54 protein-coding genes, 3 tRNA genes and 1 pseudogene (2 of these 58 running past the window's edge) are annotated in these 57,671 nt (G+C 31.7%); 33 read left to right on the top strand and 25 right to left on the bottom strand.

Features of this window, described 5'->3' with window-relative positions; translation table 11 throughout:
• The 6 genes from ACFQ0S_RS04595 to groL form a co-directional block, all read left to right on the top strand.
• Positions 1-837, top strand: the 3' portion of a protein-coding gene (locus ACFQ0S_RS04595) for a sigma 54-interacting transcriptional regulator (RefSeq protein ID WP_379754515.1). Its footprint begins 420 nt before the window's first position; the window shows 837 of its 1,257 coding nt (coding positions 421-1,257); its start codon lies off the left edge, out of view; the stop codon is at positions 835-837.
• A gap of 69 nt (positions 838-906) precedes the next feature.
• Positions 907-1,410, top strand: a complete 504-nt coding sequence (gene lptE / locus ACFQ0S_RS04600) for an LPS assembly lipoprotein LptE (RefSeq protein WP_379754518.1) — start codon at positions 907-909, stop codon at positions 1,408-1,410.
• A gap of 43 nt (positions 1,411-1,453) precedes the next feature.
• Positions 1,454-2,410: a tetratricopeptide repeat protein gene (locus ACFQ0S_RS04605; protein ID WP_379754521.1), complete on the top strand. Its 957-nt coding sequence runs from the start codon at positions 1,454-1,456 to the stop codon at positions 2,408-2,410.
• Between the two features lie 2 nt (positions 2,411-2,412).
• Entirely contained in the window at positions 2,413-2,766 is a 354-nt protein-coding gene (gene secG / locus ACFQ0S_RS04610) for a preprotein translocase subunit SecG (protein ID WP_379754524.1), read from the top strand.
• A 140-nt stretch (positions 2,767-2,906) separates the two neighbouring features.
• Complete coding sequence (locus tag ACFQ0S_RS04615) at positions 2,907-3,182, top strand: co-chaperone GroES (RefSeq protein WP_035670228.1); 276 nt, start codon at positions 2,907-2,909, stop codon at positions 3,180-3,182.
• A gap of 77 nt (positions 3,183-3,259) precedes the next feature.
• Entirely contained in the window at positions 3,260-4,888 is a 1,629-nt protein-coding gene (gene groL / locus ACFQ0S_RS04620) for a chaperonin GroEL (RefSeq protein WP_379754528.1), read from the top strand.
• 75 nt (positions 4,889-4,963) lie between these two features.
• On the opposite strand, the gene ACFQ0S_RS04625 is transcribed toward groL, so the two are convergent.
• From ACFQ0S_RS04625 to xrtF, 6 genes are all read right to left on the bottom strand, one after another.
• Positions 4,964-5,644: a DedA family protein gene (locus tag ACFQ0S_RS04625; RefSeq protein ID WP_379754530.1), complete on the bottom strand. Its 681-nt coding sequence runs from the start codon at positions 5,642-5,644 to the stop codon at positions 4,964-4,966.
• Between the two features lie 107 nt (positions 5,645-5,751).
• Positions 5,752-6,123: a heavy-metal-associated domain-containing protein gene (locus tag ACFQ0S_RS04630; protein WP_379754533.1), complete on the bottom strand. Its 372-nt coding sequence runs from the start codon at positions 6,121-6,123 to the stop codon at positions 5,752-5,754.
• Positions 6,124-6,176: 53 nt separating this feature from the next.
• Positions 6,177-8,195, bottom strand: a complete 2,019-nt coding sequence (locus ACFQ0S_RS04635) for a TonB-dependent receptor plug domain-containing protein (RefSeq protein WP_379754536.1) — start codon at positions 8,193-8,195, stop codon at positions 6,177-6,179.
• Positions 8,196-8,272: 77 nt separating this feature from the next.
• A complete protein-coding gene (locus tag ACFQ0S_RS04640; RefSeq protein ID WP_379754539.1) occupies positions 8,273-8,677 on the bottom strand; it encodes an HYC_CC_PP family protein in 405 nt (134 codons plus the stop codon).
• An 84-nt stretch (positions 8,678-8,761) separates the two neighbouring features.
• A complete protein-coding gene (locus ACFQ0S_RS04645; RefSeq protein WP_379754542.1) occupies positions 8,762-9,205 on the bottom strand; it encodes an exosortase F system-associated membrane protein in 444 nt (147 codons plus the stop codon).
• Entirely contained in the window at positions 9,180-9,740 is a 561-nt protein-coding gene (gene xrtF / locus ACFQ0S_RS04650) for an exosortase family protein XrtF (protein WP_379754545.1), read from the bottom strand. Before xrtF ends, ACFQ0S_RS04645 begins: the two co-directional genes overlap by 26 nt.
• Positions 9,741-9,807: 67 nt before the next feature.
• On the opposite strand from xrtF, the gene ACFQ0S_RS04655 reads away from it, so the two are divergent.
• The 9 genes from ACFQ0S_RS04655 (at position 9,808) to rpe (ending at position 18,548) form a co-directional block, all read left to right on the top strand.
• Positions 9,808-10,263 (top strand): GAF domain-containing protein, encoded by a 456-nt coding sequence (locus tag ACFQ0S_RS04655; RefSeq protein ID WP_379754789.1) that lies wholly within the window; start codon positions 9,808-9,810, stop codon positions 10,261-10,263.
• A gap of 144 nt (positions 10,264-10,407) precedes the next feature.
• A complete protein-coding gene (gene rpsO / locus ACFQ0S_RS04660; RefSeq protein WP_379754548.1) occupies positions 10,408-10,677 on the top strand; it encodes a 30S ribosomal protein S15 in 270 nt (89 codons plus the stop codon).
• Positions 10,678-10,841: 164 nt separating this feature from the next.
• Positions 10,842-12,992, top strand: coding sequence for a polyribonucleotide nucleotidyltransferase (locus ACFQ0S_RS04665; RefSeq protein WP_379754551.1), 2,151 nt, complete (start codon positions 10,842-10,844; stop codon positions 12,990-12,992).
• A 185-nt stretch (positions 12,993-13,177) separates the two neighbouring features.
• Positions 13,178-14,650, top strand: coding sequence for a 1-hydroxycarotenoid 3,4-desaturase CrtD (crtD, locus tag ACFQ0S_RS04670; protein WP_379754554.1), 1,473 nt, complete (start codon positions 13,178-13,180; stop codon positions 14,648-14,650).
• Complete coding sequence (locus ACFQ0S_RS04675) at positions 14,647-15,273, top strand: carotenoid biosynthesis protein (protein WP_379754557.1); 627 nt, start codon at positions 14,647-14,649, stop codon at positions 15,271-15,273. The genes crtD and ACFQ0S_RS04675 overlap by 4 nt, the downstream gene beginning before the upstream one ends.
• Before the next feature lies 1 nt (position 15,274).
• The gene (locus tag ACFQ0S_RS04680; RefSeq protein ID WP_379754560.1) at positions 15,275-15,754 is read left to right on the top strand and encodes a sterol desaturase family protein; all 480 of its coding nucleotides are present in this window, start codon (positions 15,275-15,277) and stop codon (positions 15,752-15,754) included.
• A gap of 121 nt (positions 15,755-15,875) precedes the next feature.
• Positions 15,876-16,583, top strand: coding sequence for a DUF3291 domain-containing protein (locus tag ACFQ0S_RS04685; protein ID WP_379754563.1), 708 nt, complete (start codon positions 15,876-15,878; stop codon positions 16,581-16,583).
• Between the two features lie 186 nt (positions 16,584-16,769).
• On the top strand, positions 16,770-17,633 hold the full coding sequence (locus ACFQ0S_RS04690) for a sigma-70 family RNA polymerase sigma factor (RefSeq protein WP_026707723.1): 864 nt from the start codon (positions 16,770-16,772) through the stop codon (positions 17,631-17,633).
• Positions 17,634-17,885: 252 nt separating this feature from the next.
• The gene (gene rpe, locus ACFQ0S_RS04695; RefSeq protein ID WP_379754566.1) at positions 17,886-18,548 is read left to right on the top strand and encodes a ribulose-phosphate 3-epimerase; all 663 of its coding nucleotides are present in this window, start codon (positions 17,886-17,888) and stop codon (positions 18,546-18,548) included.
• Between the two features lie 212 nt (positions 18,549-18,760).
• Here the strand turns inward: rpe and ACFQ0S_RS04700 are convergent.
• From ACFQ0S_RS04700 to ACFQ0S_RS04720, 5 genes and pseudogenes are all read right to left on the bottom strand, one after another.
• Positions 18,761-19,585, bottom strand: a pseudogene (locus ACFQ0S_RS04700) (zinc-dependent peptidase).
• A gap of 111 nt (positions 19,586-19,696) precedes the next feature.
• Positions 19,697-19,770: transfer RNA gene (locus tag ACFQ0S_RS04705), tRNA-Arg, on the bottom strand.
• Between the two features lie 82 nt (positions 19,771-19,852).
• Positions 19,853-20,302: a GatB/YqeY domain-containing protein gene (locus ACFQ0S_RS04710; protein ID WP_379754569.1), complete on the bottom strand. Its 450-nt coding sequence runs from the start codon at positions 20,300-20,302 to the stop codon at positions 19,853-19,855.
• A 248-nt stretch (positions 20,303-20,550) separates the two neighbouring features.
• On the bottom strand, positions 20,551-21,564 hold the full coding sequence (gene galE / locus ACFQ0S_RS04715; protein WP_379754572.1) for a UDP-glucose 4-epimerase GalE: 1,014 nt from the start codon (positions 21,562-21,564) through the stop codon (positions 20,551-20,553).
• A 26-nt stretch (positions 21,565-21,590) separates the two neighbouring features.
• Positions 21,591-22,721 carry a DegT/DnrJ/EryC1/StrS family aminotransferase gene (locus tag ACFQ0S_RS04720; RefSeq protein WP_379754575.1) on the bottom strand — a complete coding sequence of 377 codons (1,131 nt, stop codon included), beginning with the start codon at positions 22,719-22,721 and terminating at the stop codon, positions 21,591-21,593.
• Between the two features lie 99 nt (positions 22,722-22,820).
• On the opposite strand from ACFQ0S_RS04720, the gene ACFQ0S_RS04725 reads away from it, so the two are divergent.
• From ACFQ0S_RS04725 to ACFQ0S_RS04735, 3 genes are all read left to right on the top strand, one after another.
• On the top strand, positions 22,821-24,074 hold the full coding sequence (locus ACFQ0S_RS04725; RefSeq protein ID WP_379754577.1) for a 3-deoxy-D-manno-octulosonic acid transferase: 1,254 nt from the start codon (positions 22,821-22,823) through the stop codon (positions 24,072-24,074).
• Positions 24,075-24,116: 42 nt separating this feature from the next.
• Positions 24,117-26,258: a S46 family peptidase gene (locus tag ACFQ0S_RS04730; protein WP_379754580.1), complete on the top strand. Its 2,142-nt coding sequence runs from the start codon at positions 24,117-24,119 to the stop codon at positions 26,256-26,258.
• Positions 26,259-26,484: 226 nt separating this feature from the next.
• Positions 26,485-26,688 carry a PG1828 family lipoprotein gene (locus ACFQ0S_RS04735; RefSeq protein ID WP_379754583.1) on the top strand — a complete coding sequence of 68 codons (204 nt, stop codon included), beginning with the start codon at positions 26,485-26,487 and terminating at the stop codon, positions 26,686-26,688.
• 49 nt (positions 26,689-26,737) lie between these two features.
• Here ACFQ0S_RS04735 and ACFQ0S_RS04740 read toward each other — a convergent pair whose 3' ends face one another.
• The 5 genes from ACFQ0S_RS04740 to mutS form a co-directional block, all read right to left on the bottom strand.
• Positions 26,738-27,109, bottom strand: coding sequence for a DUF1508 domain-containing protein (locus ACFQ0S_RS04740; RefSeq protein ID WP_379754586.1), 372 nt, complete (start codon positions 27,107-27,109; stop codon positions 26,738-26,740).
• Between the two features lie 103 nt (positions 27,110-27,212).
• Positions 27,213-27,494: a GIY-YIG nuclease family protein gene (locus ACFQ0S_RS04745; RefSeq protein ID WP_379754589.1), complete on the bottom strand. Its 282-nt coding sequence runs from the start codon at positions 27,492-27,494 to the stop codon at positions 27,213-27,215.
• A gap of 52 nt (positions 27,495-27,546) precedes the next feature.
• Positions 27,547-27,632 (bottom strand) — tRNA-Leu (locus ACFQ0S_RS04750).
• Positions 27,633-27,702: 70 nt separating this feature from the next.
• Positions 27,703-27,775, bottom strand: a tRNA-Gly gene (locus ACFQ0S_RS04755).
• A gap of 144 nt (positions 27,776-27,919) precedes the next feature.
• A complete protein-coding gene (gene mutS / locus ACFQ0S_RS04760) occupies positions 27,920-30,556 on the bottom strand; it encodes a DNA mismatch repair protein MutS (RefSeq protein WP_379754592.1) in 2,637 nt (878 codons plus the stop codon).
• Between the two features lie 159 nt (positions 30,557-30,715).
• Between mutS and ACFQ0S_RS04765 the strand changes: the two genes are divergently transcribed.
• The 3 genes from ACFQ0S_RS04765 to ACFQ0S_RS04775 all read left to right on the top strand — a co-directional run bounded on the left by ACFQ0S_RS04765 (position 30,716) and on the right by ACFQ0S_RS04775 (position 33,929).
• Positions 30,716-31,237 carry a DUF1573 domain-containing protein gene (locus ACFQ0S_RS04765; protein WP_379754595.1) on the top strand — a complete coding sequence of 174 codons (522 nt, stop codon included), beginning with the start codon at positions 30,716-30,718 and terminating at the stop codon, positions 31,235-31,237.
• Between the two features lie 71 nt (positions 31,238-31,308).
• Positions 31,309-31,860 (top strand): RNA methyltransferase, encoded by a 552-nt coding sequence (locus tag ACFQ0S_RS04770; protein WP_379754598.1) that lies wholly within the window; start codon positions 31,309-31,311, stop codon positions 31,858-31,860.
• Positions 31,857-33,929: a T9SS type B sorting domain-containing protein gene (locus tag ACFQ0S_RS04775; RefSeq protein WP_379754601.1), complete on the top strand. Its 2,073-nt coding sequence runs from the start codon at positions 31,857-31,859 to the stop codon at positions 33,927-33,929. Before ACFQ0S_RS04770 ends, ACFQ0S_RS04775 begins: the two co-directional genes overlap by 4 nt.
• Positions 33,930-33,933: 4 nt before the next feature.
• Here the strand turns inward: ACFQ0S_RS04775 and folK are convergent, their stop codons facing one another.
• Positions 33,934-35,067: a 2-amino-4-hydroxy-6-hydroxymethyldihydropteridine diphosphokinase gene (gene folK / locus ACFQ0S_RS04780; protein ID WP_379754604.1), complete on the bottom strand. Its 1,134-nt coding sequence runs from the start codon at positions 35,065-35,067 to the stop codon at positions 33,934-33,936.
• 130 nt (positions 35,068-35,197) lie between these two features.
• Here folK and sppA point away from each other — a divergent pair, with 130 nt between their 5' ends.
• Positions 35,198-36,961, top strand: coding sequence for a signal peptide peptidase SppA (gene sppA / locus ACFQ0S_RS04785; RefSeq protein ID WP_379754607.1), 1,764 nt, complete (start codon positions 35,198-35,200; stop codon positions 36,959-36,961).
• Positions 36,962-37,102: 141 nt separating this feature from the next.
• On the top strand, positions 37,103-39,676 hold the full coding sequence (locus tag ACFQ0S_RS04790; RefSeq protein ID WP_379754611.1) for an AsmA-like C-terminal region-containing protein: 2,574 nt from the start codon (positions 37,103-37,105) through the stop codon (positions 39,674-39,676).
• 59 nt (positions 39,677-39,735) lie between these two features.
• Here ACFQ0S_RS04790 and ACFQ0S_RS04795 read toward each other — a convergent pair whose 3' ends face one another.
• Complete coding sequence (locus tag ACFQ0S_RS04795; protein ID WP_379754614.1) at positions 39,736-40,530, bottom strand: DUF2797 domain-containing protein; 795 nt, start codon at positions 40,528-40,530, stop codon at positions 39,736-39,738.
• A 148-nt stretch (positions 40,531-40,678) separates the two neighbouring features.
• Here ACFQ0S_RS04795 and ACFQ0S_RS04800 point away from each other — a divergent pair, with 148 nt between their 5' ends.
• From ACFQ0S_RS04800 to ACFQ0S_RS04815, 4 genes are all read left to right on the top strand, one after another.
• A complete protein-coding gene (locus tag ACFQ0S_RS04800) occupies positions 40,679-42,187 on the top strand; it encodes a GH3 auxin-responsive promoter family protein (protein WP_379754616.1) in 1,509 nt (502 codons plus the stop codon).
• Between the two features lie 20 nt (positions 42,188-42,207).
• Positions 42,208-42,339: a hypothetical protein gene (locus ACFQ0S_RS04805; RefSeq protein ID WP_379754619.1), complete on the top strand. Its 132-nt coding sequence runs from the start codon at positions 42,208-42,210 to the stop codon at positions 42,337-42,339.
• A gap of 76 nt (positions 42,340-42,415) precedes the next feature.
• The gene (locus ACFQ0S_RS04810; protein ID WP_379754622.1) at positions 42,416-42,898 is read left to right on the top strand and encodes a hypothetical protein; all 483 of its coding nucleotides are present in this window, start codon (positions 42,416-42,418) and stop codon (positions 42,896-42,898) included.
• 87 nt (positions 42,899-42,985) lie between these two features.
• Positions 42,986-44,623: an outer membrane beta-barrel family protein gene (locus tag ACFQ0S_RS04815; RefSeq protein WP_379754625.1), complete on the top strand. Its 1,638-nt coding sequence runs from the start codon at positions 42,986-42,988 to the stop codon at positions 44,621-44,623.
• A 75-nt stretch (positions 44,624-44,698) separates the two neighbouring features.
• Here the strand turns inward: ACFQ0S_RS04815 and serB are convergent, their stop codons facing one another.
• From serB to ACFQ0S_RS04850, 7 genes are all read right to left on the bottom strand, one after another.
• Positions 44,699-45,937, bottom strand: coding sequence for a phosphoserine phosphatase SerB (gene serB / locus ACFQ0S_RS04820; RefSeq protein WP_379754628.1), 1,239 nt, complete (start codon positions 45,935-45,937; stop codon positions 44,699-44,701).
• A gap of 194 nt (positions 45,938-46,131) precedes the next feature.
• On the bottom strand, positions 46,132-47,364 hold the full coding sequence (gene clpX / locus ACFQ0S_RS04825; protein WP_379754631.1) for an ATP-dependent Clp protease ATP-binding subunit ClpX: 1,233 nt from the start codon (positions 47,362-47,364) through the stop codon (positions 46,132-46,134).
• An 80-nt stretch (positions 47,365-47,444) separates the two neighbouring features.
• Positions 47,445-48,116, bottom strand: coding sequence for an ATP-dependent Clp endopeptidase proteolytic subunit ClpP (clpP, locus tag ACFQ0S_RS04830; protein ID WP_379754634.1), 672 nt, complete (start codon positions 48,114-48,116; stop codon positions 47,445-47,447).
• Positions 48,117-48,204: 88 nt separating this feature from the next.
• The gene (locus ACFQ0S_RS04835; RefSeq protein WP_379754637.1) at positions 48,205-49,530 is read right to left on the bottom strand and encodes a trigger factor; all 1,326 of its coding nucleotides are present in this window, start codon (positions 49,528-49,530) and stop codon (positions 48,205-48,207) included.
• 89 nt (positions 49,531-49,619) lie between these two features.
• Positions 49,620-49,964, bottom strand: coding sequence for a phage holin family protein (locus tag ACFQ0S_RS04840; protein WP_379754640.1), 345 nt, complete (start codon positions 49,962-49,964; stop codon positions 49,620-49,622).
• Positions 49,965-50,017: 53 nt separating this feature from the next.
• A complete protein-coding gene (locus tag ACFQ0S_RS04845) occupies positions 50,018-50,815 on the bottom strand; it encodes an alpha/beta fold hydrolase (RefSeq protein ID WP_379754643.1) in 798 nt (265 codons plus the stop codon).
• A gap of 4 nt (positions 50,816-50,819) precedes the next feature.
• Complete coding sequence (locus ACFQ0S_RS04850) at positions 50,820-51,533, bottom strand: pyridoxine 5'-phosphate synthase (RefSeq protein ID WP_379754646.1); 714 nt, start codon at positions 51,531-51,533, stop codon at positions 50,820-50,822.
• A gap of 113 nt (positions 51,534-51,646) precedes the next feature.
• Between ACFQ0S_RS04850 and ACFQ0S_RS04855 the strand changes: the two genes are divergently transcribed.
• The 6 genes from ACFQ0S_RS04855 to ACFQ0S_RS04880 all read left to right on the top strand — a co-directional run.
• A complete protein-coding gene (locus tag ACFQ0S_RS04855; protein WP_379754649.1) occupies positions 51,647-52,306 on the top strand; it encodes a CBS domain-containing protein in 660 nt (219 codons plus the stop codon).
• Positions 52,307-52,375: 69 nt separating this feature from the next.
• Entirely contained in the window at positions 52,376-53,260 is an 885-nt protein-coding gene (locus tag ACFQ0S_RS04860) for an NAD kinase (protein ID WP_379754653.1), read from the top strand.
• A gap of 171 nt (positions 53,261-53,431) precedes the next feature.
• Positions 53,432-54,112 (top strand): type IX secretion system protein PorG, encoded by a 681-nt coding sequence (porG, locus tag ACFQ0S_RS04865; RefSeq protein ID WP_379754656.1) that lies wholly within the window; start codon positions 53,432-53,434, stop codon positions 54,110-54,112.
• Positions 54,113-54,114: 2 nt separating this feature from the next.
• A complete protein-coding gene (locus ACFQ0S_RS04870; protein ID WP_379754659.1) occupies positions 54,115-54,855 on the top strand; it encodes an isoprenyl transferase in 741 nt (246 codons plus the stop codon).
• A complete protein-coding gene (locus ACFQ0S_RS04875; protein ID WP_379754662.1) occupies positions 54,788-57,514 on the top strand; it encodes a BamA/OMP85 family outer membrane protein in 2,727 nt (908 codons plus the stop codon). Before ACFQ0S_RS04870 ends, ACFQ0S_RS04875 begins: the two co-directional genes overlap by 68 nt.
• A 44-nt stretch (positions 57,515-57,558) precedes the next feature.
• Positions 57,559-57,671, top strand: partial view of an OmpH family outer membrane protein gene (locus ACFQ0S_RS04880; protein WP_379754665.1) — the 5' end (the start) only. The gene runs 907 nt beyond the window's last position; only the first 113 of its 1,020 coding nucleotides appear in the window; it begins with the start codon at positions 57,559-57,561; its stop codon lies off the right edge, out of view.

Here is a 57,671-nt window from a genome sequence, read left to right on the forward strand (position 1 = left end):
CAAGTACAAAAAACCAATGTACGCATCGTGGCAGCGACTAATGTAAATTTGTTTACTGCAATAGAAAAAGGGAAATTTAGAGAAGATTTGTATTATCGATTGAGCACCGTTGATATTACTTTACCGCCCTTGCGGGAGCGAAAAGAAGATATTCATTTGCTTTTTAGAAAATTTGCTGCCGATTTTGCCCATAAATACAAGATGCCACCATTAAAATTAGATGATAACGCTATTCAAGTCTTGCAAAAATTTCGTTGGAGTGGAAACATTCGTCAATTACGAAACGTGGCCGAGCAAATTTCGGTTTTAGAAACCAATAGAGACATTTCTGGTGCAACCTTACAATCCTATTTACCCACCGAAGTAAGTAATTTGCCTTCTGTAATTAAAGATAAAAAAGCCGAAAGTGATTTTAGTACTGAAAGAGATATTTTGTATAAAGTGCTTTTTGATATGAAAAGTGATTTAAACGATTTGAAAAAACTTACTTTAGAGTTAATGAAAAATGGCGTGGCAAAAGCTCAGGAGATTAATCCAAATTTAATTCAAAAAATTTATGGTTCTAAAGAAAATGAAAGTGAAATTTCATTCGAAGAAGAGCCAAGAACTCCAGTTTTCACAAATCAAAACTCAGATGATGACTTTGAAGAAAACGATGACAATTATTTGTTTGCCGAAACGATAGAAGAGGAAGAAGTCTTGCGCTTAGAACAAAAAGAAATTGAAATGATTAAAAAATCATTAGAAAAAAATAAAGGAAAACGGAAAGCCGCAGCCGATGAACTAGGCATTTCTGAAAGAACATTGTATCGAAAAATTAAACAGTTTGATTTGTAAGCAAATTGATAATTAAAAAATTGATAATTAACCATTGTAATGAATATCTTTGCTCTATTATTTTAGAAAATGAATTACATTAAATCTATACTCTTTGTACTTACCGCCTTTAGTATCAACAGTTGCTCAGTTTATAACTTTACAGGAACTGGGAAAATTGACGCTAAAACTTTTCAAGTGAATTATTTTCGTAATAATGCGCCATTGATAGAACCTGGAATAGAACGAACATTTACTTTAGAATTACAGGATTTAATTCAAAACCAAACCAATTTAAATTTAGTGAATTCTGGAGGTGATTTAGTATATGAAGGCGAAATTATTAATTATCGAGTTAGCCCAACAACTGCAACTGCTGATCAAAGAGCCGCTCAAAGCACTTTAACCATTACAATAAAAGTTCAATTTACAAATAAAAATAAAGAAGCTGATAATTTTGAGAAAACATTTTCTTTTTTCCACAATTATTCAGGAACTGAACAACTAGTAGGTGCAAAGCTCGCAACAGCTTTGGATGAAATTTTTGAAAGAATAACTCAAGATATTTTTAATGAATCGCTTGCAAAATGGTAAATTTTAGAGTTAATTTGTTCGTCTTTAAAAACAAAAATCTGTTTTGAACGTAGTTGAATATACTTCCTTAATAAATAATCCGAATGCTATAAATGACATTCAGAGTATTACTTTGGAAAAAATTGCGCAAGAGTTTCCTTATTTTCAGAGTGCACGAGCCTTATATCTAAAAGGATTGTACAATCAAAATAGTTTTAAATACAATTATGCTTTAAAAATAACAGCTGCGCATACTACAGATAGAACCGTTTTATTTGATTTTATTACTTCCGATTCATTTGTAACCATACACAAAGGATTATACGATAAAAAGGTAGCAAAATTACTTGACATTCCTGTAAATGAAATTGAAATTATCAATGATGATTCACCTAAATTAGAACAAAGAACAAATACTGTCGAAGAGTCTATACTTATTTCTATTAAGAACGCAGCTCCATTTATTGAACAAGAAACTGTTGTTGTAGAGAACAAAACAGTTGAAAAACATGAATTTAGAATTCCTTCTGAAAAAGATTATGTTGCAATTGAAACCATTGTTGCAGAAAAAACTGAAGAACGTATTACTGAAAATCTAGAAATTGGAAAACCGTTAGTTTTTTCAAAAAACGAGAAACATTCTTTTCAAGAATGGTTGCAACTTTCAAAGTTAAAGCCTATAATTCGTGATGAAGAAATTGAAATTGATTATGAAAATACTTCTGAATTAAATTTCGAGAAGCAAAAAAAAAACGAATTAATTGACAAGTTTATAGAAACCAACCCTAAAATTCCAGCTATAAAGCATGACTCTCAGGTAAATACTATTGTTTTTGAGCCTAGTATTTCAAATAATTCGTACTTGATGACCGAAACTCTAGCTAGAGTTTACTTAGAACAAAAGAAATATCAAAAAGCAATTCAAGCTTATCAAATATTAATTTTGAAATATCCAGAAAAAAGTAGTTTCTTTGCAGACCGAATTTTAGATATTAAAAATTTACAACAAAATAATAAGTAATAATGAGCACATTTTCAATTTTTTTAGCTTTAATAACAATAGTTTGTTTTTTATTAATCATAGTAATTATGGTTCAAAACCCTAAAGGTGGAGGATTATCTTCTTCATTAGGAGGATCTCAAATGATGGGTGGTGTTCAAAAAACGACAGACTTTTTAGACAAAAGCACTTGGTACTTAGGAACAGCGTTAATTGTATTAATTTTATTATCTAGTTTAAGCTTTACAGGTAGCTTAAGTGATAACGACTCTAAAATCATTGACCAAACAGAAGCATCAGCTCCAAAACAAGAAACTCCTGCTTCTAAAAATGAAAAAACTAAGACTGACGCACCTGCAGTACCAGTAAAAAAATAGTTTCAAAATAAAATAAAGATGATGCCAGCCTGACAATGCTGGCATTTTTTTTAAGCAAAATTGTCAGTTTTAAAGAGCTGGCACAATTTCTGAAATAAGGTAAATACAAATTTTAATTTAACAAAAAACATATAATTATTATGGCTTTAAACATTAAACCACTATCAGACCGCGTTCTAATAGAACCCGTAGCAGCTGAAACTAAAACCGCTTCAGGCATTTTTATTCCTGACACAGCAAAAGAAAAACCTCAAAAAGGAACTGTTGTTGCAGTAGGAAATGGAACAAAAGACCATACCATGACTGTAAAAATTGGTGATTCTGTTCTTTACGGAAAATATGCTGGAACTGAATTAAAACTAGAAGGAAAAGATTATTTGATTATGCGTGAAGACGATATTTTAGCAATAATATAATCGAATTAAACAATTAAGCTAATTAACAATAACTTAAAAAAGAGGATGAAATTACTTCATACCTCGCAATTAAAAAAATGGCAAAAGATATAAAATTTGATATTGAAGCACGTGACGGATTAAAACGTGGAGTTGATGCATTGGCAAATGCAGTTAAAGTAACTTTAGGACCAAAGGGTCGTAATGTAATTATTGGAAAATCTTTTGGCGGACCAAATGTTACTAAAGATGGGGTTACTGTTGCAAAAGAAATAGAATTGAAAGACCCATTAGAAAATATGGGAGCTCAAATGGTAAAAGAAGTAGCTTCAAAAACCAATGATTTGGCTGGAGATGGAACTACAACGGCTACAGTTTTAGCTCAAGCAATTGTAAAAGAAGGTTTAAAAAACGTTGCAGCAGGAGCAAATCCTATGGACTTGAAAAGAGGAATTGACAAAGCTGTTGAAGCTATTGTTGCAGACCTAGCAAAACAAGCAAAAGTAGTAGGAAGTGACTCAGATAAAATAAAACAAATTGCTTCTATTTCTGCCAATAACGATGATGTCATTGGTGAATTAATTGCTAATGCTTTCGCAAAAGTTGGCAAGGAAGGTGTAATTACTGTAGAAGAAGCCAAAGGAACTGATACTTATGTAGATGTTGTAGAAGGAATGCAGTTTGACAGAGGATATCTTTCGCCATATTTTGTAACCAATCCTGAAAAGATGGAAGCAGAATTAGAAAATCCATATATTCTTTTATACGACAAAAAAGTATCTTCTTTAAAAGAATTATTACCTGTTTTAGAGCCAGTGGCTCAATCAGGAAAACCATTATTGATTATTGCTGAAGATGTAGATGGCGAAGCATTATCAACACTAGTTGTAAACAAATTACGTGGAGCATTAAAAATTGCTGCAGTAAAAGCGCCTGGTTTTGGTGATAGAAGAAAAGCAATGTTGGAAGATATTGCTATTTTAACTGGAGGAACTGTAATTTCTGAGGAAAGAGGATATACTTTAGAAAATACAACCATCGAAATGTTGGGAACTGCTAAAAGAGTAACTATCGATAAAGATAATACAACGCTCGTAAGTGGTGCTGGTGAAGCTGATATGATTAAAAATCGTGTCAACCAAATTAAAGGTCAGATGGAAGCAACAACTTCTGATTATGACAGAGAAAAACTACAAGAACGATTGGCTAAATTAGCTGGTGGTGTTGCAGTTCTTTATGTTGGAGCTGCTTCTGAAGTTGAAATGAAAGAGAAAAAAGACAGAGTTGATGACGCCTTACACGCTACTCGAGCTGCAGTTGAAGAAGGAATTGTTGCAGGTGGTGGAGTGGCTTTATTAAGAGCAAAATCAGCCCTAGCAACAATAAAAGCGGATAACGCTGATGAAGCTACAGGAATTCAAATTGTATCACGTGCTATTGAATCGCCATTAAGAACTATCGTTGAAAATGCTGGTTTAGAAGGCTCAGTAGTTGTTGCAAAAGTTGCTGAAGGAAAAGGTGACTTTGGTTATAATGCAAAAACTGATGAATATGTAGATATGTTAAAAGCAGGTATCATTGACCCTAAAAAAGTAACGCGTGTCGCTTTAGAGAACGCTGCTTCAGTCGCTGGAATGATTTTAACAACTGAATGCGCTTTAGTTGATATAAAAGAGGAAAGTGCTGGCGGCAACCCTATGGGTGGAGGTATGCCGGGGATGATGTAATAAAAATTAGTAAATTCTAATTGCAAATAAAAATCCGTCTTGAAAAACTTTTCTTGACGGATTTTTTAATTTAAATTAATCTTGAGGACTTTTCTTAAAAAGTTTCAAAACTACTGGAAAGGTAGAAATTAAAATAATTAATATTATGATTTTTTCGATGTGATGTTTTAAATCAATATCAAATTTATCTAAAAACAATCCATATAAATAGTGTCCTGCGAAAATTAAAATAAAAGACCACAAAAAAGAGCTCAACACATTATAAAACATAAACTTCTTTTTGTCCATGGTAACAATTCCTGCTACAATGGGAGCAAAAGTTCTGAAGATAGGCAGGAAACGAGCAAAAATAATTGCCTTACCTCCATATTTTTCGAAGAAATCTTTAGATTGTAAAAGATACTTTTTCTTAAACCAAAAACTATCTTCTTTTTTAAATAAATAGTAACCGCTTTGTGCACCAAACCAATACCCAACCATATTTCCTAGTATTCCAGCAATAGCAACCAAAAGAGACAATATGGTAACAATTATAAAATCACTTTCAATAGCTGTTGTTACATTTTCAATCAAATCACGGCTATAAATACCCGCTAAAAAAAGCAAACTATCTCCCGGTAGAAAAAAACCGGCAAAAAGTCCTGTCTCAGCAAAAATTATAAACAAAACAATATATAAACCTACTTGAATACCGCCAATGGTAAACGTAATATAAAATTCAGGATTTAATAATTGTGTCCAATCAAAATTACTCATAAATAGGTGTTTGTTTGCTTTTCAGTGCGCGAAAGTATGAATAATTTGGCTTAACAACAATTTATTACTTTACTTTAAAGTTTTATTAACGGTTTAGGAATTTACAATTATAGCCTATCATATTTACAACACGAATGAAGGTTGTCATAATCCTCATTTGTAGCTTTCACATCCTTAGTATCATGGCCTACTTTTGCAATCGCTTTTTTCACATCCATTACTGTACTTTTTTCCTCATTTAGTATTAAACTAAACTCATGAGTTTCTATATTCCATAAAGCCGATTTGACACCTGGAACAGAAAAAGCGGCTTTTTGAATTCGCTTTTGGCACTGTTCACAATTTCCGTTTACTTCAAAAGTATGTTTGGCATTTTTATTCTTTTTAGCTACGCTCAATTCGGCTCCGCCTCTGGTTTCTTGCGCTTGAACTGAAAACCCAATAAAAGTTACTAGCAGTATTAAAATTACATTTTTCATTTTTCTATTATTTTAAATATTAATTAATTTTTGATGTTGATTTTGAATTCACTTCATTTTATTTTAAACCTTAAACCTGCATAATACATTTGTACGAAAATTGGTGCATATACAATTGATGCATCAAAATTTGGTCCAAAAGGGTTATCACTGCCAAGAATCGCTTTTTCTTGTGTATAATTTCCTATATTTTCTCCACCAATATATATTTCGAAAGTTGAAGAAAAAGTTCTAGTAATTTGTGCATTCATTAACGAATAGGAAGAAGAAAATTCCGGCAATCTATCAGCACCAGAATTTGAGGCGGTATTGGGCAATTGTTGTTTACCAATCCAATTAAAAGTATAATCAAATTTCCATTGTTTACCTTTATCAGTAATAGGAGTTTCAAACTCTAAATTAGCAAAAAAACGGTTTCGAGCCAGAAGTGGTTTCTGGAAATTTCCTGAAATAAAATCTGTTTTTACATCATAAAACTTATAAGCTGAACGCCAATTTAAATTCTTGATTATTTCATAGTTGAATTCAATTTGCAAACTGTTAGCAAATGATTTTCCGTTCAAATTATAAAACAAAACTTGTTGTGGCGAATTCATAACATCTACAACGGCTTGATTTTGAAAATCGGTTCTGTACAAATCAAATCCAATATCGGCCTTTTTGCCAAAAAACAAAAAGTTTTGAGAGAAACTTAGTCCGTAATTCCAAGCTATTTCAGGATTTAATCCGTAAATCTTTCCGTTAGAATCTAAAACATCAAATGATCTAGAACTAGCAAAAAGCTGTTGGTTTTCGGCAAAAATATTAGCTAATCTTTTTCCTCTTCCCGCAGAAAATCGCAAAACTCCCTTTTCCCATGGATTATATCTTAAATGTAATCTAGGAGTAAGAAATGTTCCTAAACGATTGTGATTATCTACACGCCCACCAAGAATAACGCTAAAATTGTCGGTATTATCATAGGTATATTCAAAAAAAGCACCAATTGCGTTATCAATTCTGCTGTAATCTTTGACATTTACAAACTCTTGGTATTTATCGTATGTAAAATTTAAACCCGTTGCAAATTTATGCATGGTATTACTAATAATTGAGTTGAAAATTAAATTTGAATAATAACTACTTTGCTTAATATTGTATTGATTTAAACCAAAATACGATTGCTGATTGTGATTGTTAAACGCATTCTGAAAACCAATACTTTGATATGGCATATCTTTAAATACGTATCCTATTTTAGTAGAGACATCTAACCGTTCAGTATTAATTTCAGAACCCCAAAAATTAGTAGTTCCTTGATCTCTACTAGGTTCAAATTGCAATTTTCCTGTTTGTTTTTGGTCGTTCATATAACGAAAATTAACAAAACTCACCAAACCCTTATCGGCATTATAGTACTGATAACGGTTCATAATATTGACTTGTTTGGCTAAAGGATTGTCTAAAAAACCATCTTCGTTTCTATCCATTTTAGAAACTCTTGTATTTCCATGCAGAAACAAACTACTACTCCATTTATCGGAAATTTTAGTATTGAAATGGGTATTCAATTCAAAACGAGAATCTGTAGAGCCATAAGCATTTAAGAAAAAAGGGATGTCATTTATTGGTTTGATGAGTTCTGCATTTATTTGACCAGAAATACTTTCGTAGCCATTTACTACACTGCCCGCTCCTTTTGTAATTTGAATGCTTTCTACCCAAGTTCCGGGAGTAAACGATAATCCGTAGGCTTGAGAAGCTCCTCGAACGGACGGAATATTCTCCTCCGTAATCATTAGGTAAGGACTTGTTAATCCGAGCATTTTTATTTGTTTTGTTCCTGTTAAAGCATCCGAAAAATTAACATCAATAGACGGATTTGTTTCGAAACTTTCGGCTAGATTACAACAAGCCGCTTTTAGTAATTCTTTGCTAGTAACAACTGTTGTGTTACTTGTTATTGTTTGCGATTTTTGAATTCCTTTACGCTTAGTTACCACTTTGACTTCCTCTAATTTTTCTTGATTTTCTTGAGAAAATGCATTAATCGAGAATAAAGTCAGCATAAAAAGCATTGCTGATTTTTTCATAAGAAATAGATTTTAATGATTATAAAAAATAACACCAAACCATAAATAAAAGGTTTGACTTTAAATAAACATTAAAATCAGGCGTAAAAAATATATTGGTGATACAACTTAAAAAGTGGCGGCGCATTAGCATCGCAATAATAAGATGTAATTTGAGAATTTTTGAAATTAGAAAAAGAAGAAAAAACAATCGGATTCCATTCTTCAACAATAAAAAAATAATCCGCTTGAAAAGAAAATGCTTTTACAATTAAATTATCTGATTTTTGTTGAAAACTAAAAACTTTATCTGAACAACAACTATGCTTTTTTGGAGTGATTTTTTCGCAACATCCTTTTTCAAAATTTTGATCAGAAATTGGTGTTTTTAAAGAAATTGAAGCAATATTTTTTCCGCAATAATGTACATTAAAAGCCAATCCTACATTAGAAACTAATAGGAAGAAGGCAAGAAAAATACTTATATTTTTTTTATACTTCATAAAACAAAGGTACGGAAAAGAAAAAAGGGTTGTATTAAATTGGTGTTATAATTTGAAGTGTATACTGTTTTAAAGAAAATTAAATTATTTATTTTGTTTTTGATAAAAAAATGCAGGAATAAATAGCAATAAAAATAAAGGCTGTATCAGAAATCTTCTGATGTAAAATAAAACAAAATTATTTTCACTGGTAGAGAAATTCAAAACCAAAAAGAAGACAAGTATTAATAGGATATAAAATATAAAGTACAGTAGAGTAGTAAATTTTATAAACTTTAAATCCGAAAAAAGAACATACATAATACCTAATGAAAGAATCGTATTTAAGAAATACCTAAAACTAATTCCTAAAAACAATTTAAATCCATTGTATTCAGGCACTGTAACTCTTAAATAATCTGTTTTAAAATAATCTAAAAAAGGATCATAAAAAAACTTGTCTTCGTATAACCTAATGAGCACTAAAAAGAAAATGAAAAGAATTAAAAAACCAATTTTAATTTTATTTTTCAGCATTTTTTCTAACATGTAATGAAAATTTATTAACCCAAAAAACCCACAAACCTAAAACAACACCATAAATAAACAAAGGAAAAACTACTCCATGTAAAAGATGCTCTTGCTCTGGATATTTTAACAAAGCAATACTCAACATTACAATTCTGAAAACATTTAAAATATGAATTAGCAAACATCCTGCAATAATAAACAATATTGTGTGCAACCATTTCCCTGTAAATGCCACGACAAAAGCTACAAAAAGAATCATTACACTTAAAGCGTTACATCCTTCAACCACGCGGGCTACAAAAATTTGGTTTAGTATTAATTTTATAGAAGCTTCATTTGTATGAGGCACAATAATAGAATCATAACCCAAAAACATCAAAACATAATTAACTTGATTTGCAACAAGTTGCGTAAATCCGTCTACCTGAAAAAGAAGTACACTATCGAAATGATTCAAATAGTACTTATACGAAAAAGTCAATACAAAATATACCAAAAAAAACTTAATAAGAAAAAGTAAAAAAGGGCGATATTGAATAAAATAGGTTTTCAAGGAATTTTTTTAACAAATTTAATTAAATATAAGTAGGATGCAAATACTACTTTTACATAAAAAAACGATGTTACTTGAAACCTTAAAACCAAAAGTTAAAACCATTTTAAATCAGAACCATATTTCTAGAAATGAAAAATTATTTGAAATATGTGCCTTACTAAAAAACAATATTGAGTATTACAATTGGGTTGGTTTTTATTTTAGAAATGGAGAAAAAGAAGAATTACTTCTTGGGCCTTACGTTGGAGAACCTACAGACCATACCGTAATCCCTTTCGGGAAAGGAATTTGTGGACAAGTTGCGGTTTCGAATCAGAATTTTGTTGTTCCTGATGTGGCAGCTCAAGACAATTATATCGCCTGCAGTTTTACCGTAAAGTCTGAAATTGTTGTTCCACTATTTGTTAATGGAGCTAATATCGGACAAATTGATATTGATAGTCATGTTTTGAATCCTTTTTCAGAGAAGGACGAACTTTTTTTAGAGTTTGTGAATCAAGAGATTGCAAAGTTATTTTAGAAAAAAGCCAACTAAAATTTCATATTTTAATTATTAATCGTTTAAATGATTTTTTCGCTTGTAATTCTAAAAATAAAGATTACTTTTGCACCGTCTTACAATAAATACAAGACATACATAAAAATCATTTAAAATAATATTGGCATGTACTTAACAAAAGAAGTAAAATCAGAAATCTTCGCTAAACACGGAGGAAAAGCAGAAAACACAGGATCTGCAGAAGGGCAAATAGCTTTATTTACTCACAGAATCACACATTTAACTGAGCACTTAAAGAAAAATCGTCATGATTACAACACGGAGCGTTCATTAGTTTTACTAGTAGGTAAAAGAAGAGCTTTACTTGATTACTTGAAGAAAAAAGAAATCAACAGATACCGTGAAATTATCAAAGAATTGAATATCAGAAAATAATCAATTAAAAAGAGGTGCCCACGCGCCTCTTTTTGTTTTTATACATATTGCAGAAAAAGTTTAGTTTTTCATTGGGTTTATACAACAACTACTACAAACAACAACACAACTTGCCTGCCGACAGGCAGGCTAGAACCCATGTTTAACTGAAAAGGAAAAAATTTATGATTCCACAATTATTTGTAGAAAAAATCGATTTAGGTGATGGAAGAAGCATCACAATCGAGACAGGTCGTTTAGCCAAACAAGCAGACGGCTCTGTAGTAGTAAGAATTGGAAAAACTGTTATTTTAGGAACAGTAGTATCCGCAAGAAAAGCAAGTCCAGGTATCGATTTCTTACCTTTAACGGTAGATTATCGTGAAAAATTTGCAGCAGCAGGTCGTTTTCCTGGAGGTTTCTTTAAAAGAGAAGCGCGTCCAAGTGATAGCGAAGTACTAACTATGAGATTAGTAGACCGTGTATTGCGTCCGCTTTTCCCAAGTGACTATCATGCAGAAGTGCAAGTGATGATTCAATTAATGTCGCATGATGACGATGTTATGCCAGATGCTTTAGCAGGATTAGCCGCTTCAGCAGCGCTTGCATTGTCTGACATCCCATTTGAAACATTGATATCTGAAGCCAGAGTTGGAAGAATTGATGGTAAATTCATTATCAACCCAAGTCGTGCACAATTAGAATTGTCTGATATTGATATGATGATTGGAGCTTCAAGAGATTCTATCGCCATGGTAGAAGGTGAAATGAAAGAAATTTCAGAAAAAGAAATGGTTGAGGCTATTAAATTTGCTCACGAACATATTAAAGTTCAAATTGATGCCCAAGAAAGATTGGCGTCAGCCTTTGGCAAAAAAGAAGTTCGTACTTACGAAACTGAAAAATCTGACGAGGCTATTTATGCTAAAGTAAAAGCAGCGGCTTACGATAAAATTTACGCTATCGCTAGTAAAGGTTCGGCTAAACACGAACGTTCTGCTGCATTTGAAGCTGTAAAAGAAGAAGTTAAAGCTTTGTTTACTGCTGAAGAATTAGCAGAAAATGGTGATTTAGTTGGAAAGTATTTCTACAAAACCAATAAAGAAGCGGTTCGTAACGTAACTTTAGATTTAGGCACACGTCTTGACGGTAGAAAAACTACTGAAATCAGACCTATTTGGTGTGAAGTAGATTATTTACCATCGGTTCACGGTTCTGCATTGTTTACTCGTGGAGAAACTCAAGCATTGGCAACAGCCACTTTAGGAACATCTAGAGAAGCTAACCAAATAGATTCACCATCAGAACAAGGAGAAGAAAAATTCTATTTACATTATAATTTTCCGCCATTTTCAACCGGTGAAGCTCGTCCGTTAAGAGGAACTTCAAGAAGAGAAGTGGGGCACGGAAATTTGGCACAAAGAGCCTTGAAAAATATGATTCCTGCAGATTGTCCTTATACAATTCGTGTAGTTTCTGAAGTATTAGAATCTAACGGTTCGTCTTCGATGGCAACAGTTTGCGCTGGAACATTATCATTAATGGATGCTGGTATTCAAATGATTCGTCCAGTTTCTGGAATTGCAATGGGATTGATTACTGACGGTGATCGTTTTGCAGTTTTATCTGATATTCTTGGTGATGAAGATCATTTAGGAGATATGGATTTCAAGGTAACTGGAACTTCTGAAGGAATTACAGCTTGCCAAATGGACATCAAAATTGATGGATTGAAATATGAAATCATGGAGCAAGCGTTGGCTCAAGCTCGTGACGGACGTTTACACATCTTAGGAAAACTATTAGAAACGTTGTCTCAACCAAATGGTGATGTTAAAGTTCACGCTCCAAAAATTATTATGAGAACCATTCCTGGTGCCTATATTGGTGCCTTGATTGGACCTGGAGGAAAAGTAATTCAAGAATTACAAAAAGCTACAGGCACTACTATCGTTATTAATGAAGTAGATGAGCAAGGAGTTGTAGAAATTCTTGGAACAGATCCTGATGGAATTGCTAAAGTATTAGCAAAAATTGATTCAATTATTTTCAAACCGCAAATGGGTGAAGCTTACGAAGTAAAAGTAATTAAAATGTTAGATTTTGGTGCTGTAGTAGAATATACTGATGCGCCAGGAAACGAAGTTTTATTACACGTATCTGAATTGGCTTGGGAAAGAACAGAAAACGTTTCAGACGTTGTTAAAATGGGAGATGTGTTTCAAGTAAAATACTTGGGTGTAGATCCAAAAACTAGAAAAGAAAAAGTTTCTAGAAAAGCACTTTTACCAAGACCTCCAAGAGAAGAAAATAAAATTGTTCCTAAAGGAGAGTAAAAATAATATTTATTTACATGAAACCCCAACTTGAGGAATTAAGTTGGGTTTTTAATTTTTTGCTAAATCTTAAATTGGAAAATTCTTAATTACATCCTGCTTGTTGATAGGAATTATTTAACTATTGTTATAGATATGCCATCTTGAAAAAAAATTATTTTAGCAGTTGAATTTTAGAAATAATAATGACAAAATCTGTTGGTATAATTGGTGCAGGAATTGCTGGGCTTGCGTTAGCAATTCGATTGGCTAACCAAGGTTTTAAAGTGACCGTTTTCGAAAAAAACAGTTACCCTGGCGGTAAATTGAGTGAACTTAATCTAAATGGTTTTAGGTTCGACAAAGGTCCTTCCTTATTTACTATGCCCGGATTAATAGATGAATTAACTAGTTTACAAGGAAGTTCACTTCAATTTAAATATCAGAAATTACAAGTCATTACCAATTATTTTTATTCAGATGGAACTCAACTAAAAGCATCTGCCAATATAGAAGAGTTTGCAGAAGAAGTTCATTTGAAATTAAATGAAAAAAAAGAAACTATTTTAAAATACATGAAGCGCAACGCTTTTTATTTTAAAACTACCGAAGATCTGTTTTTAAAACAATCGTTACATCAGTTAAAAAATTTCATCAATCTTAAGACTTTTAAAGGAATCTTATTTTCGCCTTTTTTAGGACTGTTTAGCTCGATGAATAAAAAAAATATTAATATCTTTTCAAATCCAAAAACAGCGCAGCTTTTTAATCGATATGCCACTTATAATGGTTCTAATCCATACAAAGCTCCGGCGTTAATGAATATGATTTCGCATTTAGAGTTTAATCTTGGTGCCTATTTACCTAATGAAGGCATGCATCAAATTACGACACATTTGGTCAAACTAACAGAAGAAGCTAATGTAATCATTAAATACAATTCAAAGGTTGACACCATTGAAGTTGGATCTAATAGCCGAATTGCCTTCATAAAATGCAACGATGTTAATTATGCTTTTGATATTGTAGCAAGCGATGTAGATATTCATGTACTTTACAAATACCTATTACCAAAATCTTTTACACCAAAAAAGCTAATCCAGCAAGAAAAATCAAGTAGTGCTTATGTTTTTTATTGGGGAATAAACAAAGAATTTTCAGAATTGGGACTCCATAATATTCTTTTTAGCGATGATTACAAAAAGGAATTTGATTATTTGTTTTCAAAACAATTCCCAATTGACGACCCCACTATTTACATCAATATAACATCAAAATATTGTAAAGCTGATGCCCCAGAAGGTTGCGAGAATTGGTTTGTTATGGTAAATGTGCCACATAATAAGAACAGAAGTATTACTTATGAGACGGATCTTAGAAAAAATGTTATCAACAAAATTAATACAATATTAAAAACGACTATTGAAAAACATATCATTACAGAAAGCACATTAAGTCCTGTTGACATTGAAAACCAAACCTCTTCGTTTGGAGGATCACTTTATGGCAACTCTAGTAACAATAAATTTGCAGCTTTTTTAAGACATTCCAATTTTTCTTCAACTATTAAAAATTTATATCTTGTAGGAGGAAGTGTTCATCCTGGCGGTGGTATCCCGTTATGTCTTTTTAGTGCGAAAATAGCTAGTCAACTAATTGCAGAACGAGAAAAGAAATGAAAAAAATATACAAATCCTATATATTGTATTTCTTGATACTAGTTTATGTGTCAGGTTCTATTGGGTTTGTTATTAACCCTTCATTTTTTAGCCCTTTTACTCCTTATACATTATTGTTAACGTGTTTGGTTTTTTTAATTCATAGCCCTTTGCCTAACAAAAAATTTATAGCCGCATTTTTTGCAATTGCTTTTTTTGGTTTTATGATTGAAGTAATTGGCGTAAAAACTGGATTGATTTTCGGAAACTATTCTTACGGAAATGGATTAGGTTATAAACTATTTGATGTCCCTCTAGTTATATCTATCAATTGGGCAATGTTAATTTGTGCTGGAATTATAACTGTAAGTAGTGTCTTTGCAAATAAAATAACTGTTTTGGTTTGTACTGCTCTATTAGTAACGGGTATTGATTTACTTATTGAACAAGTAGCGCCAAAACTTGATTATTGGCAATTTGAAGGCGGTTTGCCAAGTTTGCATAATTATTTGGGATGGATTGGAGTTGCTTTTTTTACATCCTATTTTTTTTACCCTACAATAATAAAAGGTAATCGTAATGTGTCATTAATTATATTGAGTTTACAAATTATATTCTTCACCTCATTATTTATATTTATTTAACATGGAAATAATAATTAATTGTAGCATAGTTTTAGTCACTTTTATTCTAACAGAATTTTCTGCTTGGGCAAATCACAAATACATCATGCATGGTTTTATGTGGTATTTTCATGCTGATCATCATAAAAAAGACCACAAAAATTGGTTTGAACGAAATGACTTGTTTTTTATCATTTATGCAGTACCAAGTTGGTTGCTCATTATGTTTGGTATGATGAATCAACTTGCTTGGTATACTTGGGTTGGTTTTGGAATTTTACTTTATGGTTTGGCATATTTTTTAGTGCATGACTTAATAATTCACCAACGTTTTAAAGTATTTACTAAAACAAAAAACGTGTATATTTTAGCATTACGTCGTGCACACAAAATGCATCACAAAAATACCGGAAAGGAAGGTGGTGAAAGTTTTGGAATGTTAATTATTAAAAGGAAATACATTCAAGCTACATTAAATCAATCTAAATCTCACTCTTTATAATTAAATAAGTGTTTACATTTTGCTCTGATCCTTTATTTTTATTAGTACTGTGCGAACAAATTAAGGCCAAACATAAATGTAGATTAGATTTGATTATTATTATTAAAAAATTATAATTCTAATGAGCCAAATAACTACTTGTACTTTTTTTAAACTCGAAGGCTTTAATAATAAATTTTGGGCACTTTCGCAGATGCAATTAGGACACGCTCATTTCAAAAACATTGAAGGATTAGTGTTCTACAAATTATTAGGTTCAGGTGCTGAAAATGGTTTTAGTTCAAAACCAAACTTTGGTGCTTATGCCTTATTATGCGTTTGGGAATCAGAACTACATGCTACTGATTTTTTTGAAAAAAATTCGTTTTTTAGCAACTACAAATCTAGAAGCGCTGAATCATTTACTGTTTTTGCACACCCATCAGAAGCACACGGAAAATGGGATGGAAAACAACCTTTTATTGCTCATGCCACTTTGGCTTTAGATAAGCCCGTTATGGTTTTAACACGAGCCAGTATTCGGATGTCAAAATTGATTTCTTTTTGGAGAAAAGTAGGTCAAGTGAGTAAAAGTTTAGAAGACTACAATGGATTAGCGCTGTCAATTGGTGTTGGCGAATGGCCTTTAATCCAACAAGCTACCTTAAGCATTTGGAAAACACAAGCCGAAATGATCGATTATGCGTATAAAAATGAAAAACATAAAGAGGTTGTTCGTCTTACCAGAAAACTTAATTGGTATAAAGAAGAACTTTTTGCACGATTTATGCCTTATAAATTTATAGGACAGTGGAATGGCAAAAATGTTGAGAATTTCTTGGAGGTCTAATCCTAGTTTTTTTCAATCTTATGATTGATATAATTTATAGTTTTTAAAAATCGCTGTTTTCGTCATCCCTACTTGTTATCTAAATATCTTTTCTGGAGTTAAAGTATTATTTTTTTAATTTTTGTAACTTTTTCTCAACCCTTTACGTATAATAACTTGTACACTTAAAAATAAGGAGACAAAACTATGAGACAACTTAAAATCACCAAGCAGGTAACGAATCGTGAAACTGCATCATTAGACAAATATTTACAAGAAATTGGAAAAGTTGATTTGATTACCGCTGACGAAGAAGTAGAATTAGCTCAGAAGATTAAAGCTGGAGATCAACGTGCTCTAGAAAAATTAACAAAAGCCAATTTACGTTTCGTTGTTTCTGTTGCTAAACAATATCAAAATCAAGGACTAACACTTCCCGATTTAATTAACGAAGGAAATTTAGGATTGATTAAAGCAGCCCAACGTTTTGATGAAACTCGTGGATTCAAATTTATATCTTATGCCGTTTGGTGGATTCGTCAATCGATTCTTCAGGCACTTGCCGAACAATCTCGTATTGTTCGTTTGCCATTGAACAAAATTGGTTCTATCAACAAAATCAACAAAATGTATGCTTTGTTAGAACAATCTAACGAAAGACCACCATCTGCTGAAGAAATTGCAAAAGAGCTTGACATGACTGTAAATGACGTAAAAGAGTCTATGAAAAACTCTGGTCGTCACTTATCTATGGATGCTCCTCTTGTAGAAGGAGAAGATTCTAACCTTTATGACGTTTTACGTTCAGGTGAATCTCCAAATCCAGATAGAGAATTAATACACGAATCATTGCGTACGGAAATTGAGCGTTCATTAGAAACTCTTACACCAAGAGAAGCAGACGTTGTTCGTTTGTATTTTGGTTTAGGCGACCAACATCCAATGACATTAGAAGAAATTGGAGAAACTTTCGATTTAACGCGTGAACGTGTCCGCCAAATTAAAGAAAAAGCGATTCGCAGATTAAAACATACTTCTAGAAGTAAAATTTTAAAAACGTATCTTGGATAATAATTTCCAAAATTGAAATATTTAAATCTTTAAATTTTTCAATTTATAGTAAACAACAGTCTGATTAACTGTTCGTTTTTTGATTGATGATTGAAACTCCGGCTGATTACCGGAGTTTTTTATTTTTGACGCAGGCCTAAAAGAGCGTTTCTTAACTTTGTGAACTTTGCGAAAAACCTTGCGAACTTTGCGGTTAAAATTTTACCTTTGTATCTTAATGAGATTGCCTCGTGCCTCGCAATGACAAACAAAATGAAGAATACTATTATTGCTCCATCAGTTCTAGCTGCTGATTTTGCTAATTTACAACGTGATATCGAAATGATTAACACTAGTGAAGCCGATTGGTTTCATATTGATATTATGGATGGCGTTTTTGTTCCCAATATTTCATTTGGAATGCCAGTTTTAGAAGCAATTACAAAACATGCAAAAAAAACGATAGATGTGCATTTAATGATAATGGATCCTGATCGTTATATTAAAACTTTTGCAGATTTAGGAGCTAACATTTTGTCAGTGCACTATGAAGCCTGCACGCATCTTCACAGAACCCTTCAGGCAATAAAATCTGAAGGCATGAAAGCAGGAGTCGCCTTAAACCCTCATACAAGTGTTGATGTATTAGAAGACATTATCAATGATATTGATTTGGTTTGTATCATGAGCGTAAATCCTGGTTTTGGCGGACAATCATTTATTGAAAACACGTATTCAAAAGTTGAAAAACTGAAAGCCATAATTATAAGAAAAAATGCTTCAACTGTAATTGAAATTGATGGCGGCGTAACCAATAAAAACGCTAAACAATTAGTAAGTGCTGGCGCTGATGTTCTAGTAGCGGGAAGCTTTGTTTTTAAAGCTGAAAACCCAACGCAAACTATTGCGGACTTAAAAGCACTGACAACTATTTAATAATTGATAATTTCTTTTAAAATATAACCAACTACATAAATAACCAAAAGGAAACAAAAGAAGAGAAAAACAAACTCCATGGTTTTTGATTTGTTAGGTTAATTTTAAAAGCTCAAATCAAATTTAGGTATAAATATTTAAGCGTATGTTAAGTTATCAATAATTTTTTATGTAATTTACTTGTTATCAGTGCTTGAAATGGGTTGATAACATTAAAATCTAACATTTAACATCTTTGAAACATTTATATACAATTCAGGAAATTCAATTTTAAATTGATCTGGAGTTTCAAAAAAATGCTCGATGATTACGGAGATAAATTCAAACTAATTGGTGTAGGCGTAAATTCTAAAATAATTAGAGTCAATTAATCTTTGCTTATTTGTAGTATGCGTTACTTCGTTCATAATCGCTTTATAATGTTTTTTGAAAGCTAAAGCACTACCATCGTTATTACGAATACTGTGATGATGAATAACATGGCTGAATTCATGAATACCGAGATTCAAATTATCGTTATCTATTTCAAAACTTTCTTCAAAATGTTTCCAAGAAAAAGCAACGACTTTCATCCTAGGATTGAATTCCCCTTTATAATATTGTTCACTGTGTGTTGAGAAATATTCGTCAGGATAGACAATAATTTTATCAAAAACGTCAACAATAAATTTTCGCATCCCAAAAGTTAGCATTATATAAGTTGCACTAATCAAAATTTGCACTTCTTTAGTCATTTGGAAATCACCCCTTGGAATAAATTGATACGTTTTATTAAAAACGGCTAATCTATGATGAAAATATTTTTTTTGTTTATGATTTAGTTTTTTATAAGATGCAAACTTTTGACGAAGTATAAATTGTTCTTCTTCAGAAATTTCTTTAGGAAATAGGCACAAATGAACAAATATAGGACGATTAAAAATAGCAATTGAAATATCATCTAATAAGCTTATAATAAACATTATTAAGTAAATAAGAAATGCAGCTATCACAAATAAAAGCATCAAAACAAAAAATAAAAGTTCAATATCTTCCATAAGTGAATTAATTTATTTTTAATGAATTGTTTTTACTCGTGTTTATCACAAAACTCCGTTTTGACTATAAAAAAACAGCATGAAAAATAATACTTCCATGCTGTTTTCTTGTGACCTCGGAGGGGTTCGAACCCCCAACCATCAGAGCCGAAATCTGATATTCTATCCAGTTGAACTACGAGGCCGTTTTTTTTAGATAGTTAGACTTCTTAGATTTTTAGATTCTAAGAAGTCTAACTATCTAAAATGTCGAATTATCCTATTTCTCTATACCAACAATTTCTTAACGATGGATGAAATGGTTTTTCCTTCGGCGGTTCCTCCTAATTGTGCTGAAGCTATTCCCATTACTTTTCCCATAGCAGCAATTCCTGACGCACCTGTTTCTGCAATAATTTTTGCAATTACAGATTCAACTTCGGCTTCGCTTAGTTGTGCTGGTAAGAATTTTTCGATTATTGCAATTTGTGCTAATTCAGGTTCTGCCAAATCTAAACGGTTTTGCTCTGTAAAGATTTTAGCACTGTCTTTTCTAGTTTTTACCAATTTTTGAAGTAACTTGATTTCGTCGGCTTCAGAAATTTCTTCTTTTGATCCTGATGATGTTTGGGCTAATAATAATTCTGATTTTATTGCTCTTAAAGCTTCAAGGGCAACAGTATCTTTAGCTCTCATGGAGGTTTTAATTTCCTCCATGATTTGTGATGATAAACTCATATTGTTTGTTGATTTAATATCGATTATTTATTCGATTAAAGTTATGTAAATTTATTAAAATTATTGATATTCGCAACAGAATAGGAAGCTTTACAAGCTCATTTCAATTTATTCTTGAAATAAATATTAGATAAAATTTACATGAATCTATAAGATTAAATAATAATTGTAAGTAAATACCTTTAAATAATCTAAATATATGGCAAACCTCTGTTGATTAGTTAATAATTAGAATTAATAAAACCAATCTAACTTCTAATTTTCTGTTCCCATTTCCAAGCGCTTGCCAAAGCCTCTTCAAGAGTAGATTGTGCTTTCCAACCTAAAACTGTATTAGCTTTATCTGTATTGGCATAAGCCGAAATAATATCACCCTCTCTTCTACCAACAATTTTATAGGGTAATTTTTGCCCACTAACTTTTTCAAAAGTAGTAATTACTTCTAAAACCGAGCTTCCTGTTCCTGTTCCTAAGTTAAAAGTTTCTACTTTTGCTGCATTCTTTTTGCTTAATAATCTTTGTAAGGCTACTACATGAGCTTTTGCTAAATCAACAACATGAATATAATCACGAATACAAGTCCCATCAGGAGTTGGATAATCATCACCGTAAACTGACAATTCTTTTCGCAAACCGATTCCCGTTTGGGTAATAAAAGGAACTAAATTTTGAGGAACTCCTATTGGCAATTCACCAATTTCAGCAGTTGGATGGGCTCCCATCGGATTAAAATAACGCAATAAAATAGCATTTACATTTGTTACTTTAGCAACATCAGTGATAATTTCTTCTCCGATTTGCTTTGTATTGCCATAAGGAGACATGGCTGCCTGAACTGAAGCATCCTCAGTAATTGGCATTTTTTCAGCTTCGCCATAAACGGTGCAGGAAGAGCTAAAAATAAAATGAGCTTCAGGTTTTTGCTGTAACTCCTGTAAAATATAAACTAACGTGTTAATATTATTTTCATAATATAACAACGGATTTTCAACACTCTCTCCTACCGCTTTAGAAGCTGCAAAATGTATTACTCCAGCAACATCGTTGTGTTTTTTAAAAAATGCTTCAACTTCATTTTTAATCCTTAAATCCATTTTTTCGAAAATAGGTGTCTTTCCAGAAATAGCGACAATCCCTTTTAAAACATCTTCAGATGAATTAGAAAGATTATCAATTATTACTACTTCAAAGCCCTCGTTTTGAAGTTCGACTACAGTATGCGAACCAATAAATCCTAGACCTCCTGTTACTAAAATCTTCATTTTTTTTCGTTTTTGATTTTTCTAATTTAATTTAAATATTCTAAAATGCTGTTTGTAATAAATTGAATTTGTTTGTCATCAAGCTCTGTATGCATAGGTAAAGAAATTACTTCTTTTACCAACTGATTGGTTATAAGGAAATCTTCTTCTTTATAACGAATATCCAAATAGGCTTTTTGAGCATGCAAAGGAATTGGGTAATATATGGCACAGGGTATTCCTTTATCTAATAAATGTTGCATTAATCCGTCTCGATTGGCATCTATTATTCTAAGTGTATATTGATGAAAAACATGGCAATCACAAATATCACATATACTTGGTGCAATTATATTTTTATGTCCATCTAGTGCTGCAGTATATTTTCTTGCTGCATTTTGTCGTGCTAGATTGTATTGATCTAATAGGGGTAATTTTGCATTTAATACCGCAGCCTGAATACTATCTAAACGTGAATTCACTCCAACAACATCATGATGGTAACGAACATACATACCGTGATTTACAATCCCTCTCAATTTATGAGCTAAATTATCATCATTGGTGAAAATGGCTCCACCGTCTCCATAAGCTCCTAAATTTTTAGAAGGGAAAAAAGAAGTTGCTCCAACATGACCTATGGTTCCAGCTTTCTTTTTTGTGCCATCAGAAAATTTGCAATTGGCTCCAATTGCTTGTGCATTATCTTCAATAACATATAAATTGTGCTCTTTGGCAATTCTCATTATTGCTTCCATATTAGCAGCTCTCCCAAATAAATGCACTGGCACAATGGCTTTAGTTTTTGGAGTAATCGCTTTTTTTAAAGCGTCTATAGAAATATTCATGTTTACAATATCTACATCAACTAAAACGGGTGTCAATTGAAGTAGCGCAATAACTTCTACTGTTGCAGCAAAAGTAAAATCGGCAGTAATGACTTCGTCGCCTGGTTTTAAATCTAATCCCATCATAGCAATTTGCAAAGCATCAGTACCATTTGCACATGGAATTACGTGTTTTACACCAAGGTAATCTTCTAAATTCTTTTGAAAGAGATGAACTTGAGGACCATTAATATAGGTATTGGTTTCTAAAACCTCCTGAATTGAGCTATTAACGGCTTCTTTTATAGAATCATATTGACTTTTAAGGTCAACCATTTGGATTTTCTTCATCTGCTTATAAATTAAAAACAAGCAAAATTACTAATTTTATGACTGTCAACAATAGAAATTCTATAAAGAGATGTATTTTAGCGAAACAATTCACGAACTATGCTTTTTCTATACAATTTATTGATGATTTTTGCTGGATTTTTCATAAAAATCATCGCCTTATTTAACCCAAAAATAAAACAGTTCGTTACTGGACGAAAAACCGTTTTTGAAACTTTAGCATCAAAAATAGGTCCTTCTGACCGAACAATTTGGTTTCATGCTGCTTCATTGGGTGAATACGAACAAGGATTACCTGTAATGGAAAAATTAAAATTAGAATTTCCGAATTATAAATTAGTATTGACTTTTTTCTCTCCATCTGGTTTTGAAGTGCGTAAAAACAATACCGTTGCCGATGTTACCGTTTATTTACCATTAGACACCAAAGAAAATGCAAAAAAATTTATACAATTAGTGCATCCTGACTATGTGTTTTTCATAAAGTATGAATATTGGCCCAATTACTTAAATGAATTAAAAAAACTTCAAATATCTACTTATTTAATTTCTGGAATTTTTAGAGAAAACCAATTATTTTTTAAATGGTATGGTGGATTTTACAGAAAAACATTAGATGCATTTAATCATTTTTTTGTGCAAAACTCCGGTTCAAAAGAATTGTTAGCGCGATTAGGAAAAACAAATGTTACTGTTTCTGGAGATACTCGATTTGACCGAGTAGTTTCAATTTTAGAAAAAAATAATAGTTTGGATTTTATTTCAGAATTTAAAAATAGTACATTGACAATTGTAATAGGGAGTTCTTGGCCTAAAGACGAAAGTTTATTAATAAATTTCATCAACTCTTCTAAGGATAATTTAAAATTTATTATTGCTCCACACAACATTAAATCCGAACAAATACAAGATTTAAAAAATGCAATTAGCAGAAAAACAGTTTTGTTTTCTGAAAAAGAGAATCAAAACCTTTCCGATTATACTGTTTTTATTATTGATACGATTGGAATATTAACCAAAATTTATAGCGAAGCCGATATTGCTTATGTTGGTGGCGGTTTCGGAAATCCCGGTGTTCATAATATTTTAGAGCCTGCAACTTTTGGTGTTCCTATTATAATTGGGCCAAACTATTCGCACTTTGCAGAAGCTACTGCATTAGTGCATCAAGAGGGTTGCATTTCTATTTCAAATCAAAATGAGCTTGAAGATGCATTTAATTTACTAATTAACAACGAAGATGAACGACTTGAAAAAGGTAATATTTGTTCGACTTTTGTGCAAATGAATAAAGGTGCTACAGGAAAAATTGTTAAATTCATTTTTAATGAAAACACAAAGAACTTGCAGTAAAAAAAATTAAACCCAATTTTTACATTTTATATAATATTAATTATGAGAATCATAAAACTACTTCTTATATTATTTGTTTTTCAAGTCCAAGCCCAACAAGGCGGCATGTGGATACCATCTTTATTACAAGGAATGAACGAAAAAGAAATGAAAAAATTAGGCATGAAAATATCTGCCGAAGATATCTATTCTGTAAACAACTCTAGTTTAAAAGATGCCGTTCCTCAATTTGACGGTGGCTGTACTGCTGAAATGATATCCGATAAAGGATTGCTATTAACCAATCATCATTGCGGATTTGATGCCATTCAAACGCATTCTTCTATAGAACACGATTATTTACAAGATGGTTTTTGGGCTTATAAAATGGAAGACGAATTACCAAATAAAGACATGGAAGTAATGTTTGTAGTTCGAATTGAAGACGTAACAACTAAAGTTTTAGAAGGAGTTTTAAACCTTACTGCCGAAACCGAAAAACAAAAAAAAATTCAAGAAAACATCTCTGCACTAAACAACTCATCACCAAAAGAACTCTGGCAGGAAAATAAAATAAGAACTTTTTTTGACGGAAATCAATACCTTTTATTCGTTACCGAAACCTATAAAGACATTCGACTTGTAGGAGCGCCACCAAGTGCGATTGGAAAATTCGGAAATGACACTGACAATTGGGTTTGGCCGCGACACACTGGAGATTTTTCGTTGTTTCGAATTTATGCCGATAAAGATAACAAACCAGCAACCTATTCAATAACTAATGTTCCATATAAACCAAAACATTTCTTCCCAATATCTATTTCAGGATTAAAAGAAAATGATTTTACTATGGTTTTAGGGTATCCCGGACGAACACAAGAATATTTACCTGCAGTAGCTGTAAATCAAATAATTGAAACATTAAACCCTGCCAAAATTGAAATTCGTGATGCCGCTTTAAAAGTACAAGATCGTTTTATGAGAAAAGATCAAGCCATCAAAATTCAGTATGCATCAAAATATGCTAGCGTTGCCAATTATTGGAAAAAATGGATGGGAGAAAGTAAAGGCTTAAAAAAAGCTAACGCAGTAGCTGCCAAACAAAAATTTGAAAAAGAATTTCAAGAAAAAGTTATAAAAGCTGGAAAGCAAGTAGAATACGGTAATTTACTCGCTGATTTCGAAAAAAATTATACCGCAATAAAAGATTATGCGCTGGCAAGAGATTATTTTATTGAAGTTATACTAAGAAATAACGAAACACTACTTGTTGGCTATAAATTGTATCAATTAGAGCAAATTCTAAAAAACAAAGGCGAACAAGCTTTTACAGATAGAAAAAAGAATTTAATTGATGGAATTGGCGATTTTTATAAAGATTATAATGCTGAAGTTGACAAAAATGTTTTTGAACAATTGATAGATTTATATGCCAAAAAATCTCCAAAACAATTTTTACCAATATCACTAAATAATATAGATGCTACAAAACTAACGAACGATATTTTTACAAAGTCTAAATTAACTTCTTTGTCTGGTTATAGAGAATTATTAGACGGCGATTCTCAAACTGTGATTACTAAAATAAATAATGATATAGGATACCAATTAATAAAATCATTATCAGATATATACAACACCGAAATAGCTCCAAAATATGATGAACTAAATTTGAAAAATATCACTTTACAAAGAACCTATATGAAAGCTATTTTAGAGTTAAGTTCAAAGTCAGATAGGATTTTTCCAGATGCCAATAGCACTTTTCGAGTAACTTATGGAAAAATAAAAGGATACAAACCCAACGATGCTGTATATTATGAACCCTTTACTACGCTTGATGGTGTAATGGAGAAATACATTCCTAGTGATTATGAATTTGATGTTCCTAAAAAATTAATCGATTTATATAATGCAAAAGACTATGGCGTCTATGGAGAAAAAGGCAAAATGCCTGTATGTTTTATAGCAACAAATCATACTACAGGAGGAAACTCAGGAAGCCCAGCCATAGATGCAAAAGGCAATCTTATAGGTTTAAATTTTGATAGAGTTTGGGAAGGAACCATGAGCGACATATATTACGACCCTAAAATTTGTAGGAATATTATGGTAGACATTCGTTATGTATTGTTTATAATTGATAAGTATGCTAATGCAAAAAACTTATTAAATGAACTAAAAATAGTAGGACAAAAAAAATAATTTACACATAAACACTTATCAATCAAACACATTAAGTATTTTAAATGTTAAAATAAATAAATAAATAAATTTATTTTAACCTTTTGTTAACTATGGCATAGTAATTGTGAAGAAAATGACAGTTGCAATTGATAAAATTGAAAAAAAAATTGAAAAATATTTTTACCTATTAAAAAATTTATATCTTTGCATCGAATTAATAATTAACCTTTTATAATTAAGTAAGATGAAAAAAGTATTTTTAAGTTTAGCCGTTATTGCTGCATTAACTGTAGTATCTTGTAAACAAGCTGAAGCTCCAGCTGAAGCTTCTGCTGAAGTAGTTGATTCTGCTGCTGTTGTAGTTGATTCTGCTGCTGCTGTTGTTGACTCTGCTGCTGCTGTAGTTGATTCTGCTGCTGCTCCTGCTGCTGAAGAAGTAAAAAAATAATTAGAAATTTTTCTAAAAATTTTAAAACCCCGCAATGCGGGGTTTTTTTTTATAATTTACTTTCCAAGAAATCTAGTTGAGGAAAAATCAAATCGTTTGAGGAGAAATCTAAAACTTCTGAATTTTTAGCATACTTCTGTATTTCTGAAATTCCTTTTTGAAGCAACAACTCAGTAGTATACTTTCTACTAGTGGCAAAATGAACTTCTTCTAACATTATTTTGAAATAAAATTTTCCTCCAGCAGTTTTTACTTTTACAAATGTTACCGTTTCAATTTCGTTTTTAAAATATTCTATTCCTTCTTCACATTCAAACTTTAATTCATATCGAAAACTTGTAAAAATTGCTTTTCCTTTTCTAGAAGTAAAAACAAACTTATAATAATCGTCAAATCGTTTACTTATTACAAAAGCTCCCATAAATTGTATTGTGTTTAAAATAAAAAAGCCTCAAACACATTTTGAAGCTTTTTTTGTACTCAAGGCGGCTCCGAAGCTTCGGAGTTGAACCCCAATTAGAATCTTAAAATTTATTCTGTATTTCTAGTAAGATATTTGGATTAACTATCACTTTATCCAAAAAAATTCTAGACTTCATTCTCTTCAAAAACTTTTCTATTCCGTAAGCCTTTTCACTCGATTCACACTCAAAACTCAAACTCAACACCCAAGGCACTCCTTTTACAGTATATGCTTCACTATAAAAACCTGAATTATGTTCTCCCATTCTTTTTAGAACATCATCAGTAGTTCCGACATAATATCTGTCTAATTTTTTAGAATAAATGATATAAATAAAATACATTAAAAAAACTGTTTAAATAAAAAAGCCTCAAACAGAGTTTGAAGCTTTCTAGTACTCAGAGCGGGACTTGAACCCGCACGAACATTGCTGTTCACTGGATTTTAAGTCCAGCGTGTCTACCAATTTCACCATCCGAGCATTCTACTTTTAAGTATTTTAAGCTAATTTAAAAAATTAACTAAAAATACTATTTGATCAATATGGTTTGAGCGAAAAACGGGGCTCGAACCCGCGACCTCGACCTTGGCAAGGTCGCGCTCTACCAACTGAGCTATTTTCGCATTTCAATTTTTATAAAGAACTGCTATACTTGTTTCGTATCGCGAGGGCAAATTTAATACTTTAATTCAATTCTACAAGTGTTTTTACATAAAAAAAATAGCCGTTTACTAACGTTTTGATTTACTTTTGTTTACATAAAAAATTTACTTTTTTTGAAGCATTCTTTTTATTTCATTCAACTTCATCATCGCCTCAATTGGAGTTAATGTATTGATATCTAAACTTAAAATCTCTTCTTTAATTTCTTCTAATAAAGGGTCGTCTAAATTAAAAAAACTCATTTGCATGTGCTGTGCTTGTTCGTCTTTATTCCTCGAGCCCTCTTTTGATGGTTTCAAACCGTTTAATGCTTCGCTAGAATGATCTTTTTCTAGTTTTTTTAATAATTTTTGCGCTTTCAAAATAACCGTTTGCGGCATTCCAGCCATTTTTGCAACATGAATTCCAAAACTATGTGCACTTCCTCCTTTTACTAATTTTCTAACGAACAAAACAGTATCTTTTAATTCTTTTACAGAAACATTATAATTCTGAATTCGGACTAATGATTCTGACATTTCGTTTAACTCATGATAATGAGTAGCAAACAGCGTTTTAGGTTTTGATGGATGTTCATGTAAATATTCAGCAATTGCCCATGCTATTGAAATTCCGTCATAAGTGCTCGTGCCACGTCCTATTTCATCTAATAACACCAAGCTCCTGTCTGAAATATTGTTAAGAATAGAAGCCGTTTCGTTCATTTCGACCATAAAAGTAGATTCCCCCATCGAAATATTATCGCTTGCTCCTACACGAGTAAAAATTTTATCTACTACTCCCATTTGCAAACTATCTGCAGGAACAAAACTACCCATTTGTGCTAGCAAAACTATAAGTGCCGTTTGTCTTAAAATAGCTGACTTACCAGACATATTGGGTCCAGTTATCATTATTAATTGTTGGGCTTCTCTATCTAAAAAAACATCATTAGCAATATAAGGCGTTCCTACAGGAAGCTGTTTCTCAATTACTGGATGACGTCCGTTTTTTATATCTAAATCATACGACTCATCTAGTACCGGACAAACATATTTGTTTTCAATAGCCAATTGAGCAAACGATGTTAGACAATCCAATTGCGCAATTAAATTAGCGTTTAGCTGAACAGGTTTTATATACGTTGCTATCCAAGAAACCAATTGATCAAAAATTTCAGTTTCTAATTTGTAGATTTTCTCTTCGGCTCCTAGAATTTTAGTTTCGTACTCTTTTAATTCCTCAGTAATATATCTTTCCGCATTTACCAATGTTTGCTTCCGAATCCAATCTGTGGGAACTTTGTCTTTGTGTGTGTTTCTAACTTCTATATAATAACCAAAAACATTATTAAAAGAAATTTTTAAAGATGAAATTCCTGTTTTTTCAGATTCTCGTTTTTCAATTCCTTCTAAATATTCTTTTCCAGAAGTTGATATTGCTCTTAAATCATCTAATTCGATATTAACGCCTCTAGCAATAGCATTCCCTTTTTGAATTGCAACAGGCGCCTCTTGATTCAAAGTGTTTTTAATTTTTTCGCGTAACAAATCACAACTATGCAAGCTATCTCCAATAATTTTTACTGCCTCTTGTGTGCTATTTAGAGCTAAATTTTTAATAGGAATAATAGCATCTAAAGAAGACGACAAATAAACAACCTCTCTAGGCGAAACCTTACCCGTTGCTATTTTAGAAATTAATCTTTCTAAATCTGAAATTTGCTTGATTTGATGTTGAATATTTTTTAAAACTTCTTGATGCTCTTTTAAATAAGAAACAACTTCATGACGGTTTCTTATTTTATTTATATCCTTTAGCGGTAAAGCCAACCAACGTTTCAAAAGCCTTGCTCCCATTGGGGAAAGCGTTTTATCAATCACATCTAATAAGGTTACAGCATTAGGATTATAACTGTGATACAATTCTAAATTGCGTATCGTAAAACGATCCATCCAAACATAAGCATCTTCAGCAATACGCTGGATGGATGTAATATGTTGCCGTTTATTATGTTGCGTTTCTGACAAATAATACAAAACAGCTCCTGATGCAATTATTCCTTCTGTAAGTTCTTCAACCCCAAAGCCTTTTAGTGAATTGGTTTGAAAATGATTCATTAACGTTTCTAAAGCGTAATCTTCTTTATAAACCCAATCTTCAAGATAAAAATTATGAAAATCTTCGCCAAAAACTGACTTAAAATCACTTTTATTCTGTTTAGGCACAAGTACTTCACTTGGTTGGAAATTTTGCAATAACTTGTCTATATATTCACTATTCCCCTGAGCAGTTAGAAATTCGCCAGTTGAAACATCTAGAAAAGAAATTCCAATTGTCTTCTTTCCAAAATAAATTGAAGCTAAAAAATTATTAGATTTTGATTGCAACACTTCATCATTCATAGAAACCCCAGGAGTAACTAACTCCGTAACGCCTCTCTTGACAATAGTTTTGGTCATTTTAGGATCTTCAAGTTGGTCGCAAATAGCTACTCTTAGTCCTGCTTTTACTAATTTTGGTAAATAGGTATTCAAAGAATGGTGAGGAAAACCGGCCAATGCAGTCTCGGTTGATGAGCCTGCTCCTCTTTTAGTTAATACTATACCTAAAATTTTAGATGCACGAACCGCATCTTCTCCAAAAGTTTCATAAAAATCTCCAACTCTAAACAACAAACAAGCATCAGGATATTTCCTTTTGATTTCGTTATACTGTTTCATTAATGGAGTTTCTTTAACTTCTTTTTCTTTAGATACCAATTTAATTTATTTAGATTGTCTTAAAAAATGCATCAGCGAATTTAAAAATTTAAAAGGAATAAATCTTGATACTCAAAAAAAAATATCTTTTAAGAAAAATTTATAATTAGTTTTAAAAAAATTATATAGATTTGTCTTATAATTAAATAACCTATACAAATGAAAAGAATATTCTTATTAGCAATGTTAACTTTTTTTGGCATTGCAAATTCTAATGCTCAGCAAGCAAAAAAACCTATAGCAAAGAAAGCTCCAATAACAAAAACTAAAAAAGCTGTTGTTGCAAAAGTTGATGATGCAAAAGCTGTTACCGCAATTGGCGCTAAATTAGAAGGAGCTGGAATGCTTTTTGAAAACGAAACCATTGACTATGGAACTATTCCTCACAACGCTGATGGTAATAGAGAATTTGTTTTTATAAACAATGGTAGCAAACCATTGATAATTACTAACGCTACCGGATCATGCGGTTGTACTGTTCCAACAAGTCCTAAAGAACCAATTGCACCTGGTGCAAAAGGTAAAATTGGTGTAAAATATGCCACAGATAGAGTTGGAGCATTTACAAAGACAGTTACTGTTAGTTCGAATGCTGAAGGACAAGCTACTAAAACGTTAACTATTAAAGGTACTGTTTTAGCTGACGAAAAACCGGCCTCAACTCCTACTACAAAAAGCTAATAAATTCCAAAAATATTTACAAAAGGCTTCCTAATTGGAAGCCTTTTTTGTAACATTTCCAATTAATGATTATGCGAAAGCTACAAAATAATGAACTGAATCGAAAATCAATTAACGATTTTAAAATCGCAACAAAAACTCCTTTAATATTAATATTAGATGATGTAAGAAGTTTAAATAATATTGGTTCTGTATTTAGAACTGCTGATTCCTTTTTGATAGAAAAAATATATTTGTGTGGCATAACCGCAACCCCTCCAAATAAAGAAATTCATAAAACAGCTTTGGGAGCTACAGAAACTGTCGATTGGGAACATTATGAAGATGTTTTATTAGTAATTGAAAAATTAAAAGAAGAGAATGTTACGGTCTTAGCCATAGAGCAGGTAGAAAGCGCTGTGTTTTTGAATAATTTTGAAATTGACTCTGATAAAAAGTATGCACTAATTTTTGGCAACGAAGTTTTTGGAGTTGCACAAAAAGCAATTGAAAAATGCGATGGTTGTATAGAAATTCCTCAATTAGGTACTAAACATTCATTAAATATAGCCGTAAGCACAGGAATTGTTGTTTGGGACTTATTCCAAAAAAGCAGCAAAAAAAAAATCTCTTTAAATAAATGAAAAACTGTATTTTATTTTTGTTTTTAATAGTAGTGTTTTTAATTTCTAATACTATTTATTGTAATGTTGCACCAATTATAAAGGCAACTGGCAATCAAAAATACTGCCCAAAGACAAATTTAAAAATCGTTACTACTATTACAATAACCGATCCTGATGACACTGGAACTGATGCTTTTTATATTCAAATTTCTTCGGGATACGTATTTGGAGAAGACATATTAAAACTCTCCGGATTGCATCCAACTATCATTTCAGATTGGGATATCTCAACAGGAAAGTTAAAATTATACAGTCCTTCTGGCGCTCAAATAACATATTTAGATTTTATTGCCGCTATCGAAGATATCGAATTTTTTAATTCATCCTCTTTTCCTAATAGCAGTAGGACTTTTTCTATAAGTATTGGTGATGCAAATTATCTTCCTTTAACAGACCATTATTATCTTTTTATACCTGATTTAGGTATCCGATGGAATGATGCTAAGGTTGCGGCAGCTGCAAGCACATATTATGGACTGCAAGGATATCTAGCAACAATTACTAGTGACGAAGAAGCTAGATTTGCAGGAAAACAAGCCGCTGGCACAGGCTGGATTGGAGGTACTGACGAAGAGAACGAGAGTGTTTGGAAATGGGCTACAGGCCCTGAAAGAGGAACAATATTTTGGAATGGTTATGTTAATGGAACTACCCCAAATTTTGCGTTTTGGAACACTAATGAACCCAATCAATTTGGGGGAATACCTGAAAATTATGCTCATATTACCGCTCCAGGAGTTGGAATTCTTGGTTCGTGGAATGATTTACCTGATGCTGGAGAATCAAGCGGAAATTATCAGCCTAAAGGTTATATAGTAGAATATGGAGGTATGCCAGGGGACCCAATAATTGAAATTTCGACAACTACTTCTATTACCATACAAGCTACTCCATCACTAAAAGCTGATGAGGTTATTTGCTCTCAAACAGCACTAACAACTACATTTAACTTTCCAGAAGGAGTTTTAGATTGGTATACCAATCTAACAGGAGGCGCAAAAATTGCAACTGGAAATACCTTTACAACACCAGTACTCACTCAAAAAACCACCTATTACTATGACTTTGGCTGTACTGAAAGAGTCCCTTTTACGGTAGATGTAATAGCTATTCCCACTATTACATCAACAATCAATCCTATTCCTTTATGTGGTACAAACGATATTAACCTAGAAGCAAGTGCAAGTGCAGGAACTGTAAATTGGTATAGTAGCTCCACTAGTACTAAGATTGAAGCAATTGGAACAAAAGTTACTATTCCTAATATCAAACAAAGCGGTACTTATTACGCAGAAGCTGTAGACAGAAAATGTACTAGTTTACAACGAACCCCTTTAAACATAATCGTTTATCAATCACCAGATGTTTCAGATGAAGAAATTATAATCTGTCAAGGTAAATCGATTTCTATAACTGCTGGAGTAGCCAACATGAACTATCTTTGGTCGACTGGAGAAAAAACACAATCTATATTTATAAATGGATTAAAAAACTACTCTGTAATTGTAACATCACCTGCCCCTGAAAACTGTTCTAAAACAAAGAATATTACTATTATTGAAAATACTGTTCCAAAAATAGCTGAGATAATTGTAACAGAATTTAATGCGAAAATAGTTACTAATGGCATTGGAGATTTTGAATATTCAATTGATGAAAAAAACTATCAAGACTCGCCCCTTTTTAATTTTGAAAAGGGAGGTCTTTACACAGCTTATGTAAGAGATAAAAACAAATGCGGCAAGGACTCGCAACGTTTTGTAATCATTTCAATACCTGCGTTTTTTACCCCAAATAATGATGGCTCAAATGATTTTTGGACTGTTAAAAACATTGAAGTATACAAGGCATTTAAAATTGACATATTCAACAGATACGGAAAACTTATTACTCAATTGAATGTAAGCAATAAACAATGGGACGGTACTTTAAACGGAAAACCCTTACCAGCAGACGATTATTGGTATGTTGCAAAAATTGATGAAAGTATTCCAATTAAGAAAGGACACTTCTCCTTAAAAAGATAAAATATTAATTTGTTTTGCTCCTTATTTCCTCTAATATAAAAGCATAATCTTCTTGGTTTTTAATAAAATCTCTATCGGAAACATCTATGATTAAAATATTTAAATCGTTTTGGGATTTAATGTAATCTAGATATCCTCTATTGATTTTCTCTAGATATTCAGCAGGTATTTCTTGTTCATAGCTCCTGCCTCTTTGCTTAATATTTTCTAGTAAACGATCTGTATTTTGATACAAATAAATGTACAAATCGGGCTTTGGCATTTCTTTATAAATAATATCAAAAAGTTTTCTGTACAATCGATATTCATCGTCTGAAAGAGTAACTTTTGCAAAAATTAAGGATTTAAAGATATGATAATCGGCAATTATAAAATCCTTAAACAAATCGAACTGAGCTAAATCGTCAGAAATTTGCTGAAATCTATCTGCTAAAAAGGACATCTCAAGAGAAAATGCATACCGGTTTTGGTCTTCATAAAATTTAGGCAAAAAAGGATTGTCTGCAAAGCGCTCTAAAACTGTTTTCGCATTAAAATCTTGGGCAATTTTAGTTACTAAAGTGGTTTTTCCTGCACCGATATTTCCTTCAATAGCGATGTAATTGAATTTTTGCAGAGGAATTTTCTGTAATGGGAACCCTAAATTTTGAACAACCTTACAATTGCTTTTATCTTCAGAAGCTCTTAACAATTCAGGTAAATATTTTTGCAAAATAGGGTGTCTCCAATCTAAATTTAAATCTCGCATGGGCAACAAAACAAACATGCGCTCTTGCATTAATGGATGCGGCACTTTAAGTTTTTCAGATGCAATAATATCTTCATTAAAAGCAATAACATCAATATCTATAACTCTTGCTTGATATCCTTCATCCAGCCCTCGAATCCTGCCTAATTTAATTTCTAGAGCTAAAACTTTAGCTAAAACTACCTCAGCAGTAAGCGGCGAATGCAAGACTAAAGCACAATTGTAAAATGGCTCGCTATCAAAACCCCAAGCAGGAGTTTCATAGAGTTTAGAGACTTTAATAACTGTACCTACTTCATTATGAATTGATTCTATTGCAGACTCAATCGTCTCTAAACGATTTCCTTGATTACTGCCCAACGCTAAAACAACTATATTTTGATTATCCATATAAAACACAAATTAACTAAAAGAATTTTAGAATAAACTATATTTGTACCGAGTGTTAATAAATTTATTTAACACACAATTTTGTAACATTTTAGAACTTTTTGAAACTAACTTAGAAAAAAATACGATTATGAAATTTTTAGGAAATGTTTTAGCCACTATAGTTGGTTTATTTGTTTTTTTTATGATTCTATTCTTCGGAATGATTTTCGTAGCTGCACTATTTGGTGGAGATGGCGAAACTAGCACTATTAAAAGTAATTCTGTAATTGAATTGGATTTATCAGAAGTAAAAACTGATTATGCTGGAAAATTTAATTTTGAAGAATTTGATTATTATGAAACCAAGCACGACGGATTATCAGATGTAATTAATGCTATAAATGCAGCAAAAACAGACGATGACATTAAAGGAATTTCAATTTTGAATGACAATTCAAATCTAGGTATGGCTCAAATAAAAGCGGTACGAAAAGCATTAGATGATTTTAAAAAATCAGGCAAGTTTGTCATGGCTTATGCCAATAATTATAGTCAACAAGAATATTATTTAAACTCTGTTGCAAACACCATTTATTTGAATCCTGTTGGCGAAATGGAATTTAAAGGTTTATCATCTGAAATCATGTTTTTTAAAGATTTTCAGGAAAAATATGGCATTAAAATGGAAGTCATCCGACACGGGAAATTTAAAAGTGCTGTAGAACCTTTCCTAGAAAATAAAATGAGTGACGCCAATAGAGAACAAATGTCAACGCTTTTGAATTCACTTTGGAACAGCACACTTTTAGATATTTCTAAAAGCAGAAATATTCCTGTGACCAAACTTAACGAAATTGCAAACGGACTTTTAGCGAGAACTCCAGCAATGGCAAAATCTACTAAGTTGGTTGACATCATTGCTTATGAAGATGTATATCACGACGCTATTAAAAAAACATTGAAAGTAGAAAAAGACGAAGATTACAATACCGTATCTATTTTAGAATATGCTAAAAATGTAGCAACTACAACCAAAGACAATTCTGCCACAGATAAAATTGCCATTGTTTATGCTCAAGGCGAAATTGGAAGTGGAGAAGGTGATGTAAACCTAGTAGGAGAAGGATCAATGAGAAGAGCTTTGCAAGACGCAAGAAAAGACGAAAACATTAAAGCTATTGTATTGCGAATTGATTCTCCAGGCGGAAGTGCCTTGACCTCTGATTTAATTTGGCGAGAAATAGAATTGACTAAAAAAGTAAAACCTGTTGTAGTATCTATGGGTAATTTAGCAGCTTCGGGTGGTTATTATATTGCTTGTAATGCCAATGCTATTTTTGCTGAGAAGAATACTATTACAGGTTCAATTGGAGTTTTTGGCATATTACCAAATTTGACTAAAGTAGCATCAAATTTAGGAATAAATGTTGAGCAAGTTAATACTAACGAAAATGCAGCGGGTTATAGTATTTTTAAACCATTAGATGATAAATACAGAGCCTTTGTTCAAGAAAGTGTAGAAACAATATATAGCACTTTTGTGAATCGTGTTGCTAAAGGTCGGAAAATGTCTTTTGCTCAAGTTGACAGTATTGCTCAAGGTAGGGTTTGGACAGGTGCAGATGCCCTTAAAATTGGTTTAGTAGACAAAATTGGAGGTATGGATGATGCTATAAAATATACTGCCGATTTAGTAAAAATAAAAGAATACAAAACACAAAATTTCCCAGAATATAACAAAAGTTTTGAAGATCTGCTAGGCAGTCTTGGAGTTCCATTTATGAAAACCAAAGAACGTTTTATTAAGGAGGAAGTGGGCGAAGAAAACTACAAAGTCATTGAACAAATCAGAAAAGTTCAAGCTAAAAAAGGAGTTCAAGCAGCGATGCCTTTTGAAATAAACATTCGATAAAATTATAATAGTCTCAACTTACAATAAATCCGTTTAAGTAATTTCTTAAACGGATTTGTTATTTTAAGAAAACATTACAATGAGCTAACCCAGTAAATGCTATTTTTGTAATACAAATTATGAACTAAATCAAACATCATCATGATTAAGAAAATATTAAAAATTACTGGAATTATTATTCTTTTACTAGTCGCTTCTTTATTTGCAATTCCATATTTTTTTAAAGATCAAATCAAAGCAAAAATAACAGAAGCTATAAATGAGAAAGTAGACGCTAAAGTATCTTTTTCAGATGCTGATTTGAGTTTATTCAAGAGTTTTCCGCAAGCAAATGTTTCTATTGACCAATTATTAATTATCAACAAAGCTCCTTTTGAAGGCGATACTTTAGTTTCTTTAGGCGAATTGAATTTGAAAATGTCTATAAAAGAATTGTTTAAAGGCAAGGAAGAATCAATGAATATTGAAGCAATTTCAACTGAAAATGGTTTAATAAATATTATTTTCAACAAAGATGGAGTTGGGAATTTTGACATTGCTTTAAAAGATAAAAATAAAAAAGAAGGTGGCGAAAGCAGTCCGTTAGCATTAAAAATCAAAGAATATAAAGTTGAAAATTTAAGATTCAAATACTTTGATGAAAGCTCTAAAATAAAAATGACAATAGACAGTTTAAACCATTCTGGTTCTGGCGATTTTACTGCTTCAAAACTCGATTTAATTACAAAAACGACTGCTAAAGTTTCTTTATCTATGGACAAAGTTAATTATATGAATAAAATAGCTCTTACTTTAGATGCTGTTTTAGGAATTGATTTAGACCAAAGCAAATATACGTTTAAAGATAACAAAGCGCTTATTAATCAATTGCCATTAGAGTTCGATGGCTTTATACAAATGGTGGAAAACGGGCAAGAATATGATTTAAAATTTAAAACACCAACCTCTAGTTTTCAAAACTTTTTGGGTTTAATCCCATCCGCTTATTCTGGAAGCCTAAAAGATGTAAAAACCTCAGGTGATTTTACTGTTGCTGGTTTTGCAAAAGGATTATATTCAGAAAAAACGATTCCTAAATTCAATCTAGCCATTACTTCAAACAATGCTTCATTTAATTATCCTAACTTAACAAAATCAGTTCAAAACATTGTAATTGACACCAAAATCATCAATGAGACAGGATTATTAAATGATACTTATGTTAATTTAGACAAACTTTCCTTTAAAATAGATCAAGACGTTTTTAACGCTAAAGCAAATGTTAGAAACATCTCCGAAAATCCTTTAGTGAATGCCGAATTAAAAGGAATAATTAACTTATCTAATGTTTCTAAAGCCTATCCTGTAAAACTAACAGTACCGCTTTCAGGAATTTTAAAGGCTGATGTGGTAACAAAATTTGACATGAAATCTGTTGAAACCAATCAATATGAAAACATGCAAAATTCAGGAAACATGATCTTGACAGGATTTAAATATGTGGATGAAACCAATAAGGCGATGAATATCAATAAAGCTGCAGTGCAATTCACGAATACTAAAATTAATTTGCAAGAATTGGATTTGACTACCGGGAAAACCGACATGAAAGTAAACGGAATTCTAGAAAATTTTTACGGATTTATGTTTAAAAAACAAGAATTAAAAGGAAACTTCAATTTGCAATCCAATCAATTTGCAGTTGCCGATTTTATGACTACCGAAACTCTAAAGGCGAATGAAAAACCTAAAGATGCTGTAAAAATTCCAGCTTTCCTGAATTGTTCATTAACCGCAAAAGCAAATACGGTTTTATATGACAATCTAACCTTAAAAGACGTTTCAGGAAAAGTGATAATAAAAGACCAAAAAGTAACTTTAGAGAATGTAAAATCATCCATTTTTGGTGGGCAAATTGCTTTTAATGGTGACGTTTCTACAAAAGCAAAAGTGCCGGTTTTTAATATGAAATTAGGAATGAATGCTGTAGATATTCAACAAACATTTACCCAGCTAGACATGCTAAAAAAGATAGCTCCAATTGCCGGAGTAATTTCAGGAAAAATAAATTCGACTATAAAACTTTCAGGAAATTTAGATGACAAAGAGATGACCCCAAATTTAAACACTATTTCAGGTGACCTATTAGGACAATTATTATCTACAACTGTCAATCCAAATAATTCTGAAGTATTAACTAAGTTGAATGAGAATTTTAAATTTTTTGATTTAAAAAACTTAAATTTAAAAGATGTAAAAGTGGCTCTTGCCTTTAAAGACGGAAAAGTAAATGTAAAACCTTTTGATATTAAATACCAAGACATAAACGTTAATATTGGCGGACAACATGGCTTTGATCAAATTATGAATTACAATTTAAAGTTTGATGTTCCAGCAAAATATTTAGGAACTGAGGCCAATAATCTTATTGCGAGAATAACTCCAGCTGATGCTAAAAAATTAGAAAACGTTCCTATAAATGCTATGCTTACGGGTAATTTCAAAAACCCAAAAATAACTACTGACATGAAAAGTGCGGTAACGAATTTAACCAATCAATTGGTAAAACAACAAAAAGAAAAAGCAGTTGCTAAAGGCAAAGAAACGTTAAGCAGCATTATTACCAATGCTACAAAACCTAAAAGCGATACCACTAAAACTGATATCAAAAAAGATGTAAAAGCAAAAGCCGGAGAATTATTGAATGGCTTGTTTGGGAAAAAGAAAAAGGAGTAGGACACTTTTTATTAATTTATTAAACCCTTACAGAGTTTGGAACTCTGTATGGGTTTGTTTTATAAACTCAAACTCACAACATAACCCTCCGAACTTCTAATATTGAAAACCGTTCCGTCACCAAAAATTAGATACTGCCCTTTTATTCCGATTAAAACTCCTTTGAAATTTGGGGTTTTATCTAAACTTAAACTATTTATTTTTTTTGGATATTCTAGAACAGGATAATGCATTTCATACAAATCATTTTTATCCAAATAGAAAAAATCCTGTACTTCATTAGGCAACAATTCTTGTAATTTTAGTTTTTCTACAACCAAATCAATCGAAGCAATGTCGTTAATAAGCATCTTTCTCCAATTGGTTTTATCTGCAAAATGATTTTTTAAAGCGACCTCAGTTATTCCTGCTAAATATCGATTAGGAACTTCTACAATAGTCAATGCTTTTTCGGCTCCTTGATCTATCCAACGAGTAGGAACTTGGGTTTTTCTCGTTACGCCAACTTTTACCTCGCTAGACAAAGCCAAATAAACAATATGAGGTTGCAACTGCACTTTCGATTCATAGTCTAAATCTCTGTCGGCAATACCTAAATGAGCGGTACTTAATTCGGGTTTCATAATCCAATCGCCAACGGCTGGGCTAGAATAAAAACAATCGTAACAAAATCCTTGTCGGAAAATTTTTTTCTTCTTCCCACAATTCAAACATTGGAACCCTTCAAAATTGATGATGATTTCTTTATTTAATAATTGATTCATATTCAGAAAACTATTCTCAAAAACCAAATAATATTGAATTGGATTACCAAATTCGGTTTGCATTTTAGTGAGTACGCCTTCGTAAGTCATTATCAATTTATGATTTTAGATTTAGGATTTTAGAACTAAATCGTTAGAATATTGTAAAATTTTGCTATTTTTGAATATGTTGTAAAGTTATGGATTTGCAATTGAATTTTTCAAATCCTAAATCGTAAATCTAAAATCCTAACTAATAATGCCATTACCAATAATCAATTCTATTGCTTCGTGGGTTTTAAAACAACGGATTCATCAAATTGAGTTGTTTTTAAAATATCCAAATGAAGTACAAGAAGAATTGCTGATGAACCTCATTCGTTCTTCAGAAAACACAGTTATTGGTAAAAATTACGACTTTGATTCTGTAAAATCCTATCAAATATTTACTGAAAGAGTTCCTATTTCAACCTATGAAGATTTAGAACCTTTAATAGAGCAAACTCGAAAAGGGGAACAAAATATTCTTTGGAGTACTCCCATAAAATGGTTTGCCAAATCGAGTGGAACAACCAACGCAAAAAGTAAATTTATTCCAGTAAGTAACGAAGCTCTAGAAGATTGCCATTACAAAGGAAGTAAAGATTTATTGTGTATGTATTTGAACAACAATGAAAATTCTGAATTGTTTTTGGGTAAAAGTTTACGCTTAGGCGGAAGCTCACAAATTTATGAGAACAACAATACATTTTTTGGAGACTTATCTGCAATTTTAATTGAAAATATGCCTATTTGGGCAGAATTTAGTAGTACTCCAAGCAATAGAGTTTCATTAATGAGTGAATGGGAAAGTAAAATTGCAGCCATAATTAACGAGACAAAAAATGAGAATGTAACTAGTTTTGCTGGGGTGCCTTCTTGGATGCTGGTGCTATTAAATAAGATTTTAGAAGAAACTGGCAACAAAGATATATTTGAAATTTGGCCTAACTTAGAAGTGTATTTTCATGGAGGTGTAAGCTTTGATCCTTATCGTGATCAATACAAAAAAATATTACCCAATACTGATTTTAAATATTACGAAATATACAATGCATCCGAAGGTTTTTTTGCCATTCAAGACTTAAATGATTCTAACGATTTATTATTAATGTTAGATTATGGGATTTTTTATGAATTTATTCCAATGGATGTTTTTGACACTCCAAATAAGAAAGCCATCCGATTATCTGATGTAGAATTACATAAAAATTATGCGGTTGTTATTACTACAAACGGAGGATTATGGCGTTATTTAGTGGGCGACACTGTTCGATTTACTTCATTAAATCCGTATAAAATTCGTGTAACAGGGAGAACAAAACATCATATCAATGTTTTTGGAGAAGAATTGATGGTAGAAAATACCGACAGAGCCATTGCAAAAACCTGTCAAATGACAAAAACCGAAATTGTCGATTATACCGTTGCCCCTATCTTTATGAAAGATAAGGAAAAAGGAGCCCATGAATGGATGATTGAATTTAAGGAAAAGCCTGAAGATCCCGTTTTGTTTCAAAAAATTCTTGACGAGAACTTACAGTCTTTAAATTCAGATTATGAGGCTAAACGATACAATAACATGACCTTAAATCCGTTGGTATTAAATATAGCAAGATCAAATTTATTTTACGATTGGTTAAAAAATCAAAATAAATTAGGCGGTCAACATAAAATTCCTAGATTATCAAACCAAAGAGATTATTTAGAGCAATTGAAACAGTTGTAATTAATTGTAAATCGTTAAAAATGAAAATTCTTTATTTAATCATTACTCTAATTCTTTTAACTTCCTGTGCGCCAAGAAGAGTATGTGGTGGAAGTGGTGGCAAAAGATGTGTAGAAACTACAATAAAATCGCACTCAAAAACAATTTCTTAAGAAAAACCAAAATTAGCTGTAACATTTTTCATTTTTGAAAGTCTGATAGGGAATCATCAATCAAAATCAATCAAAAATGAAATCATTACTTTTTACAGCTCAGCTATTTTTGTGCACTATTGTTTTTGCACAAGAAACTACAAAAAAAAATGTTGAAGTCGATTCAACTCAAACAAAAGAAAAAGTAAATACTTTAAAAGAAGTTCAAATTTACGGCAACAAAAAACAATATTTAAAAGTCGAGTCTGATAAAACTACTGTAAACGTAAAAGACAATCCATTACTTAATAGTGGCAGTAGCCTTGAAGCGGTTAAACGATTACCTGGCGTTATCACTTCTCCTACTGGAAGTATTACATTAAATGCAAAAAACGTTGCCATTTACATTGATGGATTTCCTAGCAGTTTAAGCGGAACTGATTTGCAAAACTATCTTTTAACATTACCAGCAAATGCCATCGAAAAAGTAGAATTGATTTACAATCCTGGCGCTTCATTTGAAGCAAATGCTAGTGGTTCGGTTATAAACATCGTCACTAGTACTAAACGAAAAAAATGAATTAATGCTAGTTTTAACATCAACTATAATTTTAATAAATATCAAAAGCCAAGTCCTCAATTTTTATTAAACGGAAAAACAAAAAATTTGAGTTGGCAAACTATGATTGGCTATAATTACATAGATGGAGAAAATAAAAGCGAAAACGACCAAGTATTTACTTCATTTAAACCTGTTGAAAACCTTTTGCAAAAAAATTTCGTACTTACTACCAATCGAAATTTTTATTTCAGAACTGGAACAAATTATAAATTGAGTGAAAAATCTAATTTATTATTTAATTACAATTTAAATATGGCTAATGATAGAGCTACATCAACGTCTAGCACTTCAGGAACCGGAATAAACTTTACCAACAATGGTTTAACCAAAAACAAAAACAACAATCACGAAATTAGTTTACAATACAAAACTAAATTAGATACTATTGGACGAACACTAGACATTACTGCTTTTAGCAATTTTTTCGATAAAAATCCAATTACTACATCCAATGGTCTTAACAATAGCTTGCCAACAGTATTTAATGGAGATTTAGATTTTGATTTAAATAATTATTATCTAAAATATGATTTTGCAATTCCTTTTGACAAAATCAATTTTTCATTGAACACAGGAGGAAAATTTAATACGATTAAAGTAAGTAATTCTGGTATTTATAATCTGAATTCCGCGTCAAATTCGAACATTGACTTTGATTATACCGAAACAAATCTAGCCTTTTATGCCGAAGCAAGAAAAAAATTCAAAAAATTCAACTTTACAGCTGGTATTCGTTTTGAAGATTTTAATGTAGATAGAAATGCCGTTGAGAATTCAAATAAAACAGAAGTAAATTTCAAAAACACTAATTTTTTTCCAAATGTGAGTGCATTGTATGAAATCAATCAAAATGTAAATGTTTCTGCTTCGTACTCTAAAAAAATCCAGCAAGCTGATTATAATACATTAGACCCAAATAATTTTGCAAACTTTGACCAGTATAATACTTCCGGAGGAAATCCGTTTTTGGACCCTACATTTTTTGATAATTTCGAATTAAAGCTTACTGCATTTCAGTTTGTGCAATTGGGTGGAAATTATACTATTGCTAATGATGTTAACCGCTTTATTTTTAATGCAGACCCAGGAGAATTGGTAAGCAAACAAACATTTCAGCAATTTGACGAAATAAATACATTAAGCTTTTTTGCTTCTTTTCCAGTTCCTTTAGATTTTTTCTTGAAAGGAAAAGAAGAATTTAAAAAGAGAATGAATGATATGGATAAAATGAATTATATTTTCTTCAATTTAAATTATGTAGACTTTACAACAAAAGGATATCAATTTGAATTTAAAGAGAAACCTGTAATTAATTATTCAGCACAAGCACAATTTATTTTGCCATGGGAAATCAAGAACACAATTTCTTTTTTTCTAACTCCAAAAGGAACCTATGAAATTTATCAAATTACAAAACCAATTCAGCAATTTGACATTTCGTTTAACAGAGACTTTTTAGATAAAAATTTGAAAATTGGATTACATTGTTTTGATGTATTTAATAGTAATGAAATAAATGCATTAGTTTCATCTACTAATTTACAGACAAAGTTTTACCAAAAGCAAGATACCCGAACCTTTCGTATATCATTAACCTATAATTTTGGGAACTTAAAATTAGAAAAAGAAAACACCAATATTGACACCCAAACAGTAAAACAAGGTGGCGGTATGATAAAATAAAGTTTTGAATTGGTTTTTAGTTTGAAAATGGCTGTCTCACTACTAGTGAAAACAGCCATTTTTATTATTATACTATTAGTCTTCTTGCATCATATCAATATGCCTGTCATGATAGCCTAATAAATATAAAATTCCGTCGAGACCTAAACTAGAGATTGAAGTAGAAGCACTCTCTTTTACTTTTGGTTTGGCATGAAAAGCAATTCCTAATCCAGCTAAATTCAACATGGGTAAATCATTTGCGCCATCACCAACTGCAATAGTTTGATTGATGTGTATGCCTTCTCTTTCTGCTATGGCTTTTAGATATTCGGCTTTTTTCTGACCATCAACAATTTCCCCTAAATACTTTCCGGTCAATTTACCGTCAATAATTTCCAGTTGATTCGCATATACATAATCAATCCCTAATTCTTTTTGTAAAAATTCACCGAAATAGGTAAAACCTCCAGATAAAATGGCGGTTTTATACCCGTAATATTTTAAGGCTTTCATCAAACGATGTGCTCCTTTTGTTATTGGCAAATTTTCGGCAACATTTTGTAGTACCTCTTCGCTTAGACCTTCTAACAAAGCCATCCTCTTCTTGAAACTTTCACTAAAATCTATTTCGCCATTCATTGCCGATTCTGTAATGGCGCGTACTTGCTCTCCTACACCTGCTAATTCTGCAAGTTCATCAATTACTTCAGTTTGGATTAAGGTAGAATCCATATCAAAACACACTAATCGTCTGTTTCTTCTATACATATTGTCTTCTTGAAAGGCAATATCGACATCCAAATCTCCCGAAATTTGCATAAAACTCGCATTTATTGCTGTTTTATCAATTATATTACCCGTTACAGATAATTGAATGCATGAACGAGGATATTCTTCTTTCTCAACTACAGAAACCCTACCTGTCAATCTTATTATTGAATCTATATTCAAATTTTGGTCTGACATAATTTTTGTCACCGCAGCTAATTGAACCGCAGTCAGCGTTTCTCCTAAAATATTGATAATATAACGTTGTTTCCGTTGTCCTTTTACCCAAATTTCGTAGTCGGGGATGGTGATAGGGATAAAATTAACCTTGATACCTAACTCATAGGCTTTGAATAATAAGTCTTTCAAAACAGCTGCTGAACTAGACCCTGCTTTTACTTCAAATAAAATACCCAAAGACAAAGTATCGTGAATATCAGCTTGACCAATATCTAAAATAACAGCATCGTAAGTTGCCAATATAGATGTTAAACCTGCGGTTACTCCCGGTTTATCCTGACCAGATACTTTTAATAAAATAATCTCTTTATCTTCTACTGCCATTTTATTTGTTTTGGTTAAAGCTTGACAAAAATCGGGAATCTATTGTTTATAAAAAAGAATATCTCTAGTTTTTTCAGAATATTACAATGGAGACTTATTTTAATTGAAGCAAATCAAATTCTAAGAATTAGTTTAAAAAAAAACCTACTCAATTAAACAAGTAGGCTTTCGTATATTTTAATAAAAAAAAAGAATTAAGAAGCTATTTCTAATCGTTTCAATAAGTTTTTGCTTAATGTGTCTTCAGCATAATTTTTATCTATTAACAAGCTTTTCTCTTCCGAACTTGGTAATTCATACATAGCATCAGTTAGAATAGCTTCACATAAAGAACGCAACCCTCTAGCGCCTAGTTTATATTCTAATGCTTTGTCTACAATAAAATCTAGAGCTTCATTGGTGATGGAAAAATCAACATCATCCATAGCAAATAACTTTTGGTATTGTTTGATTAACGCATTTTTAGGCTCTGTTAAAATAGCTCTAAGGGTTACTCTATCTAAAGGATCCATATGAGTTAGTACTGGTAAACGACCTATGATTTCAGGAATCAAACCAAAATCTTTAATATCTTTAGGAATAATATATTGCAACAAATTATCTTTGTCTATGTTATCTGCATTTTTTGAAGTGCTATATCCCACAGCCTGACGGTTTAAACGTTTAGAAATAATTCGCTCAATACCATCAAAAGCACCACCCGCAATAAATAAAATATCTTTAGTATTTACCTCAACAAATTTTTGGTCGGGATGTTTTCTTCCTCCTTTTGGCGGAACATTTACAACAGTTCCTTCTAATAATTTTAGTAAAGCTTGTTGTACTCCTTCTCCAGAAACATCACGCGTTATAGATGGATTGTCGCTTTTACGAGCAATTTTGTCTATTTCGTCAATAAATACTATTCCTCTTTCCGCTTTATGAACATCATAATCGGCAGCTTGTAGTAAACGAGTTAAAATACTTTCTACATCTTCACCTACATATCCAGCTTCGGTTAAAACTGTTGCATCAACAATTGCTAACGGTACATCTAACATTCTTGCTATAGTTTTTGCTACCAATGTTTTTCCAGTTCCTGTTTGACCTACCATGATTATGTTGCTTTTTTCAATATCAACATCATCATTTAATTGTTGTTGCATCAAACGCTTGTAGTGATTGTAAACTGCAACAGCCATGACTTTTTTAGTCTGGTCTTGACCAATAACGTATTGATCTAAGAAAGCTCTAATTTCCTGAGGCTTTTTTAAAATTAAGTCGGCAACCATTTTCGATTTACCGTTAGTTTTTAATTCCTCAAGAACAATTCCATGAGCTTGCTCGATGCATTTGTCGCAAATATGTGCATTTATACCTGCAATTAAAAGATTGGTTTCTGGCTTTTTACGACCACAAAACGAACAATCTAATACTTCTTTTGCCATTCTATGTTTTTGTTAGAAGCTGGAAGTTGGAAGATAGAAGTCCGCAATTGTACCTCTAATTTCTAACCTCAAACTTTAATTTATCGTCTTAAAACTTCGTCAATCATTCCATACTCTTTTGCTTCATCGGCAATCATCCAGTAATCGCGTTCACTGTCTTTATGTACTTTATCAAAAGTTTGTCCTGAATGTTGCGATATAATTTGATACAATTCATCTTTTAATTTCAACATTTCACGAAGATTAATTTCCATATCAGTTGCAACTCCTTGAGCTCCTCCTGATGGCTGGTGAATCATTACTCTTGAATGTGGCAATGCCGAACGTTTTCCTGCCGCACCTGCACACAATAAAACAGCACCCATTGAAGCGGCCATTCCTGTGCAAATTGTAGCAACGTCTGGTTTAATATATTGCATCGTATCATAAATTCCTAAACCAGCATAAACGCTACCTCCAGGGGAATTAAGATAAATTTGAATGTCTTTTGAGGCATCAGCACTTTCTAAAAATAACAATTGTGCTTGAACAATATTGGCGATTTGATCGTCTATTCCTGTTCCTAAAAAAATGATTCTATCCATCATTAAACGCGAAAAAACATCCAATTGAGAAATATTTAATTGGCGTTCTTCTATAATGTAAGGAGTCATTCCTGTTGGTGACATTGCTTGCACGAGTTTATCGTAATACAAGTTATTTACACCATGGTGTTTTGTAGCAAATTTTTTAAATTCTTTACCGTAGTTCATCGTATTTTATTCTTTTTAGCTTTTTTAAAAACAAATTGAGCGTCAAAATGTGGCATTTGACGCTCAAATATACTAATTTTTTTTAAATCTACTCTCCGTATGAGGCTGCAATAAATTCTTGGTAAGAAACTTCTTTAGTTTTGGCATTTGCTTTCTCTTTAAAAAGCTGTAACATTTTCTCCGCAACTACTTGGTCTGACAATCTTTTTACCTCTTCTTGTTTCGATAAAACTCTTGCAACAATACTTTCTACTTCTTGATCGGTAGGATTAGTTTGTCCAAATTGAGCCATTTGTTGTTTAATTGCTTTAAAAGTAAATGCTTTTAAATCTTCGAAAGTAATTTGAATGTTGCTTTGCGCTAATGCTTTTCCTTCAATTAACTGAAAACGCAACCCTTTTTCTGATCTTGCATATTCAGCTTCAGCTTCAGCAGGTGATAATTTTTTGTCACCAACTGTTTGCAACCATTTTTTTAAAAACTCAGCTGGCAAATCGAATTTTGTGTTTTCAATTAAAAAGTCAGTAACATCAGCCATTAATTTTTGATCTGCTTGTTGAGCAAACTGTTTTTCAGCATCTTCTTTAATTTTATTTTTCAATTCTTCTGATGAAGCCACTTGTCCTTCTCCAAAAAGTTTGTCGAATAATTCTTGATTTAATTCGGCTAATTCAGTTCCGTTAATTGTTTCAATAGTAAAATCTACATCAACTGCTAAATCGTGAACCTCATCATGACTTACTTTTAGCACATCCATCAATTGATGATCGTCTTCAAACAACCCTTTAGTATTTACCGTAACTACATCACCTACTTTTTTACCTAAAAATTTATCTGCAGTTGCTTTGTCTTTAAAAATAGATAATGAAAATGTAGCTGGTGTATTGATTTCTTTTTCTGCATTAGTGAAAATCCCAGAAATATCATGCGATTCTTCGATAACAGTTTGAGGAATTGGTGTTCCAAATTGTTTTTGAATTCGAATTACCTGATCTTCAATTAATTTATCGTCAGCTGAAATTACATACTTAATAATATCATTTTCTGCTTCTAAATTCAATTCAAACTCTGGAGCTAAACCTATTTCGTATTCAAAAACCAAATCTTCTTCATCCCAAGAAAAATTCTCATTAACTTTAGGAAGTGGTGTTCCTAATAAGTTTAATCTTTCTGATTGAATATAACGAGTTAAAGCCAATTCAACAACTTTGTTAACCTCTTCAATTTTTATGGCACGACCGTATTGTTTTTCGACAAGATCTCTAGGCACTGCTCCTTTTCTAAATCCTTTAACGGTTGCTAAAGGCATTTTTTCGTTTATTCTTTTCTTAACTTGACCTTGGTATTCCATTTTTGTAACTGTCATTACAATTACTTCGGTTACATTGTCAATTGCTACTCTTTTAATATCCATTTTCCTTCTTTAATTTACATAATAAAATTGGGTTGCAAAATTAGAACATTTTTGCAACCCAACCAAGTTTTTAATGTATTGTTGTTTAATTATTTATCACCACCTGTAACTTTAAAAATAATCGATTGTGAAATAGATAAAATTATACTGAAAAATAGCGCTGTAAAGAATGTATCTACATGAAAACCTCCCACTATATTGGTACATAAAAGAATAATTATCGCATTGATTACCAATAAAAACAATCCAAATGTAATTAGCGTAACTGGCAAGGTCAACAAAATTAAAATGGGTTTTATAAAAATATTAAGTAAGCTTAAAACCACCGCCACGATTATGGATGTTGTAAAACTATCGACAACAACTCCTGGCATAAAATGTGCAATAATTAATACTAATAGGGCAGTAAGTAGAATTCTAATGAGTAATTTCATAGTGTGTGTTTTTATTTTTGAATAAATATACTATTTTTTAATTTCTTAAAAAATTAATTTTCTTTTAAAAAAGCGAATGTCTTTTCATAAAAAGCAACTGGATTTTCTGCATGAAGCCAATGCCCTACATTAGGTATAGTTTCAATTATTGCGTTTGGAAAATGATTTTTGATGTCTTCAAAATCTTCATCTTTAATATAATTCGAATTTCCACCTCGAAGAAAAAAAGTAGGATTATTAAAAATAGCATTCGATGGAAGCGCTACACCTATTTGCTCAATTTCTTTATTGAAAACAGCTAAATTGAAACGAAAAGCCAATTGCCCTGGCTCCTTCCAATACAAACTTTTCATTAAAAACTGACGCGTACCAAAATCTGGAATATGATTTTTTAAAATTTCATCTACTGTTGTACGATCTGGTTTTAGCGAAAAATCGACTGCATTTAATCCTGCCAATATATCTTGATGATGAGGTTTGTAGTATTTAGGACCAATATCGGCAACTATTAATTTATTTACTTTTTCTGGATAGGTAGTTGCAAAAAGCATGGCCACTTTTCCACCCATAGAGTGTCCAATAATATCAATTTTTTTCAAATTATGCGTCATGCAATAGGCTAATACATCTTCTACCATGACTTCATAACTGAATTCATTTGAGTGAAAACTCTTACCATGATTGCGCAAATCTAACATGTGAACTTCGAAACCTTCCGTCGCATATTGCGTTCCTAGCGTTTTCCAATTGTCAGACATCCCTAAAAATCCGTGAAGAATTACTAATGGTTTAGCTTCGCTCGATTCGCCTTCGGCTTGGGCGCCTTGTCCTTCTATTTTTGAGTAGAGCATAAAATTACTTCAATTTATTCAAATACATATTAATTACATTATCCAAACCTAAATAAATGGCTTCTGAAATCAAGGCATGACCAATAGAAACTTCTAATAAATTGGGGATATTTTGTTTAAAATATTCGATGTTTTCTAAACTCAAATCATGTCCTGCATTAATTCCTAATTCCAACTCATTTGCTAGATTTGCCGTAGCAACATAAGGCTGAATTCCTTTTTTATTACCCAAACCGTATTGATGCGCAAAAGCTTCGGTATACAACTCAATTCTTTCGGTGCCTGTAGCTTTTGCACCTTCTATCATTTCTAGAACAGGATCGACAAATATAGATGTCCGGATGTTATTGCGTTGAAATTCCTGAATGATTTCCTTGAGAAAGGATTGATGTTTTATAGTATTCCAACCTGCATTTGACGTAATGGCATCAATGGCATCTGGAACTAAAGTGACTTGAGTTGGTTTTATTTCTAAAACTAAATCAACGAATGTTTTTTCTGGATTTCCTTCAATATTGTATTCGGTGTAAACAATCGATTTTAAATCGCGTGCATCTTGATATCTTATATGTCGCTCGTCAGGTCTTGGATGAATCGTAATTCCATTGGAGCCATATTCTTGAATGTGCTTGGCAACCTGTAATAAATCAGGGACGTTTCCTCCTCTTGCATTTCTTAAAGTGGCTATTTTATTAATGTTTACACTTAGTTTCGTCATTATAAATAAAATTGAATATAAATTATACTATTGATGCTACAAAAATACAAAGTTAAACTAGGTGTTATTATATAAATTTGATTAATTTGCATGAACTATTTAGTAATAGCGATATGACAGAAATTAAAGACTATATTACAAATGATTATAAAGCAATTAACAGCGAAGAAACTATTGCTGCTATTCATGACTATTTTCATGAATTGCCATTTTCGCATTTTCCTGTTTTAGAAGAAAATATTTATTTGGGCTGCATTACTTTAGACGATATTGAAACTTTTGACAGCGACAAAAAAGTAGGCGATTATAAATATACTTTAGAAGGTTTTTTTGCAAGAAACTCTATGATCTGGCTGGATGTTTTAGAGGTTTTTGCTAAGAATCACACCAATATTGTTCCTGTTTTAGACGAAAGCAATAGCTATTTGGGTTATTATGAATTGGAAGATGTTATTAAGTTTTTTCACGAAACTCCATTTTTGAAAGAACCTGGCGGAATTATAGTCGTAAAAAAGGAGATTTTAGATTATTCGATGAGCCAAATCACCCAAATTGTAGAAAGTAATAATGGGAAGCTTTTAGGATTATTTATTTCAGAATCTGATGTTCAAAGTGTTCAGATTACGGTAAAAATTAGTTTGGGAGCCATGAACGATATTATACAAACGTTTAGACGATACAATTATGAAATTATTTCCGAACATCAAGAAGACAACTATATTAACAATCTCAAAGAACGTTCGGATTATTTAGACAAATATCTGAATATATAGTAGTTATTTGTTTAATCGGTTATTTGTTTAACCGATTAATCGATTTTACAAATTAACGATTAAACACTTATGAAAGTAGCCATTTACGGTCAATATTACCAAAACAGTACCGAACCTATCATTAAAGATATTTTTGCTTTTTTTAATAAAAACAATGTCGAAATGGTCATCGATGCTTCTTTCTTGAAAACATTGTATGAAAAAAAACTTATTCAAAAAGAATATAAAACTTTTTGTTCACATCATGAGTTAGATAGTAGTTTTGACATGTTTATAAGCATTGGTGGTGACGGAACCATATTAAGAGCAGCTACATTAGTTAGAAAATCAGGCATTCCTATTCTTGGTATCAATGCTGGCAGGCTTGGATTTTTAGCATCGGTACAAAAAGACAATATTGCCTCTTTTCTACAGCTTATTATTGAAAAGAAATACACTATTTCTCCTCGAACTTTATTATCGCTAAGTAGCAAATCAAAAATTGAAGGCCTACATGATATTAATTTTGCTATGAATGAAATAACAGTTAGTAGAAAAGATACTACCTCGATGATTACTATTGAAACTCATTTGAATGGCGAATATTTAAATTCCTATTGGGCAGATGGATTGATTATTGCTACTCCAACTGGATCTACAGGGTATTCTATGAGTTGTGGCGGCCCAATTTTAACTCCTGATGTAAAAAGTTTAGTAATTACTCCAATCGCTCCACACAATTTAAACGCCAGACCTTTAGTCATTCCTGACAAAACTGAAATTCGCTTAAAAGTATCTGGAAGAGAGGAACATTGTTTGGTTTCATTAGATTCTAGAATTGCCTCAATAAAAAACGAATCGGTTCTAACCATAAAAAAGACGTCTTTTAAAATTAACATGGTTGAAATTCACGAAGAAACGTTCCTGAAAACACTTCGAAATAAATTACTATGGGGAGAAGACAAAAGAAATTAAATTATTTTAAAGCTACTATTATACTACAAACCATTTATTCGACGTTTTCATAAGTATTCCTTAAAGATAATAAGGTCTTTATAAATCTTAAAGATATAATTTATTAGAAATACTAATTTCATGGCTGTATCGTATTCATAATTATTATATTTGCACGCTGTTTTTATCACAATGAATAGATTTTATTTATTTTTATTTTTATTTTCTAGTCTAATAACTAAAGCACAAATTCATGAAATTGGTTTGTTTTTAGGTGGAAGTAATTTTATAGGCGAAATTGGAAAAACGAACTATATAGCTCCTAACGAACCTGCTTTTGGAATTTTGTATAAATGGAACAAAAGCCCAAGACATTCTTGGAGAGCTTCTTATACCTATTCTAAAATTAGTGGTAACGATAAAAACGCAACTGAACCCGCAAGAAATCAAAGAGGTTATAGTTTCGAAAACAGTATAAAAGAATTATCTTTAGGGCTTGAATTTGATTTTTTTGATTTTGATTTGCATGATTCTGATACAAAATTCACACCTTATGTTTATTCTGGATTAAGCTATATTCGTTATGATGGATTGTACTTTCTTAATGAAGACATGAAAATTGACAAAACATACGGAACAATAGCAATTCCTATGACAGTAGGAATAAAGACAAATTTTTTAGAAAACTTTGTATTGGGATTTGAGGCTGGTGCAAGATATAGCTTTAAAGATAATTTAGACGGAAGTAATCCAACTAACGAAAAGTTTGAGAATTTACAATTTGGAAATAAAAACAGTAATGACTGGTATGTATTTACCGGATTTACATTAACCTATACATTTGGAAATAAACCTTGCTTTTGTACAGAATAAACATGAATTTAAAAGACAAAATAAATACCGATAATTTACCTAAACATCTAGCTATCATAATGGATGGCAATGGGCGATGGGCGAAACAAAAAGGTTTTTTAAGAGCCTTTGGACATGAAAACGGAACAAAATCAGTACGGTTAACTGTAGAGACTTGTGCTAAATTAGGCATAGAAAACCTTACTCTCTATGCTTTTTCAACCGAAAATTGGAACAGACCAAAACTAGAGGTAGATACATTAATGAAATTGTTGATTAGTTCCTTAAAAAACGAACTACAAACACTTGTAGAAAATAACATTAAACTAAATACTATTGGTAATTTAGATTTGTTACCAAAATCTGCTCAAAAAGAATTACTAGACGTTATAGATAAAACCAAAAATAACACTAGAATGATTCTAACATTAGCATTAAGCTACGGATCGAGAGAGGAAATTTTGAATGCCGTAAAAATCATAAGTGATAAAGTTAAAAATAATATAATTTCAATTGACAGTATTGACGAATCAATTATTAATGAGCATCTTTACACGCAAAATTTACCAGATGTAGATTTATTAATAAGAACAAGTGGTGAACACAGAATTAGTAATTTTTTGTTATGGCAAATAGCCTACTCAGAGTTATACTTTACTGATGTATTATGGCCCGACTTTAAAGAAGATGATTTGTATGAGGCTATCATTAGTTATCAAAAAAGAGAACGCAGATTTGGAAAAACAAGTGAACAAATTAAATAATTTTTTAGTGTTACATAAAAATATAAAACTACTCCTAACCCTATTGTTCTTTGGATTCTTATCTCAAGTTAAAGCACAAGACAAAGTGCCGTTTGATCAAGGCAAAAAATACTTACTTGGCGATGTAAAAGTTATAGGAAAAGTAAGTTATAACGAACAAACAATTGTTACCTTTTCAGGACTTCAAAAAGGACAAGAGGTTACTGTTCCAGGAGAAGAAATCTCAAATGCTATTAAAAAACTTGGAAAACTTGGTTTATTTAGTGATATCGATTTCTACATTAATAGAATTGAAGCTGATAGTATTTTTCTAGATTTAGATATTAACGAACTACCAAAATTAAGCGAAGTAAAATTTGTTGGTATAAAGAAAAACAAAACCGAAGGGCTTATTAAAGACAACGGACTTACAAAAGGAAAAATTGTAAATGAAAATTTAATTACCACAACAAAAAACTACATCGAAAACAAATACAAAAAAGACGGTTTTTATAATACTAAAGTAGTCATAAACACTTTTCCTGACACCACATCGGGTAACAATGTAAAAATGTTAATTAACATTGATAAGGATGAAAAAATAAAAATTAATAGAATAGCATTCTCAGGAAACGAAAAATTTAAAGAATCAACGCTTCGAGGAGCGATGAAAAATACCAAACAAATTAATCGTCTTAGAATTTTTAAAGCCTCAAAATTTATAGATGCCAAATACAAAGAGGATTTAGTGTCAATTGTAGAAAAATATAAAGAAAAGGGATACAGAGATGCACGTGTAGTCTCTGATAGTGTAACATTTGATAAACAACAAAAAAAATTAAATATAAAAATAAACGTTGACGAAGGACGGAAATATTATTTTGGAAACATAAAGTTTTTAGGAAATACTATATATACTGATCAAGGACTTTCAAGAATGTTAGGCATTCAAAAAGGAGATGTCTATAATGGCGTTTTATTAGAAAAAAGAATTGCCGACAAAACAAAACCTGACGGAGAAGACATCACTAACTTATATCAAAACAACGGTTATTTATTTTCTAATATAAATGCCGTTGAAGTAAAAACAGCTAATGACACCATTGATTTTGAAATTAGAATCGTAGAAGGCCCGTTAGCTTATTTTAATAAAATTACTGTAGTAGGAAATGACAAAACCAACGACGAAGTTATATACAGAGAGTTACGAACTAAACCTGGTCAAAAATACAGTAAGGAAGAATTGGTAAGGACTATTCGAGAAATTGGTCAGCTTGGTTTCTTTGACCCTGAAGCTATAGACCCAAAATTCAAAAATGTTGATGCTGGTGCAGGAACTGTAGATATAGAGTACAATCTTGTTGAAAAAGGTTCGAGCCAAATTGAATTGCAAGGTGGTTACGGTGGCGGTGGCTTCATAGGAACATTAGGATTATCTTTTAATAATTTTTCGGTGAGAAATCTTTTCAATAAAGAAGCTTACAAACCTCTTCCTATGGGAGATGGTCAAAAAGTAGCACTACGTTTACAAGCTAGTCCATTTTTTCAAACCTATAGCCTTTCGTTTTCTGAGCCTTGGTTTGGAAGAAAAAAACCAGTGCAATTTAGCAGTTCTTTTGCTTACAGTAAACAGTTTGCAGGAGGACAATTTGGGAGAGGACAATTTGGAGGAAACATTGACAGAAGTCAAAGTTTCAACATCCTCTCTTTATCGATGGGTTTAGCTAAACGATTGAGTGTTCCAGATGACTTTTTCGTTTTATCACAATCCGTTGCGTTTCAATATTATGATTTAAATAATTTTAACACAGGGCTTTTTAGAACTTTTAGTAACGGATCTGCGCGAAATTTATCATACACAATTGGTTTAACAAGAAATAACAAGGGAGTAAACCCTATTTTCCCAACTTATGGTTCGGAATTTAGCATAATGGGTAAATTTTCATTACCTTACTCTCTAATGAACGGTATTGACTATGGCGATTTAGAAAACCAAGAAGCTTATAAATTAAAAAACAGCACGTCTTCTGAAAGAATAGGTCCTAATGGAGAAATTATTCAGCCTGGAGACTTTATAGATGCATCTGGTAACAAAGTCGACAAATTTCAAGATGCAGCTCCAGATGAAGGAAAAATTGATCAAGAAAAATTTAAATGGTTAGAATATTACAAAATTAAATTCAAAGCCGATTGGTTTACTAAAATTTATGGCAAATTAGTAATGCGTTCATTAGGAGAATTTGGCTATTTAGGAGCTTATAATAATGAAAGAGGTGTTGTTCCCTTTGAGCGATTCTTCTTAGGAGGGGACGGATTGGCCAACTTTGCACAAGATGGTAGAGAGGTAATACAATTAAGAGGATATCCAAATAATTCGCTTTCTTCACAAAACGGAGGCACTATTTATAATAAATTTTCGTTAGAGATGAGATATCCTATCACATTAAAAGCTGCAGCATCAATTTATGTTCTGTCTTTTCTTGAAGCGGGAGCAGCCTACGATACTTTTAGAACCTATAATCCATTTGCTCTAAAACGCTCTGCGGGTGCTGGATTACGAATTTTTATGCCCGCATTTGGGTTGTTAGGAATAGATTTTGGTTATGGATTTGATTCCTTAACAGGAGACGGTAAAGCAAACGGAATGGAAACTCATTTTATTATTGGTCAGCAATTTTAAAATTAACTATATTTGGCACGATATTTTCTAATTAAACTTTAGTTATGAGAAAACAGATTGTATTACTGATTTTTATAATGACTATTTCGATAGCATCTTTTAGTCAGTCTAGAGGTGTGAAAATAGGATATATAGATATGGAGTATATTTTACAAAA

Source organism: Flavobacterium myungsuense, assembly GCF_042677265.1.
Lineage (GTDB): Bacteria > Bacteroidota > Bacteroidia > Flavobacteriales > Flavobacteriaceae > Flavobacterium > Flavobacterium myungsuense.

Coding starts and splice junctions, on each gene's coding strand:
- lptE (WP_379754518.1), top strand. CDS start 907: ATGAATTACATTAAATCTATACTCTTTGTACTTACCGCCTTTAGTATC.
- secG (WP_379754524.1), top strand. CDS start 2,413: ATGAGCACATTTTCAATTTTTTTAGCTTTAATAACAATAGTTTGTTTT.
- ACFQ0S_RS04615 (WP_035670228.1), top strand. CDS start 2,907: ATGGCTTTAAACATTAAACCACTATCAGACCGCGTTCTAATAGAACCC.
- groL (WP_379754528.1), top strand. CDS start 3,260: ATGGCAAAAGATATAAAATTTGATATTGAAGCACGTGACGGATTAAAA.
- ACFQ0S_RS04625 (WP_379754530.1), bottom strand. CDS start 5,644: ATGAGTAATTTTGATTGGACACAATTATTAAATCCTGAATTTTATATT.
- ACFQ0S_RS04630 (WP_379754533.1), bottom strand. CDS start 6,123: ATGAAAAATGTAATTTTAATACTGCTAGTAACTTTTATTGGGTTTTCA.
- ACFQ0S_RS04635 (WP_379754536.1), bottom strand. CDS start 8,195: ATGAAAAAATCAGCAATGCTTTTTATGCTGACTTTATTCTCGATTAAT.
- ACFQ0S_RS04640 (WP_379754539.1), bottom strand. CDS start 8,677: ATGAAGTATAAAAAAAATATAAGTATTTTTCTTGCCTTCTTCCTATTA.
- ACFQ0S_RS04645 (WP_379754542.1), bottom strand. CDS start 9,205: ATGTTAGAAAAAATGCTGAAAAATAAAATTAAAATTGGTTTTTTAATT.
- ACFQ0S_RS04655 (WP_379754789.1), top strand. CDS start 9,808: ATGTTACTTGAAACCTTAAAACCAAAAGTTAAAACCATTTTAAATCAG.
- rpsO (WP_379754548.1), top strand. CDS start 10,408: ATGTACTTAACAAAAGAAGTAAAATCAGAAATCTTCGCTAAACACGGA.
- ACFQ0S_RS04665 (WP_379754551.1), top strand. CDS start 10,842: ATGATTCCACAATTATTTGTAGAAAAAATCGATTTAGGTGATGGAAGA.
- crtD (WP_379754554.1), top strand. CDS start 13,178: ATGACAAAATCTGTTGGTATAATTGGTGCAGGAATTGCTGGGCTTGCG.
- ACFQ0S_RS04675 (WP_379754557.1), top strand. CDS start 14,647: ATGAAAAAAATATACAAATCCTATATATTGTATTTCTTGATACTAGTT.
- ACFQ0S_RS04680 (WP_379754560.1), top strand. CDS start 15,275: ATGGAAATAATAATTAATTGTAGCATAGTTTTAGTCACTTTTATTCTA.
- ACFQ0S_RS04685 (WP_379754563.1), top strand. CDS start 15,876: ATGAGCCAAATAACTACTTGTACTTTTTTTAAACTCGAAGGCTTTAAT.
- ACFQ0S_RS04690 (WP_026707723.1), top strand. CDS start 16,770: ATGAGACAACTTAAAATCACCAAGCAGGTAACGAATCGTGAAACTGCA.
- rpe (WP_379754566.1), top strand. CDS start 17,886: ATGAAGAATACTATTATTGCTCCATCAGTTCTAGCTGCTGATTTTGCT.
- ACFQ0S_RS04710 (WP_379754569.1), bottom strand. CDS start 20,302: ATGAGTTTATCATCACAAATCATGGAGGAAATTAAAACCTCCATGAGA.
- galE (WP_379754572.1), bottom strand. CDS start 21,564: ATGAAGATTTTAGTAACAGGAGGTCTAGGATTTATTGGTTCGCATACT.
- ACFQ0S_RS04720 (WP_379754575.1), bottom strand. CDS start 22,721: ATGAAGAAAATCCAAATGGTTGACCTTAAAAGTCAATATGATTCTATA.
- ACFQ0S_RS04725 (WP_379754577.1), top strand. CDS start 22,821: ATGCTTTTTCTATACAATTTATTGATGATTTTTGCTGGATTTTTCATA.
- ACFQ0S_RS04730 (WP_379754580.1), top strand. CDS start 24,117: ATGAGAATCATAAAACTACTTCTTATATTATTTGTTTTTCAAGTCCAA.
- ACFQ0S_RS04735 (WP_379754583.1), top strand. CDS start 26,485: ATGAAAAAAGTATTTTTAAGTTTAGCCGTTATTGCTGCATTAACTGTA.
- ACFQ0S_RS04740 (WP_379754586.1), bottom strand. CDS start 27,109: ATGGGAGCTTTTGTAATAAGTAAACGATTTGACGATTATTATAAGTTT.
- ACFQ0S_RS04745 (WP_379754589.1), bottom strand. CDS start 27,494: ATGTATTTTATTTATATCATTTATTCTAAAAAATTAGACAGATATTAT.
- ACFQ0S_RS04765 (WP_379754595.1), top strand. CDS start 30,716: ATGAAAAGAATATTCTTATTAGCAATGTTAACTTTTTTTGGCATTGCA.
- ACFQ0S_RS04770 (WP_379754598.1), top strand. CDS start 31,309: ATGCGAAAGCTACAAAATAATGAACTGAATCGAAAATCAATTAACGAT.
- ACFQ0S_RS04775 (WP_379754601.1), top strand. CDS start 31,857: ATGAAAAACTGTATTTTATTTTTGTTTTTAATAGTAGTGTTTTTAATT.
- folK (WP_379754604.1), bottom strand. CDS start 35,067: ATGGATAATCAAAATATAGTTGTTTTAGCGTTGGGCAGTAATCAAGGA.
- sppA (WP_379754607.1), top strand. CDS start 35,198: ATGAAATTTTTAGGAAATGTTTTAGCCACTATAGTTGGTTTATTTGTT.
- ACFQ0S_RS04790 (WP_379754611.1), top strand. CDS start 37,103: ATGATTAAGAAAATATTAAAAATTACTGGAATTATTATTCTTTTACTA.
- ACFQ0S_RS04795 (WP_379754614.1), bottom strand. CDS start 40,530: ATGACTTACGAAGGCGTACTCACTAAAATGCAAACCGAATTTGGTAAT.
- ACFQ0S_RS04800 (WP_379754616.1), top strand. CDS start 40,679: ATGCCATTACCAATAATCAATTCTATTGCTTCGTGGGTTTTAAAACAA.
- ACFQ0S_RS04805 (WP_379754619.1), top strand. CDS start 42,208: ATGAAAATTCTTTATTTAATCATTACTCTAATTCTTTTAACTTCCTGT.
- ACFQ0S_RS04810 (WP_379754622.1), top strand. CDS start 42,416: ATGAAATCATTACTTTTTACAGCTCAGCTATTTTTGTGCACTATTGTT.
- serB (WP_379754628.1), bottom strand. CDS start 45,937: ATGGCAGTAGAAGATAAAGAGATTATTTTATTAAAAGTATCTGGTCAG.
- clpX (WP_379754631.1), bottom strand. CDS start 47,364: ATGGCAAAAGAAGTATTAGATTGTTCGTTTTGTGGTCGTAAAAAGCCA.
- clpP (WP_379754634.1), bottom strand. CDS start 48,116: ATGAACTACGGTAAAGAATTTAAAAAATTTGCTACAAAACACCATGGT.
- ACFQ0S_RS04835 (WP_379754637.1), bottom strand. CDS start 49,530: ATGGATATTAAAAGAGTAGCAATTGACAATGTAACCGAAGTAATTGTA.
- ACFQ0S_RS04840 (WP_379754640.1), bottom strand. CDS start 49,964: ATGAAATTACTCATTAGAATTCTACTTACTGCCCTATTAGTATTAATT.
- ACFQ0S_RS04845 (WP_379754643.1), bottom strand. CDS start 50,815: ATGCTCTACTCAAAAATAGAAGGACAAGGCGCCCAAGCCGAAGGCGAA.
- ACFQ0S_RS04850 (WP_379754646.1), bottom strand. CDS start 51,533: ATGACGAAACTAAGTGTAAACATTAATAAAATAGCCACTTTAAGAAAT.
- ACFQ0S_RS04855 (WP_379754649.1), top strand. CDS start 51,647: ATGACAGAAATTAAAGACTATATTACAAATGATTATAAAGCAATTAAC.
- ACFQ0S_RS04860 (WP_379754653.1), top strand. CDS start 52,376: ATGAAAGTAGCCATTTACGGTCAATATTACCAAAACAGTACCGAACCT.
- porG (WP_379754656.1), top strand. CDS start 53,432: ATGAATAGATTTTATTTATTTTTATTTTTATTTTCTAGTCTAATAACT.
- ACFQ0S_RS04870 (WP_379754659.1), top strand. CDS start 54,115: ATGAATTTAAAAGACAAAATAAATACCGATAATTTACCTAAACATCTA.
- ACFQ0S_RS04875 (WP_379754662.1), top strand. CDS start 54,788: ATGAGGCTATCATTAGTTATCAAAAAAGAGAACGCAGATTTGGAAAAA.